At 66.9% G+C, this 56,175-nt stretch carries 51 protein-coding genes, 4 tRNA genes and 1 riboswitch (2 of these 56 running past the window's edge); of the genes, 29 read left to right on the plus strand and 26 right to left on the minus strand.

All coding sequences use genetic code 11. The features are described 5' to 3' along the window. Positions 1–267, plus strand: partial view of a ketopantoate reductase family protein gene (locus ACSSVZ_RS14960; protein WP_453971256.1) — the 3' end only. It extends 750 nt beyond the left edge of the window; 267 of the gene's 1,017 nt are visible here — the last part of the coding sequence; its start codon lies beyond the left edge, outside the window; its stop codon occupies positions 265–267. 75 nt (positions 268–342) lie between these two features. On the opposite strand, the gene ACSSVZ_RS14965 is transcribed toward ACSSVZ_RS14960, so the two are convergent. The 7 genes from ACSSVZ_RS14965 to ACSSVZ_RS14995 all read right to left on the minus strand — a co-directional run bounded on the left by ACSSVZ_RS14965 (position 343) and on the right by ACSSVZ_RS14995 (position 7,360). Beyond that, positions 343–738: a hypothetical protein gene (locus ACSSVZ_RS14965; RefSeq protein ID WP_453971257.1), complete on the minus strand. Its 396-nt coding sequence runs from the start codon at positions 736–738 to the stop codon at positions 343–345. Beyond that, positions 654–1,019 (minus strand): hypothetical protein, encoded by a 366-nt coding sequence (locus ACSSVZ_RS14970; protein WP_453971258.1) that lies wholly within the window; start codon positions 1,017–1,019, stop codon positions 654–656. The genes ACSSVZ_RS14965 and ACSSVZ_RS14970 overlap by 85 nt, the downstream gene beginning before the upstream one ends. 171 nt (positions 1,020–1,190) lie before the next feature. Then, positions 1,191–2,216 (minus strand): glycine betaine/L-proline ABC transporter substrate-binding protein ProX, encoded by a 1,026-nt coding sequence (proX, locus tag ACSSVZ_RS14975; RefSeq protein WP_453971260.1) that lies wholly within the window; start codon positions 2,214–2,216, stop codon positions 1,191–1,193. Positions 2,217–2,323: 107 nt separating this feature from the next. Then, entirely contained in the window at positions 2,324–3,532 is a 1,209-nt protein-coding gene (gene proW, locus ACSSVZ_RS14980; protein ID WP_453971262.1) for a glycine betaine/L-proline ABC transporter permease ProW, read from the minus strand. Continuing rightward, positions 3,525–4,730 (minus strand): glycine betaine/L-proline ABC transporter ATP-binding protein ProV, encoded by a 1,206-nt coding sequence (gene proV / locus ACSSVZ_RS14985; RefSeq protein ID WP_453971264.1) that lies wholly within the window; start codon positions 4,728–4,730, stop codon positions 3,525–3,527. Before proV ends, proW begins: the two co-directional genes overlap by 8 nt. Before the next feature lie 561 nt (positions 4,731–5,291). After that, positions 5,292–6,740, minus strand: a complete 1,449-nt coding sequence (locus ACSSVZ_RS14990; RefSeq protein WP_453971266.1) for an amidase family protein — start codon at positions 6,738–6,740, stop codon at positions 5,292–5,294. Next, positions 6,635–7,360, minus strand: a complete 726-nt coding sequence (locus ACSSVZ_RS14995) for a GntR family transcriptional regulator (protein ID WP_453971267.1) — start codon at positions 7,358–7,360, stop codon at positions 6,635–6,637. The genes ACSSVZ_RS14990 and ACSSVZ_RS14995 overlap by 106 nt, the downstream gene beginning before the upstream one ends. Positions 7,361–7,444: 84 nt before the next feature. On the opposite strand from ACSSVZ_RS14995, the gene ACSSVZ_RS15000 reads away from it, so the two are divergent. Then, the gene (locus ACSSVZ_RS15000) at positions 7,445–9,154 is read left to right on the plus strand and encodes a thiamine pyrophosphate-binding protein (protein ID WP_453971269.1); all 1,710 of its coding nucleotides are present in this window, start codon (positions 7,445–7,447) and stop codon (positions 9,152–9,154) included. 5 nt (positions 9,155–9,159) lie between these two features. Here the strand turns inward: ACSSVZ_RS15000 and ACSSVZ_RS15005 are convergent, their stop codons facing one another. The 8 genes from ACSSVZ_RS15005 to ACSSVZ_RS15040 all read right to left on the minus strand — a co-directional run bounded on the left by ACSSVZ_RS15005 (position 9,160) and on the right by ACSSVZ_RS15040 (position 16,906). Next, entirely contained in the window at positions 9,160–9,948 is a 789-nt protein-coding gene (locus tag ACSSVZ_RS15005; protein WP_453971271.1) for an ABC transporter ATP-binding protein, read from the minus strand. Continuing rightward, the gene (locus tag ACSSVZ_RS15010; RefSeq protein ID WP_453971273.1) at positions 9,945–10,781 is read right to left on the minus strand and encodes an ABC transporter permease; all 837 of its coding nucleotides are present in this window, start codon (positions 10,779–10,781) and stop codon (positions 9,945–9,947) included. Before ACSSVZ_RS15010 ends, ACSSVZ_RS15005 begins: the two co-directional genes overlap by 4 nt. Further along, on the minus strand, positions 10,778–11,629 hold the full coding sequence (locus ACSSVZ_RS15015; protein WP_453971275.1) for an ABC transporter permease: 852 nt from the start codon (positions 11,627–11,629) through the stop codon (positions 10,778–10,780). Before ACSSVZ_RS15015 ends, ACSSVZ_RS15010 begins: the two co-directional genes overlap by 4 nt. After that, a complete protein-coding gene (locus ACSSVZ_RS15020) occupies positions 11,626–12,579 on the minus strand; it encodes an ABC transporter substrate-binding protein (RefSeq protein ID WP_453971277.1) in 954 nt (317 codons plus the stop codon). Before ACSSVZ_RS15020 ends, ACSSVZ_RS15015 begins: the two co-directional genes overlap by 4 nt. Before the next feature lie 31 nt (positions 12,580–12,610). Then, complete coding sequence (locus ACSSVZ_RS15025) at positions 12,611–13,933, minus strand: amidase (protein ID WP_453971279.1); 1,323 nt, start codon at positions 13,931–13,933, stop codon at positions 12,611–12,613. 344 nt (positions 13,934–14,277) lie between these two features. Then, positions 14,278–15,516, minus strand: coding sequence for an FAD-dependent monooxygenase (locus tag ACSSVZ_RS15030; RefSeq protein ID WP_453971280.1), 1,239 nt, complete (start codon positions 15,514–15,516; stop codon positions 14,278–14,280). A 24-nt stretch (positions 15,517–15,540) separates the two neighbouring features. Further along, positions 15,541–15,966, minus strand: a complete 426-nt coding sequence (locus ACSSVZ_RS15035; RefSeq protein ID WP_453971281.1) for a VOC family protein — start codon at positions 15,964–15,966, stop codon at positions 15,541–15,543. A 19-nt stretch (positions 15,967–15,985) separates the two neighbouring features. Continuing rightward, entirely contained in the window at positions 15,986–16,906 is a 921-nt protein-coding gene (locus ACSSVZ_RS15040) for an alpha/beta hydrolase (protein ID WP_453971283.1), read from the minus strand. 385 nt (positions 16,907–17,291) lie between these two features. Here ACSSVZ_RS15040 and putP point away from each other — a divergent pair, with 385 nt between their 5' ends. The 6 genes from putP to ACSSVZ_RS15070 all read left to right on the plus strand — a co-directional run bounded on the left by putP (position 17,292) and on the right by ACSSVZ_RS15070 (position 23,083). Further along, a complete protein-coding gene (putP, locus tag ACSSVZ_RS15045) occupies positions 17,292–18,788 on the plus strand; it encodes a sodium/proline symporter PutP (protein WP_453971285.1) in 1,497 nt (498 codons plus the stop codon). Between the two features lie 323 nt (positions 18,789–19,111). Next, a complete protein-coding gene (gene phnD, locus ACSSVZ_RS15050; protein ID WP_453971287.1) occupies positions 19,112–20,077 on the plus strand; it encodes a phosphate/phosphite/phosphonate ABC transporter substrate-binding protein in 966 nt (321 codons plus the stop codon). A gap of 62 nt (positions 20,078–20,139) precedes the next feature. Further along, entirely contained in the window at positions 20,140–20,991 is an 852-nt protein-coding gene (phnC, locus tag ACSSVZ_RS15055) for a phosphonate ABC transporter ATP-binding protein (RefSeq protein ID WP_453971289.1), read from the plus strand. Between the two features lie 17 nt (positions 20,992–21,008). After that, on the plus strand, positions 21,009–21,803 hold the full coding sequence (gene phnE / locus ACSSVZ_RS15060; RefSeq protein WP_453971412.1) for a phosphonate ABC transporter, permease protein PhnE: 795 nt from the start codon (positions 21,009–21,011) through the stop codon (positions 21,801–21,803). Further along, positions 21,803–22,618 carry a phosphonate ABC transporter, permease protein PhnE gene (gene phnE / locus ACSSVZ_RS15065; RefSeq protein WP_453971291.1) on the plus strand — a complete coding sequence of 272 codons (816 nt, stop codon included), beginning with the start codon at positions 21,803–21,805 and terminating at the stop codon, positions 22,616–22,618. The genes phnE (ACSSVZ_RS15060) and phnE (ACSSVZ_RS15065) overlap by 1 nt, the downstream gene beginning before the upstream one ends. A 219-nt stretch (positions 22,619–22,837) precedes the next feature. Next, complete coding sequence (locus ACSSVZ_RS15070; RefSeq protein ID WP_453971293.1) at positions 22,838–23,083, plus strand: hypothetical protein; 246 nt, start codon at positions 22,838–22,840, stop codon at positions 23,081–23,083. Positions 23,084–23,141: 58 nt separating this feature from the next. On the opposite strand, the gene ACSSVZ_RS15075 is transcribed toward ACSSVZ_RS15070, so the two are convergent. Further along, positions 23,142–23,216, minus strand: a tRNA-Asn gene (locus ACSSVZ_RS15075). Between the two features lie 194 nt (positions 23,217–23,410). On the opposite strand from ACSSVZ_RS15075, the gene ACSSVZ_RS15080 reads away from it, so the two are divergent. The 5 genes from ACSSVZ_RS15080 (at position 23,411) to cobO (ending at position 30,171) form a co-directional block, all read left to right on the plus strand. Further along, positions 23,411–23,689 (plus strand): hypothetical protein, encoded by a 279-nt coding sequence (locus tag ACSSVZ_RS15080; protein WP_453971295.1) that lies wholly within the window; start codon positions 23,411–23,413, stop codon positions 23,687–23,689. Between the two features lie 110 nt (positions 23,690–23,799). After that, positions 23,800–24,035, plus strand: a riboswitch (cobalamin riboswitch). Positions 24,036–24,207: 172 nt separating this feature from the next. Continuing rightward, positions 24,208–24,753, plus strand: a complete 546-nt coding sequence (gene cobU, locus ACSSVZ_RS15085; protein WP_453971296.1) for a bifunctional adenosylcobinamide kinase/adenosylcobinamide-phosphate guanylyltransferase — start codon at positions 24,208–24,210, stop codon at positions 24,751–24,753. Next, a complete protein-coding gene (cobW, locus tag ACSSVZ_RS15090; protein ID WP_453971298.1) occupies positions 24,750–25,781 on the plus strand; it encodes a cobalamin biosynthesis protein CobW in 1,032 nt (343 codons plus the stop codon). Before cobU ends, cobW begins: the two co-directional genes overlap by 4 nt. Further along, on the plus strand, positions 25,781–29,551 hold the full coding sequence (cobN, locus tag ACSSVZ_RS15095) for a cobaltochelatase subunit CobN (RefSeq protein ID WP_453971300.1): 3,771 nt from the start codon (positions 25,781–25,783) through the stop codon (positions 29,549–29,551). Before cobW ends, cobN begins: the two co-directional genes overlap by 1 nt. Further along, the gene (gene cobO, locus ACSSVZ_RS15100; protein WP_453971302.1) at positions 29,548–30,171 is read left to right on the plus strand and encodes a cob(I)yrinic acid a,c-diamide adenosyltransferase; all 624 of its coding nucleotides are present in this window, start codon (positions 29,548–29,550) and stop codon (positions 30,169–30,171) included. The genes cobN and cobO overlap by 4 nt, the downstream gene beginning before the upstream one ends. A 111-nt stretch (positions 30,172–30,282) precedes the next feature. Here cobO and ACSSVZ_RS15105 read toward each other — a convergent pair whose 3' ends face one another. Together ACSSVZ_RS15105 and ACSSVZ_RS15110 are read right to left on the minus strand one after the other, a co-directional pair. After that, positions 30,283–30,540 (minus strand): bacteriocin, encoded by a 258-nt coding sequence (locus ACSSVZ_RS15105; protein ID WP_453971304.1) that lies wholly within the window; start codon positions 30,538–30,540, stop codon positions 30,283–30,285. Between the two features lie 288 nt (positions 30,541–30,828). After that, the gene (locus ACSSVZ_RS15110) at positions 30,829–31,086 is read right to left on the minus strand and encodes a bacteriocin (protein ID WP_453971306.1); all 258 of its coding nucleotides are present in this window, start codon (positions 31,084–31,086) and stop codon (positions 30,829–30,831) included. A 219-nt stretch (positions 31,087–31,305) separates the two neighbouring features. Here ACSSVZ_RS15110 and ACSSVZ_RS15115 point away from each other — a divergent pair, with 219 nt between their 5' ends. Continuing rightward, entirely contained in the window at positions 31,306–32,751 is a 1,446-nt protein-coding gene (locus ACSSVZ_RS15115) for a cobyric acid synthase (RefSeq protein WP_453971307.1), read from the plus strand. Here ACSSVZ_RS15115 and cbiB read toward each other — a convergent pair. The 3 genes from cbiB to ACSSVZ_RS15130 all read right to left on the minus strand — a co-directional run bounded on the left by cbiB (position 32,741) and on the right by ACSSVZ_RS15130 (position 35,832). After that, positions 32,741–33,712 (minus strand): adenosylcobinamide-phosphate synthase CbiB, encoded by a 972-nt coding sequence (cbiB, locus tag ACSSVZ_RS15120; protein WP_453971309.1) that lies wholly within the window; start codon positions 33,710–33,712, stop codon positions 32,741–32,743. The two genes, ACSSVZ_RS15115 and cbiB, sit on opposite strands and share 11 nt — an antisense overlap. A 289-nt stretch (positions 33,713–34,001) precedes the next feature. Next, positions 34,002–35,411, minus strand: a complete 1,410-nt coding sequence (gene glnA / locus ACSSVZ_RS15125; protein WP_453971310.1) for a type I glutamate--ammonia ligase — start codon at positions 35,409–35,411, stop codon at positions 34,002–34,004. 82 nt (positions 35,412–35,493) lie between these two features. Further along, positions 35,494–35,832 carry a P-II family nitrogen regulator gene (locus ACSSVZ_RS15130; protein WP_453956462.1) on the minus strand — a complete coding sequence of 113 codons (339 nt, stop codon included), beginning with the start codon at positions 35,830–35,832 and terminating at the stop codon, positions 35,494–35,496. 339 nt (positions 35,833–36,171) lie between these two features. On the opposite strand from ACSSVZ_RS15130, the gene ACSSVZ_RS15135 reads away from it, so the two are divergent. Beyond that, on the plus strand, positions 36,172–37,680 hold the full coding sequence (locus ACSSVZ_RS15135; protein ID WP_453971414.1) for an NAD(P)H-hydrate dehydratase: 1,509 nt from the start codon (positions 36,172–36,174) through the stop codon (positions 37,678–37,680). A 4-nt stretch (positions 37,681–37,684) separates the two neighbouring features. Here ACSSVZ_RS15135 and ACSSVZ_RS15140 read toward each other — a convergent pair whose 3' ends face one another. Then, positions 37,685–39,268 carry a hypothetical protein gene (locus tag ACSSVZ_RS15140; RefSeq protein WP_453971312.1) on the minus strand — a complete coding sequence of 528 codons (1,584 nt, stop codon included), beginning with the start codon at positions 39,266–39,268 and terminating at the stop codon, positions 37,685–37,687. Positions 39,269–40,085: 817 nt separating this feature from the next. Here ACSSVZ_RS15140 and ACSSVZ_RS15145 point away from each other — a divergent pair. From ACSSVZ_RS15145 to ACSSVZ_RS15190, 10 genes are all read left to right on the plus strand, one after another. Next, a complete protein-coding gene (locus ACSSVZ_RS15145; RefSeq protein WP_453971314.1) occupies positions 40,086–40,376 on the plus strand; it encodes a hypothetical protein in 291 nt (96 codons plus the stop codon). A 119-nt stretch (positions 40,377–40,495) separates the two neighbouring features. Continuing rightward, on the plus strand, positions 40,496–40,843 hold the full coding sequence (locus ACSSVZ_RS15150) for a hypothetical protein (RefSeq protein WP_453971316.1): 348 nt from the start codon (positions 40,496–40,498) through the stop codon (positions 40,841–40,843). A gap of 44 nt (positions 40,844–40,887) precedes the next feature. Then, the gene (locus tag ACSSVZ_RS15155; RefSeq protein WP_453971317.1) at positions 40,888–41,157 is read left to right on the plus strand and encodes a hypothetical protein; all 270 of its coding nucleotides are present in this window, start codon (positions 40,888–40,890) and stop codon (positions 41,155–41,157) included. Beyond that, positions 41,154–41,879 (plus strand): tyrosine-type recombinase/integrase, encoded by a 726-nt coding sequence (locus ACSSVZ_RS15160; RefSeq protein ID WP_453971319.1) that lies wholly within the window; start codon positions 41,154–41,156, stop codon positions 41,877–41,879. The genes ACSSVZ_RS15155 and ACSSVZ_RS15160 overlap by 4 nt, the downstream gene beginning before the upstream one ends. Positions 41,880–41,954: 75 nt before the next feature. Further along, positions 41,955–42,041: transfer RNA gene (locus tag ACSSVZ_RS15165), tRNA-Leu, on the plus strand. Positions 42,042–42,242: 201 nt separating this feature from the next. Further along, positions 42,243–43,640, plus strand: a complete 1,398-nt coding sequence (tig, locus tag ACSSVZ_RS15170; RefSeq protein ID WP_453971321.1) for a trigger factor — start codon at positions 42,243–42,245, stop codon at positions 43,638–43,640. A 148-nt stretch (positions 43,641–43,788) separates the two neighbouring features. After that, on the plus strand, positions 43,789–44,409 hold the full coding sequence (locus ACSSVZ_RS15175) for an ATP-dependent Clp protease proteolytic subunit (protein WP_453971322.1): 621 nt from the start codon (positions 43,789–43,791) through the stop codon (positions 44,407–44,409). Positions 44,410–44,663: 254 nt separating this feature from the next. Next, a complete protein-coding gene (clpX, locus tag ACSSVZ_RS15180; RefSeq protein ID WP_453971324.1) occupies positions 44,664–45,932 on the plus strand; it encodes an ATP-dependent Clp protease ATP-binding subunit ClpX in 1,269 nt (422 codons plus the stop codon). 545 nt (positions 45,933–46,477) lie between these two features. Beyond that, positions 46,478–48,904, plus strand: a complete 2,427-nt coding sequence (gene lon / locus ACSSVZ_RS15185) for an endopeptidase La (protein WP_453971326.1) — start codon at positions 46,478–46,480, stop codon at positions 48,902–48,904. A gap of 386 nt (positions 48,905–49,290) precedes the next feature. After that, positions 49,291–49,590, plus strand: coding sequence for an HU family DNA-binding protein (locus ACSSVZ_RS15190; RefSeq protein WP_453971416.1), 300 nt, complete (start codon positions 49,291–49,293; stop codon positions 49,588–49,590). 647 nt (positions 49,591–50,237) lie between these two features. Here the strand turns inward: ACSSVZ_RS15190 and ACSSVZ_RS15195 are convergent. Then, positions 50,238–51,467 carry an MFS transporter gene (locus ACSSVZ_RS15195; protein WP_453971328.1) on the minus strand — a complete coding sequence of 410 codons (1,230 nt, stop codon included), beginning with the start codon at positions 51,465–51,467 and terminating at the stop codon, positions 50,238–50,240. A 209-nt stretch (positions 51,468–51,676) separates the two neighbouring features. Between ACSSVZ_RS15195 and ACSSVZ_RS15200 the strand changes: the two genes are divergently transcribed. Further along, entirely contained in the window at positions 51,677–52,579 is a 903-nt protein-coding gene (locus ACSSVZ_RS15200) for a LysR substrate-binding domain-containing protein (protein ID WP_453971329.1), read from the plus strand. Between the two features lie 97 nt (positions 52,580–52,676). Here the strand turns inward: ACSSVZ_RS15200 and ACSSVZ_RS15205 are convergent, their stop codons facing one another. The 3 genes from ACSSVZ_RS15205 to ACSSVZ_RS15215 all read right to left on the minus strand — a co-directional run bounded on the left by ACSSVZ_RS15205 (position 52,677) and on the right by ACSSVZ_RS15215 (position 54,449). Then, positions 52,677–53,507 carry an alpha/beta fold hydrolase gene (locus tag ACSSVZ_RS15205; protein WP_453971331.1) on the minus strand — a complete coding sequence of 277 codons (831 nt, stop codon included), beginning with the start codon at positions 53,505–53,507 and terminating at the stop codon, positions 52,677–52,679. A 453-nt stretch (positions 53,508–53,960) separates the two neighbouring features. Then, positions 53,961–54,206, minus strand: a complete 246-nt coding sequence (locus ACSSVZ_RS15210; RefSeq protein WP_453971333.1) for a DUF6894 family protein — start codon at positions 54,204–54,206, stop codon at positions 53,961–53,963. A 166-nt stretch (positions 54,207–54,372) separates the two neighbouring features. Next, positions 54,373–54,449: transfer RNA gene (locus ACSSVZ_RS15215), tRNA-Val, on the minus strand. 259 nt (positions 54,450–54,708) lie between these two features. Here ACSSVZ_RS15215 and ACSSVZ_RS15220 point away from each other — a divergent pair. From ACSSVZ_RS15220 to ACSSVZ_RS15230, 3 genes are all read left to right on the plus strand, one after another. Next, a tRNA-Asp gene (locus ACSSVZ_RS15220) sits at positions 54,709–54,785 on the plus strand. A gap of 601 nt (positions 54,786–55,386) precedes the next feature. After that, positions 55,387–55,752, plus strand: a complete 366-nt coding sequence (locus ACSSVZ_RS15225; RefSeq protein ID WP_453971335.1) for an NADH-quinone oxidoreductase subunit A — start codon at positions 55,387–55,389, stop codon at positions 55,750–55,752. Continuing rightward, on the plus strand, positions 55,743–56,175 hold the 5' portion of the coding sequence (locus ACSSVZ_RS15230) for a NuoB/complex I 20 kDa subunit family protein (RefSeq protein ID WP_453971337.1). The gene runs 149 nt beyond the window's last position; only the first 433 of its 582 coding nucleotides appear in the window; the start codon lies at positions 55,743–55,745; the stop codon falls past the right edge of the window. The genes ACSSVZ_RS15225 and ACSSVZ_RS15230 overlap by 10 nt, the downstream gene beginning before the upstream one ends.

Consider the following 56,175-nt stretch of genomic DNA (forward strand, 5'->3'; position numbering starts at 1 on the left):
CGCTTCGCCTTCGATCCGATGGCCTTTGTGAAGAAGGTCCGCGCGGGCGAGGTTCCGCTGTCGTCGCACTGCGGCTCGATGGCGCTCGACATCGCACGCGGCGTGCCGACTGAGATCGAGGAATTGACGGGCTTTCTGGTCCGCGAGGGCGATCGCCTCGGGATCCCGGTCGCGGCATGCCGCACGGTCTATCGACTGGTGAAGGGCCTCGAGTTCGCCGCTCTGAATGACCCCCGGAGACAGACGTCCACGGGCAAACGTCAATAGGCGGGGAGACCTGAGCCCGCCTGCCGTCCCCTTGCCGCGTGACGACCCGGCGGCTGGGTTCGTTGGCGTCACCCGTCAGTGGCTCGCCCGTTCTGCATTGGCTCGGCTGCCGATCATGAAGAGGGCGAGCATCGTGCACGCAATCGCGGCGGCGAACGGCAAGCCGTGTCGGGAAACATGCATCGCGACATCGCCAATCGCCGGCCCGAGCAGCGCTCCAATTCCCCAAGGCCACCGACAGGAACGCATAAAGGCCCAGCTGCGGGAAGCGTAGAGGGGCAGCGACGTCACGGAGGCGCCAACGGGCAGACGGCGGAGCCGGATGGCCATCGTCAGCAGCGAGGCGCCGGAAAACAGCAGCAACAGCGCGAGAAAGAATGGAACGGTCAGCCGGTGGGGGAGCGGGTGCCCGGCATGAATGAGAGCGCCGGTGCAGACTTCCAGGCGCCGATCACCACCGCCTGCGGCCATCGTGGACTGCGAACGAGCAAGGCGGATCCGGACCGCAGGATGCCGTCGGCGATGAAGGCTGCCCCGAACAGGAACGCGCTGCCGATGTTGTTGTCCCACGGGATGTCAGCGACCAGAAAACCCGCGACCAGAAACGTCAACCCGCGGAGAACGCTCGCGAACGCGCCGCGGATGCCGAGCAGACATCCGGCGGCGAGTTCCACGAAACCTTGAATGGCCAGCAGCACGCCCAAGGTGTCGATCAGGACGCTCATCTTGCCGTCGCTGAGGTCCGCGAGCATGAGCCCGCCCACCAACAGCCACAGAAGGCCGGCGACCGCGAGCAATCGCCACTTGGGCCTCAGGGCCCGCGCTCCAAGCAGCAAAAAGGCAAGTCTGATCAGCCAAACGTCTTATATTCGTGGAGAAAGCCGGCCCTGGAGGGCCGGCTTTCCCAAGTTTGGAACTGTATCTTACTGAGCTTCGGCTCGGGCCTGCTTGAGCCAGTCGTTCCAGGTATCCTGGTGGCCCTTGATCCATGCGTCGGCGTGCCGCTCGATGTCGGCTTCGCTGTCCTCGCCTTGCTGCATCAGCAGGTTCTGCGCGCTGATATCGTTCGAGGAGAGCTTCATGATTGAGAACAGCTTCGCCGCGGCAGGATTCTCTTCCGCCCAGTCGGCGTTCGCAATGATGCGCTGGTCGTTCGCCTGGAAGCCGTAGTTGGACCCGTCGGGCAGTTCCGTGTCGACTTCGGCGCGTTCCCCGGGGAGCGAGGAATACGGAACGTTCAGCCACGAGACGTCCTTGCCGGGAACCAGAACGCCCGAAACCCAGTAGGGCGTCCACGTGTAGTAGAGGATCGGCTCACCCTGTTCGTACCGGGTGATCGTGTCGGCGATGATGGCCGAATACGAACCCTGGTTGTGCGTGACCGTGTCGCGCAAGCCGAATTCGTCCAGCTGGTGCTCGATCACCTTCTCGCACCCCCAGCCCGGCGTGCAGCCGGCCAGGTCGGCCTTGCCGTCGCCGTTGTTGTCGAAGAGCTTGGCGATCTCCGGATCCTTGAGCTGGCCCAGATTGGTGATGTTGTGCGCGTCGGCCGTCTTCTTGTCGATCAGGTAGCCCTGCAGCGCGCCGGGGGAGTAGACGCCTTCGCGATAGATCTTCTCGTCGCCGCCGGCTTCCTCGAAGAAGTCGATGTGCAGCGGGTCCCAATGGTCGGCCAGGAAGGTCCCGTCGCCGTTGGCGATGGCCACGTGCGCGGCGGCGTATTCCAGCTCCTTGATGTCCTCGACGTCGTAGCCGAGCTCCTCGAGCGCCTTCATGACGAGCAGCGTCTGGAACGTCTCCTCGGCAATGGAGGATTTGAGCGGAACGACCGAGACGCCTTCGCCCGGCTGGGTGTCCTGGGCGGCTGCGCCGCCGGCGGCGAGAATGGCGGCCATGCCGGCCGTTGCGGCCAGGCCGCGAAGCGTCGTCTTGCGGATCGGCTTCGTCATGTCGATCTCCTTTCTGGTGGATGGTGAAGAGGGCGCTGGTTGGCGCCCTCGCAGTTGGGCGGGTGCCTGGCGCCCGCTTGGCAGGCGTCGCACCCGCTGAAGCGGGATCATGCCTTTCCAGGCGCGTCCGCTGTCTCCGATCGCCGGCCGCGACCCTTGATCGCGCGCTTGGCGAGGCCGATGGGGCCGGTGTCGTGCCAGGCGATGTTGCTGCGGTCGCGCTTCGACACGCCCAACGCCTGGGTCATGCGGTCGATGATGATCGCCAGGATGACGATGCCGATGCCTCCGACGGTCGCCAGGCCCATATCGAGCCGACCGATGCCGCGCAGCACCATCTGTCCGAGGCCGCCCACGGCGATCATCGAGGCAATGACGACCATCGAGAGGGCCAGCATCAGCGTCTGGTTGAGGCCGGCCATGATGGTAGGCATCGCGATCGGCAGCTGCACCTTGTAGAGAAGCTGGCGGTTCGAGGCGCCGAAAGCGCGCGCCGCCTCGATCAGATCGACGGGAACCTGTCGAATGCCGAGATTGGTGAGCCGTACGATGGGCGCGAGCGCGAAGATGATCGTGACGACCACGCCCGGCACGTTGCCGATCCCGAAGAGCATGACGATCGGAACGAGATAGACGAAGGCAGGTGTCGTCTGCATGGCATCGAGAATGGGACGGACCGTGCTGGCGACGCGGTCGTTCCGGGCCAGCCAGATTCCGAGCGGCAGGCCGATCAGCGTACAGAAGAACACCGCCGTGATCACCAGCGACAGGGTGATCATCGCCTCCTCCCAAGCGCCGATCAGGCCGACGAAGATCATCGACAAGGTCGCCCCGATGCCGAGGCGCGGACCCGCCGTCTGCCAGGCGAGCAGGCCGATGATGACCAGCATCACGAGGGCGGGCGTCCCCAGGAGCGTCGCGTCGACCCCCGACAGCACGCCGTCGATCGGCCAGCGGATGGCCTGAAACACCGGCCGCAAATGGGCCACGACCCAGTCGAGGAGATGTTCGACCCAGCTCTCCAGCGGGATCACGGCGTGATCGAACGGATGGAGGATGTCGAAATGCTGCTGCTGCGCCGGTGCGGCCTGGGTGAGCCAGTCGGGCGTCGCCGCATCGGGTCCGGAGGCCGGCGCCCCCGCATCGCTGCCACCCCACGGGTTGGAATCCGCGCCGGTCGCAGCGTCCCCCGCAGACGTCCCCCCGGCTCCAGCCGGTGCGGTGTCGGTGTCGCCTCCCGAAGCCCAGGGGTTGGAGGACTCCTGTGCGACGACGATCGTGTCGTTTTCGGCGGGTTGTACGGCCCGGTCAGCCATGCTCGGCATCCTCCTGGTTCAGAGCTTCCAGGAGAAGTGCGCGCGACACGACCCCGAGATAGCGGCCCTGATCGTCCACCACGGGGAGCCCGCACGGTGCCTGGGCGACGGTACCGATGATGGTGCCGATCTTCGTGCCGGCCTCCAGCGGGACGACGTCGGGAAGGAAGGCGTTTTGCAGTCGCGGCTCGTTGCGCTTCAGCTCTGCCTCGAGCGAGGCCACCGAGACGACACCGTGGAAGTGCTGTTTCTTGTCCACGACGTATGCGAAATCGCGGTCGGCATCGGCAATCCGCTGCAGGACGCTGCGCAGGTTGCCTTCGCGCTCGACCACGGTCACCTGCCGTTTGCGCGCCACATCCCGGGCGGTCAGTACGCTGCTGACGTTCACGCCCCGGAAAAACGATTTCACGTAGTCATTTGCGGGATTGTTCAGGATCTCGTCAGGCGTGCCGACCTGCACGACCTCGCCGCCCTCCATGATGGCGATCCGGTCGCCGATACGCATCGCCTCGTCGAGGTCGTGGGAGATGAAGACGACAGTGCGCTGATGCTCCGCCTGGAGCGTGAGGAGCTCGTCCTGCATTTCCGTGCGGATCAGCGGATCCAATGCGGAAAACGCCTCGTCCATGAGCAGGATCGTCGGGTCGTTGGCGAGCGCTCGGGCAAGGCCGACGCGCTGCTGCATGCCGCCGGACAGCTCGTTGGGATAGCTTTGCCCGTTGGCGGAAAGCCCCACCTGATCGAGGGCGGCCATGGCCCGTTCCTCTCTCTGCGCCAGCGGCACGCCCGACAGCTCCAGGCCGAAGGCGGCGTTCTGCAGGACGGTCAGGTGCGGCAGCAGCGCGAAGGACTGGAACACCATCGCGATGTGTTTGCGACGGAACTCCTGGAGTTCGGCTTCCGACATGGCGGCAATGTCGCTGCCGTTGGCGATGATCTGACCGGCGGAAGGGGTGATCAGGCGGTTGAGCATCCGCACCAGCGTGGACTTGCCCGAGCCGGACAACCCCATGACCACAAAGATTTCACCTTCGCGTACGGAGAAGCTGGCATTGCAAACGCCAACCACCATTCCGGTATCTCGAAATATATCGTCTTTATTTATTCCTTTTTCGCAAAGGCGTATTGCTTGATCCGGATGATCCCCAAAGACTTTGTATAGATTCTTGACGACGAGTGCCTCGTTGTCGCTCAATGAACATTCCTCGCAGAGGGTGATATGCGCGAAAGCCGCGATCGCTTCCGCAAAACATGACCACGATGCCCCGCATGTCAACCGCGATCGGCGCGAAAACCTTATCCGCCGTCTCAATTCCGGTTTGGGACGTGGATAATCTGGAGCCGAATGGCGCTCAGGGCGGTTGGCGGAACCCGGCCGCGAGATGGTCCCTGTCCACGCCGCCACCCGCCCGGCGCGTCAGCGGCTCCTGGCGCGGTCAGCCTTCATCCGGTTCGAAGCGGAGAGGGGCGACGGGACGGACAGGATGGCCCGGACGGCCGCATCTGGCCGCAGGTTTGCTGGGGTGTGTTCCCGGCTGGACAGTTGTCTCCAGCCGGGCAGGCGGCGACGCGATCGTCCATGGTGTGATCTGAAAATAGTGGCCTGTGAACGCCTCGGAAAAAATTAGCCTGGTCGAATAAATATCGTGCAATTAGCAAGTTCGATGCTCTCGATCTGCTGGAACATGGTCATCTATTGCAAGACTGAGAAATTGCCCTGAAGAGTTACATCGCCTTCTTGCCGAAAAGCGCTCTGCTATTGATGATATGAAACAAGGTGCTGCGCGATCGAGAAAAGTTCGGCGTCGCGGTGTTCGAAGCCCATAAGCTGGACGCCGAGCGGCAGGCCGTCGACCGACAGCAGCGGGAGGTTGACCGTCGGTGCCCCAACCGCGGAGGAGGCGTCGTTGTACCAGGGCGTGCCGACCTCGGGATCGCCCTTCTGCCCGGGGCCGATGTGGGCGAGCGTGACGAAGCCGTCCACCTCTCCGCGAAGCGCGCGGTGCAGGGCGCGCAACGCGTCGCGCCGTTCGAGTGCCGCGCGATAGTCGTCCAGCGTCAGGGAGGCGGCGCCATCGAAATGGCGATGCATGACATGGCTGAACTGGTCCGGATGCGCCTGGCGCACCGCTAGCCAGGGCCAGCGAATTTCCCAGAAGAGATCGAAGAAGAACTCCTGCACCCCGGCCGTCGCCGTCTCGTAGGCCGCAAGCCCAGGTGCTGCCTCCGGTTCCAGGATTTCGATGCCGGCGTCGCGAAGGCGCGATAGCCAGTCCTCGAAGGCCGCCTTGGACCGGTCGTCGGTCTTGTCCCAGCCGATGGTGTATTGCCGGGCCAGCCGCGTCGGACGCTTAGGCTCGGGAAGCGGGCCAGGCTGGAAGGGTCGGTGGCCGGGATCGCCGCCGACGCCACGGGCGATGGTGGAGGCGCTTTCCCAGATGTCGCGAAACGTGCCGCCAAGGAGACCGAGATGGTTCAGCCCCGGAGAGGGGTCGATGCCGCCCTGGGCGTCGAGGGCTCCGAAGGTTGGCTTGTAGGCCGGAATGCCGCAGATCGAAGCTGGCCTGATCACCGAGCCGCGCACCTGGCTTCCGGACGCAAGCGGCAGCATCCCGGCAGCCACCGCAGCAGCGGAGCCCGAGGAAGAGCCGCCCGGCGTATGATCGGTGTTCCAGGGATTGCGGGTCGGTCCGGGCAGCGCCATCGTGAATTCGGTCGTGACGGTTTTGCCGAGAACGAACGCGCCTGCCTGGCGCAGGGCCGAAACATGGGCGGCGTCGAAGGCGGCGGGTCCCCGATCGGCAAGGGCGGGGCTGTTCACGCGGGTCGGAAGGCCCGCGACGTCGAAGCAGTCCTTCACCGCGAACGGCAACCCATCGAGCTCGGACCGTGGCCGGCCGAGGCGCCAGCGCTCCGCCGCGGCATCGGCTGCCGCCCGCGCGGCGGCCAGATCGAAGGAGACGAAGGCCTTGATCGTGCTTTCGCGCGCCTCCAGCGTCGCGATGCATTCTTCGAGGAAGTCTCTAGGACCGTACCCGGGAGAAAAGCGCGCGCGGGCAGTGGCAAAGCTCTGGAAGCGTGCCGTCGAGGGTCGGTAGCTCATGCGGGAGCGTCCGGATCGGTGACGAGGATGCCGGCAGACGCGCCGGGACGCAGCATCTGGCTGCAGGCGACCGGGGCTCCTCCAATCCGGTTCACCCACCACAGCGAGAGGAGTGGGGCGCCTGGCGGCGTCTTGAGCATCATCGCGAAGCGGGGCTCGGCCAGGATCGCTTCCGCCCAGACCGCACCGCGCTCGACGGGCTGCCCGACGAGTTCGGCAAGACGGGCCTCGAAATCCTCCGCTTCAGCGAGGTCCTTGAGATGGCCTGCAAGGCGGGGGTGCAGGTAGCGCTTGATCGCGACGGGGCGGTGCCCGCCGGCCGACGTACGGATGAAGAATGGACAATCCCGGCGGGTCGGGTGGTCCAGCATCTCGCGCACGACCGGTGGCGTGGGCGCGTTTCCGGTTCTGAGCAATCGTCGCGCGTACGATGCCATGTCGAGCGCCTCCGGCACCGACATGCGTGGGCGAAGCTTCGCTCCGGATGGCCGGTTGCGAACAAAGGTTCCTCGGCCCGGCTGCCGCACGATCAGATCGTCCTGTTCGAGGGCTTCAAGGGCTTGGCGGATCGTCCCTCGGCTCACCTTGTGGGCTGCCTGGAGGGCTGCTTCCGACGGCATCCGCATGCCGGAGGCAAAGACGCCATCGGCGATCTGATCCCTCAGAACGGCCTCCACGCGTCGGTAGAGATTCAACGTCTCGCGCGCGGGCGACCTGGCCATCAACTCGTCCCCTCAGGTGATATAATTGTATCGAATTATAGATGTTTAAACTACCGTATTGAAAGAGAGTCTTTCTAGGGAGCGTTGAAATTGACCGCGTCTGATCCGCCCGCCTACGGCAGCGATGTCATCGCCGACCTTCTCGAAGCCCTCGGGGTGCCGCATCTGGCGATCAATCCGGGTGCGAGCTTCCGCGGATTGCACGACAGCCTGGTCAATCGGACGGCTCCTGCGGCTCCAGATCTCGTCCTGACCCTGCACGAGGCGCAGGCGGTCGCCATCGCCCACGGCTACGCCAAGGTGACAGGCAGGCCGATGGGCGTCGTGCTCCACGCCAATGTCGGGCTGATGAATGCGGTGATGGCGATCTACGATGCCTGGGCCGACCGGGTGCCGATGCTCATTCTGGGAGCAACTGGTGCGGTCGATGCGGCCCGGCGCCGGCCGTGGATCGACTGGATCCACACCAGCTGCGATCAAGCCGCAATGATCCGGCCCTTCGTGAAGTGGGATGACCAGCCCGCCTCGCTCGGTGCCGCCGAGGAAGCGCTGCTCCGCGGTTGGGCGATGACGCGGACCGCGCCGTCCGGACCGGTCTATATCTGTCTCGACACCAGCCTGCAGGAAGATCCGATCGCGGTGGCGCCAGCCCGGCCGGACATGGCCAGGTATGCGCCTCCGGCCGAAGCGATCCCGCAACCTGCGGACCTGGCCCGGGTGAAGGATCTGCTCTCCGGGGCCGAGCGCCCCTTGCTCCTGGTCGGACGGCATGAGCGGACCGAAGAGGCTTGGGCCGATCGGATCGCGCTTGCGGAAGCCACCGGTGCCGCGGTGCTTTGCGATCAGAAGTGTGGTGTCGGCTTCCCAAGCGATCATCCGGCCTTCATCGCCGCCCCCGCCCAATACCCCGATGCCCGCACCGCGAAGCTTCTGGGCGAGGCCGATCTGGTGGTCTCGCTCGACTGGCCGGATCTGAAAGGGCTGGTTGCCTTGCGGCGTGATCGCGGTGAGGGGCTCGCGATCGTTATCGTCTCGCCCGACGAGCGACTGCACAATGGCTGGTCGTTCGATCATTTTCCCTTTCCTGAGGCGGATCTGCGCCTGCCGGTCCGACCCGAGGTGTTCACACGCGCGCTGCTGCCGCTTCTCGACAGTTCCGCCGCCGCAGCATGGACCGTTCAGGCGACGGAACGTCCCCATATCCCGGACACCGGCCCCATCACCCTGCCAGCGCTGGCCGCCGCGTTTGACCGGGTGCGTGGAGACCAACCCGTCTGCCTGACGCGGCTTACCTTCGGCCTCCCCGACGGGCAGGTGCGCTTCACTCATCCCCTCGATTGCATCGGCTATGATGGCGGCGGCGGCATCGGCTCGACCCCGGGCATCACGGTGGGTGCTGCACTTGCCCTCAAAGGAACCCGACGGCTGCCGGTCGCCATCCTCGGTGACGGCGATCTCGCGATGGGAAGCCAGGCGCTCTGGACGGCAGCCGCGCAAAAGCTGCCGGCTCTCTTCATCGTCAACAACAACCGCGCCTTCTACAACGATGTGGAGCATCAGGAGGCCGTCGCCCGCCGGCGCAATCGGCCGGTGGAGAACAAGACGATCGGTATGGCGCTGGAGGACCCGCCCCTGGATCTCGCGGCGATCGCCAGGGGCCATGGCTGCCGGGCGTTCGGCCCGGTCAGCCGCATCGAGGAGCTGGATGACGTCCTCGCCGAAGCGTTTGCCGCCGCACAGGTGGGGCCGGTCCTCCTTGACGTCGAGGTGCTGCCTCCCGCGCCGCGCGCCTGACCGCCTCAGGCTGCCCGCGTCGCGGCCGGGCGGCGGATCAGGGTCGCGACTTCCGAGCGGATGTGAACGAAGTCCTCGCGCTCCTTGGTCTCGATCTGGTCGCGCGGGAGAGGAAGCGGAACGGGAATGTTGGCAATTACCCGGCTTGGCGACTTCGACAGCACGATCACCCGGTCGGCCAGATAGACCGCCTCGTCGATATCGTGGGTGACGATGAGCGTCGTGATCCCGAATTTCTGATGCACGTCGAGCACCAGATCCTCGAGGTCGGCGCGGGTCTGAGCGTCGACCGAAGCGAAGGGCTCATCCATCAGCATCAGCTTGGGCCGGTAGGCGATCGCGCGAGCGATCGCAACCCGCTGCTGCATGCCGCCGGAGAGCTGCCAAGGGTACCGGTCGGCCGCGCCGGTCAGGCTCACCGCTTCAAGGCTCTCGTCGACCCGCGCCTTGCGGGTGGCGGCGTCGATCGGCTGATATTCGAGGGGCAGCTCGATGTTCTCGCGCACCTTGAGCCAGGGCTGCAGCGAGCGGCTGTACTCCTGGAACACCATGGCGAGACCATCCGGGACGTCGGTCACCTGCCGGCCTTCCAGGGCGACCGAACCGGAGGTTGCCTTGAGCAGGCCGGCGAGGATCTTCAGGAGCGTGGTCTTGCCGCAGCCGGACGGTCCGACGATCGAGACGAACTCGCCGGCGGCGACCTCGAAGCTCTGCTCGGCGATGGCCGTCGCACCGGGGGCGTAGGAATGGTGGAGCTTCTCCACCTTGAGGACGGGGGGCTGGTCGCGGGTCATTTCTGAAGCCTCCGGGCTGCCCGGTGCCAGTAGAGCACGCGGTTCTCGACGAGCGAGAACAGGCCGTTCAGGGAAATGCCCAGAAGCGCGATGAGGATCACGTTCGCCCACATCGCGGGCAGCTGGAACGTGTTCTGGGCGTTGATGATGGCATGGCCGATGCCGCTGGAGCTGGCGACCAGTTCGCTGACGACCATCAGAATGATGGCGATCGCGAGCGAGACGCGCATGCCGGCGAAGATGTGCGGCATGGTCGCTGGCAGGACGATGCGGGTCAGCCGAGCGTGCGGCGGCAGGCGAAACACCCGGGCCATGTCAGTCTGGGCCGGGTCGAGAGTGCGGATGCCCTCGATGCTGTTCAGGAGCACGGGCCAGATCGATCCCATGACGATCAGGGTGATGCGCATGGTGGAATCGGTGCCGAGCAGGATGAGGAAGACCGGAATCAGCGCCGGGCTCGGCAGCGCGCGCAGGAACTCCAGCACCGGCTGGGCAGCCTCGGCAAGCCGGCGGGAGCCGCCGATGGCGAGCCCGATCGTCACGCCGAGAACCACCGCGATTGCCCAGCCGGCGAGGAGCCGGCCGAGGCTCGGCAGCACGTCGCGGAAGACAGCATCGGTCAGGAACAGGTGCGCGGGATCGCCACTGAACCACAGCTTGCCGGCCGTCTGCAGGATGAGGAGCGGTGTCGGGAAGAAGAACGAGCCGGCCCACACGGTGGCGATCTGCCAGAGGATCAGAAGGGCGGCGATCCCGCTGTAGCGTCGCAACGATACCAGTTGCCGCGGGACCAAAGGTCGGGGCGCCTTGGGTGAGGTGTCGATGGCGCTCATGGGCTCACCTCGCGCCGGCTCCAGCCGAACCACCGCCGGTCGAGGGCGGCGAGGGCGGCGTTGGCGATCACGCCCAGAACGCCGGCATAGGCTGCACCGGCAAGCACCGAATCCATGTTTCCTCCGCTGGAGGACACGCGAAAGATGTACGCGCCGATGCCGGCGCTGGTCGCGGCGAGCAGTTCCGCGCTGACCAGCACGACGAGACCGATCGAAGTCGAGATCTTAAGGCCGGTGAAGATCATCGGGGCGGCCTGGGGCAGGATGATGCGCCTCAGCACCGCGCCGCGCGGCAGACCAAAGCAGCGCGCGGTATCTTTGGCGACCGGATCGGCGCCGTGCACGCCGTAGATCGTGTTGATCAGGATCGGCCACAGCGCGGCGTAGCTGACCAGAAGAAGCTTCATGGCAACCCCCTGGCCGATGACCAGGATCGCGAGCGGGATGATGCATACCGACGGGATCGGCCGAAGCAGATTGACGAGCGGCAGCCCGATCTCGTGGGCCGTCGGCGACAGCCCGAGCCACAGCCCGCACGCCACGCCAAGCGCGAGCGCGATGGCGACGCCCATCGCCCAGGCGGCCAGGGTGGCGCCCACGTCGGCGAGGAATATCGGATCGACGGCGAGCTGGGCAAATCGAACGGCGATGCCGGTGGCGTGAGGGAGGTACTGCTCGGGCACTCCGGCAAAGCGGGTGAAGACCTCGAACAGGAGGAACAGGACCGCACCGCCCAGAAGCCCGAGACCGACCTTCCGGACCTGCGACGGAAGCCGCAGGCCCGGGAGGGGCCGCCCGGCGCCGGACGCTCGCCGGGCGGCGGCGGTGGAGCCGGGCAGATCGATCATTGCGCGGGAACCTTCACCGGACCGTCGAGCACGTCGAGCCGGTCCATAAGGTCGGCCACGATCGCCAGGTCGCCGATGCCCTGGCCCACGGGATAGGCGGGCAGCACCGCGGTCTTCGCCGTTTCGGGATCGACCCGGGTGTAGACCGAGAGGACCGCGCGGGCCCGGTCGGGATTGTTATGGGCGATCTCCAGGCCCTTCGTCAGGGCCCGCTGTACGGCGGCGAAGGTGTTCGGGTTCTGCTCGCGGAAGCGTGTGGTGGTCGAGTAGCCGACGATCGGCATGTCCTCATAGGGCCCGCTGAACAGGTCCACGACCTCGCGCAGATCGTTCTTGGTCATGGCCGGCGTGCGCAGCGGCTCCGGCAGGCAGGCGGCGTCAATGCCGCCCGTCATCAGCGTGGAGACCAGTTCGGGCACGCCGAGCGCAACGTATTCGATCGACGAATAGTCCTTGTCCTGTTCGCGCAGCATGTCGTTGAGCGTCAGGTCGCAGGCGCCATTGGTCGACAGGACACCGACCTTCTTGCCCATCATGTCGTCCAGCGACTGGATGGGCGAATCGCCCTTCACCGCGATGCTGGTGTAGCCGGGCGTGCCGCGGTCGAGTTCGCTGGCGGCGGTCAGCGGCAGCCCGCGGTTGTAGGCGGTGAGAAAGGCGAACCAGGTGACACCGGCGAAGTCGTAGGTGCCGCCGAGCACGCCGTTCAGCGAAGCCGGTGCCGTCGTCACCTGATACTCGACGTCCAGCCCCTCGTCCTTGAACAGGCCGTCCTCGATGGCGATCACGACCGGCACGTAGTCCATGGTCGGCAGAATAGCGACGTTAAGTTTGGTCTTCTCCAGATCCTGCGCCGCTGCGGGCATGGCGGCAGCGACGGCGAGGGAGGCGGCGAGAAGCGCCCCGATGGGGCGCAAGCCCCTGGCTTGACGGTGAGTGCGATGGTTCATGGCAGGTCCCCTGTTGGTTTTTCTGGTGTGTTTATTGGTCTGAGAGCACGGCCTCGGCCCAGCGGGCGCAGGCGAGCAAGCGGGCATCGTCCCAGTGGCGGCCGACGAGTTGCACGCCGAGCGGAAGACCCTGCGGTCCCGTCCCCGCAGGCAGCGTCACGGCGGGCAGCCGCAGCACTGACCACAGCCGGTTGAAGATCGTGTCCCCGGTGTTCTCCAGCCCGCGTGGTGCCTCTCCGGGGGCGCTGTAGGTGAGAATTGCGTCGGCCGTGCCAAACAGCTCCGCCACCCTGGCCCGGGCTGCTGCGACCTGACCCGAGGCCGCCTTGAAGGTATCCGGCGCAATGCTCCAGCCGGTCTCGATGTAGCGCTGCAGCAGCGGGCTGATGGCTTCGCGATGGGTTTGCCACTCCCAGACCATCGAGCGGGCCATCTCGTAGCAGAGGAGCGTGATCTGGGCGTCGCAGGCCGCCTCCAGCAGCGGATCCGTCGGGAACTCGACAATCTCGGCGCCAGCCGCGGCGAACTGTTTCGCCGCCTGGTCAAGCGCGGCAACCGCGGGGGGCTCCGCCTTGTCCGGCGAGGGGCCTCGAAACAGTGCCAGACGCGGCGGCGTGGTTAGGCGCTCTTGCCAAGTCGGTGCTTCGACGGTCGCGATCAGTGCCGCAACGCGGGCTGCGTCCTCCACGTACCGGGCCATGACGCCAATATGGTCGAAGTCCGCCACCTGGGACTTCATGCCGGCGGTCGCGATACGGCCCCAGCTCGGCTTGAAGCCGACGATTCCACAATAGGCTGCCGGACGGATGAGAGAGCCCATGGTCTGGCTCCCTAGGGCGACGGGGACCATGCCCGCGGCAACGGCCGCCGCCGATCCGCTGGAGGATCCGCCGGGCGTGTGGTCAGGATTGTGCGGGTTGCGGGTCGGGCCGGGATAGGGTGCCGCGAACTCGGTCAGTGCCGTCTTTCCGACGATCTGCGCACCGGCCGCACGCAGGAGCGCCACGCAAGCCGCATCCGCCCTCGGTCGATAGCCTGAGTAGATTGGCGAGCCGTACGCGGTCGGCATGTCGCAGGTGTCGATGGAATCCTTGATGCCGATCGGCAGGCCTGCGAGCACTCCACGCCCGCGTGACTTCTGCTGCCGCTCGGCACCCGCACGCACCAAGTGGGGATCGAGATGGGCCCAGGCCTTGATCCGATCGTCCTGAGCAGCGATCCGTTCGAGCACGGTCTCCGCTATGGCCGAGCAGGAGGTCCGCCCGTCGTGCACCGCGTCGATCAGTTCGGTGATCGGACGATCTAGCAGAACCGAAACGTCGCTTGAGGAAATCGTGCTGGCTGTGTCCTGCATGGGGCGGCGCCGTTACAAGGCCTCATCGGAGCGGGCTGATGATTTTGTCAGCCCGCGGGCTTCAAGGTGCATACTCATAACTATATGATTTTAATCGAATTTTGTGATCAAATGTTATGAGTTCTGCATATATTTTGAGCTCGGTGTTTCCATCCTGTTCGGTGGCGGGACGACGGTGTTCGAGCGCCGCATGCGGGTGGGAATCCGGTTCCTGATTTTGATTAACCCGCCTTGGAGCCTTTCCCGATCAGTTGGAGCCACCCAAGCGGTTAGAGGTGGTTGCAGGGAGAATGCCTTGAGTAAGTCCTCTTCGTTCAGCCCGCTTCGAGCTGAACGAAGAGGCTTCAGGAAGCCACCTTGCTCAGTTGTTCGGGCGAATAGCCGGCCAGACGTGAATAGGCCTGCACGATCTCGGCCCGCTCGGCGTGCGGAATGTCGGATGGGGCAATGCCTTCCGCCGCCACGCGGGCCTCCACGAGGTCGATCACCCGCTCGGGTCCACCCTGCCGGTTTGTCAGGACAACCTGGTAGACCTTCTCCCGACGCTCGGCATCGTAGGCGGCCAGCGCGCCGATCGGATCGGTCTCCTCCGCCATGATACCCGCGAGCGCCTTGGCATCCAGGATCGCCTGGGCGGCGCCGTTGCCACCGAACGGATACATCGGGTGTGCGGCATCGCCGAGAAGCGTGACCCGGCCGAAGCTCCAGCGCGGAAGCGGGTCGCGGTCCGACATCGGAAACTCGAAAATCTCGGTGGTTGCGGCTGCGAGCGCGTGCACGTCGAGATCGGGCAGGGCGAAAGGCTCCAGCGCCTTCAGGCACTTTTCCCGGTCGGCCTTGCCTTGCCAGTCCTGGGCGGGTGGCAGGGCGGTGCCGTCGTCTGCATTGCGGTGGACCATCACCCAGTTGGTCCTGAAGGTGCCCGGGGTCTCGCCCCTGGCGATCGGGAACAGGACCAGCCGCGTGTCGATCGAGCCGGCGATGACGAATGTCTTGCCGCCTCCAAAGGCGGGCCAGTTGGCGGTGCCACGCCACATCACCCGGCCGCTCCAGCGCGGCAGGCCTTCGTTGGGATAGAGCATGCGACGGAGCGCGGAGTGGATGCCGTCGGCGCCGATCAGCACGTCGCCGGTGACGGTGAATTCAGACCCACCGGAGGCGCGAAAGGTGGCGATGACACCACTCTCCGTTTCCTCGTAGCGGACGAATTCGCGATCGGTCGTGACGCTCCCCGGTTTGCGCGCTTCCAGCGCCCGGTAAAGCACCGCCTGAAGCCGGCCGCGATGCACGGAGATCTGCGGGACCGGTAGCCCGGCCTGGCGGCCGCGCGGCTCGTCCCAGGCCGTCAGCCCCGAGATGGTACGATAGTAGAGATGCTCCGGGCTGATACCTTCAGCCTCGATGGCGTCGAGGAGGCCGAGCTCCGCGAAGGTGGCGACGGCCTGTGGCATCAGGTTGATGCCGACCCCGAGCTCCTGGATCGTCGGCGCGCGCTCGTAGACCGCACAGTCCAGACCGTGCTTGTGGAGGTAGAGTGCCGCGGTAAGCCCGCCGATGCCGGCACCGACGATGATCGCTTTCATGATCGGTTTCCCGTCCTGTCCTGCTCAGTCGTGGTCATCGGGCATGGTCCGGCTGTCGGTGCCGAGCCAGCCGTGATGCGAGATGTCGAAGACGATGCCGTCCGGATCCTTGAACTTCCGCTCGAAATTGCCTTTTCGCGCGTCGCCAAGGTCGAAGTAGAACGTGCCGCCGAACTCCTCGATCTTCGTGCGCATGGCATCGATGTCGTCGACCTGGACGCCGAAATGATCTGTCCCGGCACTACCGACCGCACCCTCCGTTGCCGCGCCGGCCTGGCCGAAATACTGGATCAGCGCGAGGTTGATGACACCGTCGCTGAGATAAACGGCCTTGCCGATCGGGATCTCTTCCTGACCGACGCGGTCGAGTCCGAAGATTTCCTGGTAGAACGCCGCGGACTTGTCGAGATCGTGCACCCGGAGGGCGATGTGGCGAAGGCGGGGACGCATTGGCAGTGTCTCCTGTCGGTCAGTTTCCGTGAGCCGGCAGCGCGGTCCCGGCGCCGCCTGGAAGGCCGGCGGAGAGAGGTGCCGGGATGGCGGCGGCGAGAATGTCATGGACATGCCGGCCGATCTCCGACGACGGATCGGCGAGGTCGTCAAGGATCTCGAAGTGATTGCGGTTCGCGATCCGGTGGCAGCCGGCGAGCTTGCCGGCCCTTTCGAGCGCGGCAGCGAAGGCGAGCGGCTGGCGACGGAACTCCGGCGTCTCGTGTCCGCCGTAAAAGAGATGCAGCGGCAGCCCGAAGTCCGCGATGCGATGGATCGGGCTCAGCCGGACCATCTCCTCCGCGCTCAGGTCGATGTAGTTCCGTCGGGCGCTCAGCATCACCGGTTCCAGATCGTAAGAGCCGGAGATGCAGAGTACGGCCTGGATGACCTTGTCCGGAACCAGTTTTTCGAGCCTGCTTTCGGCCACCAGTAGCGCAGCCAGATGTGCGCCCGAAGAATGTCCTGAAATCACGATACCGGTGGCGTCACCTTCGACGATCAGCCGCTGATGGGTCCAGGTGAGCGCGCGCTTCAGCTGCTCCAGCAGCACCGGCATGCGTACGCCCGGTAGCTTGGAAAATTCCGGCAGAACCAGTGTCACGCCGACGGCCGCCATCGAGGGCGCGAGAAAGACGCTGTCTTCTTTCGCCTGGCCTCGCCAGGCGCCGCCGTGGATATGAAAATGCACCAGCGTGCCGGCCGCGGGGAAGACATCGATCCGCTCGTCGGGATGGGCGCCATAGCAGTGCTCGGCGTATCCAGGGTGCGCGGTTCGGACGTCAGTAGCGGCTTCCGACCAGCGACGCAGGATCGTGTCCATGTTCGCTGCCCATTCTTTCTGGGTATAGGCGAGATCGAGCTCCGCCTGCGTGTATCCCGGGTAAATCTCGTCTGACAAGACACCGCTTCTTCAATTTGCATCAAAATCGCTTAGTAACTGCCTTGAGTAAACACCAAGCCGCCCGTTTGAAGCCATTGCACAATGAGGCTTCTGTTATGACATTATGTAATATGGTTGAGCGGTCGGCAGGCTCTTGATCCATTGCCAAACGCCGACCGGGGTCGAACCCGGCATCACTCTCGAAGGCTCTCCCGCCTGCCGATTGGTTGGTGCGCGCCAAGGAGCGCAGCGCAGTGCCGGATATGGCTGCGGATCGATCCGGATCGTGGACTCAATGCGGACTTCGTCTCTTCGCGAGAACGCGGATTGCGGATCGGCTACACGTTTGGCAGGTTTGCCTGAGTTCAATCAGCCGCAGCGCGAACTGGCCGGGGAGCCTTCAATGCATATCGGGACCTGGGTCAGTCTGCTGCTGTATTTCGCGTTGATGCTGGCGATTGGCTTCTACGCTTGGCGCAAGTCCACCTCGAATTCTGAAGAGTACATGCTCGGCGGGCGTCAATTGAGCCCGGCCGTAGCTGCGCTGTCGGCGGGAGCCTCCGACATGAGCGGTTGGCTGCTCATGGGATTGCCTGGCGCGCTCTATGCGAGCGGTCTGGTCGAAGCGTGGATCGGCATCGGCCTCACCGTCGGCGCCTTCTTGAACTGGGTCATTGTCGCGCCGCGATTGCGCGAGCAGACCGAGCGCTACGACAACGCCCTCACGATTCCGGAGTTTCTCTCCAACCGTTTTCCCAGTCGCGCGCTGGCGCTGCGCACCGTATCCGCGGTCATCATCGTCGTGTTCTTCGCCGTCTACACGGGCTCGGGTCTCGTTGCCGGTGGCAAACTGTTCGAGACGGCCTTCGGCCAGCTGATCGACATGGGGCCACAAGACTACACGGTTGGCGTTTGGCTGACGCTGCTGGTCGTCCTGACTTACACCGTGGTGGGAGGTTTCCTGGCGGTGAGCCTCACCGATTTCGTTCAAGGTTGCATCATGATGGTCGCCCTCGTGCTGATGCCGATTGTCGTCATGAGCGGCGAGGGCGGTTTTGGCGAGACCGTCAGTGTGTTGCGCTCGGTCGATCCGAATTTCCTGTCGCTGACCAGCGGCCTGACGATCGTCGGCTTCCTCTCCGCCGTGACCTGGGGGCTCGGCTACTTCGGCCAACCGCACATCATCGTCCGCTTCATGGCGGTGCGCAGCGTCGAAGCGGTTCCGGTCGCCCGCAACATCGGGATGAGCTGGATGGTCGTCTCACTGCTCGGCGCCATTGGTGTCGGTGTCTTCGGCCGGGCCTATGTGGTCAGCCACGACATGACGATCGCGGATCCCGAGACGATTTTCATCGTGCTGGCGAACCTGCTGTTCCATCCGCTGATCACGGGCTTTCTGCTGGCCGCGCTGTTGGCGGCGATCATGAGCACGATCTCGAGCCAGCTGCTGGTGGCGTCGTCTTCGCTGACGGAGGATTTCTATCGCCTGTTCCTGCGCCGTAACGCAGGGGAAGGGGAGATCGTCAATGTCGGTCGGGTCTGCGTGCTGTTGGTGGGGATTGTGGCGGCAATCATTGCCCGCGATCCAGATTCCAAGGTTCTCGGCCTTGTGGCCAATGCCTGGGCTGGGTTCGGTGCAGCGTTCGGACCCCTGATCATCCTGTCGCTCACCTGGAAGCGGATGACGGGAGCGGGCGCTGTCGCGGGCCTGGTCGTCGGTGCCGTCACGGTCATCGTCTGGATCGCGCTTGGCTGGAACGACAACTTCTTCGGGGGACCCGGCGTCTACGAGATCATCCCGGGCTTCATTGCCGCCTTCATCGCGATCTACCTGATCAGCATGGCCACGGTGCCTTCCGGCGAGTTCCGTCCGCTGGAGGGCGGAACCACAAGCTCGTAGCGCTGGGTGTTTAGTCCCACGGTGTGATGGCGCTAGGAAAGGCGCCGGCCGGTCTGCGGGCGCTGAGCGATCCGGGACCGAAAGGTCCCCTTGCAAGAACCGCGCAGTCGAAGCGTGAGGTGTCCGCATTCGGATCAGACCCGGGCCGCCAAAGCTGCGCTTGTCGGGATTCTTCGACTTCTAGGATCCTGGAGAAGCATCGAAAATGGCGAGCCGGCGTGTCGCATGAGCGTCACAAAACTGAGATCGATCTTTCATACCACTGTCTCGCCGTCGTGGTGTGAAGGCGTCTCTCGGAACCAGCTTCAAGGGGAGTATCCAGAATGCACCGAGCCATCCGACACGGTCTAGTTTCCACGGCCGTTGCGGCGGCCATCTTCGCCGCCCCTGCTGCACATGCCGAGTTCAAGCTCGACGGGCGCTATTCGGACACGGACGGCGATCTCATCGCCGACATTCCGACCGACGAAAGCCAACTCGTCGACCCGGATACGTTGATCTTCGCCTATACGCCGGTGGAAGATCCTGCCGTCTATGCAAACGTCTGGGCCGGATTTCTTGAGCATATGGAAGAGGTGACGGGCAAGAAGGTCCAGTTCTTCCCTGTGCAGTCCAATGCCGCCCAGCTGGAGGCGATGCGGGCCGGGCGTCTGCACGTCGCCGGCTTCAATACCGGTTCCAATCCGATCGCCGTGGCGTGCGCCGGCTTCCGCCCCTTCGCGATGATGGCCGCCGCCGACGACAGCTTCGGCTACGAGATGGAAATCATCACCTATCCGGGCTCCGGGATCGACGATGTGGAGGACATCAAGGGCAAGCAGATGGCCTTCACCCAGGAGACGTCGAACTCCGGCTTCAAGGCGCCCTCCGCGCTTCTGAAGAGCGAGTTCGGAATGGAGGCCGGCGTCGATTTCGAACCTGTCTTCTCGGGTTCTCACGACACCTCGATCATCGGCGTGGCGAACAAGGACTATCCCGCCGCGGCCATCGCCAATTCAGTAAAGGCGCGCATGATCGATCGCGACGTTGTCAACGCCGATCAGCTCAAGGTGGTTTATACCTCGCAGACCTTTCCGACGACCGGCTACGGTGTCGTCTACAATCTGAAGCCGGAGCTGCAGGATAAGATCAAGGAAGCGTTCTTCTCCTACCCGTGGGAAGGCTCGGCATTGGCCGAGGAGTTCTCCAAGTCTGGCGAGTCCAAGTTCATCGAGATCACCTTCAAGGATGACTGGAGCGTGATCCGCCAGATCGATGAGGCCAACGGCGTCTCCTACGAGTGCCAGTGAGACATCCTGGGCGGGGGCGGACACTGCCCCCCGCCCAGGATCTCTGAAGGAAAATATGCCCGATGCTTCGCGTCGAAGGCCTGGAGAAGCAGTACCGAACGGGCGACCGCGCTCTGCGGGGGGTGACCTTCACGGTTCCGGCGGGCGAGGTCGTCGGTCTCATCGGCCCGTCCGGTGCTGGCAAGTCGACGTTGATCCGCTGCGTGAATCGCCTCGTCGAGCCGACGGGCGGACGCATTTTCCTCAACGATACGGAAGTCAGCGCTCTGTCGCGCTCCGGGCTTCGCCGTGCCCGACGGCGGATCGGCATGATCTTCCAGGAATATGCGCTGGTGGAACGGTTGACGGTGATGGAGAACGTGCTCTCCGGCCGGCTCGGCTATGTTCCGTTCTGGCGCTCCTTCACACGGCGTTTTCCGCAGGCTGACATCGACAAGGCGTTCGGGCTGCTCGAACGGGTCGGCCTGGGCGATCATGTCGACAAGCGCGCCGATGCTCTCTCCGGCGGGCAGCGCCAGCGGGTCGGTATCGCACGCGCCCTGGAGCAGGATCCCGAGATCCTTCTCGTCGACGAACCGACAGCCAGCCTCGATCCCAAGACCTCCCGACAGATCATGCGGCTCATCTGCGAGATTTGCGAGGAGCGGAATCTTCCCGCCGTCATCAACATCCACGACGTCGTCCTCGCGCGCCAGTTCGCGCAACGCATTGTCGGGTTGCGCGCCGGTGAAGTGGTGTTCGACGGACCGCCCGCCGAACTCGACAACGCGGCACTGACGTCAATCTACGGCGACGAAGACTGGACCGCCATGCAGCGGCAGGCCGAAGAGGACGCGAAGGAAGACGCGCTCGATCGCGTTCTGGACACCGCACCGGAAGAAAAGGCAGAGGAACGCATGGCGGGCCTGGCGTGAGCGCCCCCGCCGCGCCGATGGCCGGGCGCCGCTGGCGACGCCCGCCCCTTCTCATACAAGCTCGCCACTGGCGCATCATCGTCTATGGCGGACTGCTCCTGTACCTGGCACTCGGTGTAGGTTCGCTCGAGGTCAACTGGCAGCGCATCTACGAAGGCACGGAACGGGGCTGGCGCTTCATCCAGGGCTTCCTGACGCCGGACTTCACCCGGCGGTGGGGGGATATCGTCCAGGGCTTCGAGGAGAGCCTGACGATGACCGTCACCTCCACCGTGGTCGGCGTTTTGATCTCGATCCCGATCGGCATTGGTGCGGCGCGCAACCTGTCGCCGCTTCCCGTGTACTACATCTGCCGCGGCATCATTGCCGTCTCCCGCGCCTTCCAGGAGATCATCGTCGCAATCATCTTCGTCGCGATGTTCGGCTTTGGTCCTTTCGCCGGCTTTCTCACGCTCAGCTTCGCTACGATCGGTTTCCTGGCGAAGCTTCTCGCCGAGGATATCGAGGACATCGACGAGGCGCAGGCCGAGGCCGTGCGGGCGACCGGCGCGAGCTGGTTCCAGCTGATCAACTATGCGATCCAGCCGCAGGTCATGCCGCGGCTTATCGGCCTGTCGCTCTATCGCCTCGACATCAATTTCCGGGAATCCGCCGTGATCGGAATCGTCGGCGCGGGCGGCATCGGTGCGACGCTCAACACCTCGATGGAACGCTACGCCTACGACACCGCCGCAGCCATCATGATTCTGATCATCCTCGTCGTGATGCTCGCCGAATACGCGTCCAGCCACGTACGCAAGTGGGTCCAGTGATGTCGTTGGCTACCCCCCCTGCCGGCCGGGAATGGCATCGGCGGACATCGACCCAGCAGCTCATCCTGTGGACGGGATGGCTCGTCCTCGTGGCACTCTTCGTCTTCTGCTGGCAGGTGATGACGGAGCACACGATCTGGGCCTTCGTCTGGGACGCGCCGCGCCAGGCGGCCGACCTCCTGTCGCGGATGGCCGACCCGCGCTTCGGCTATGTCCAGGAACTCTGGTGGCCGCTCTGGGAGACGATCAACATTGCCACGCTCGGCACGCTGCTGGCGGTCGTGTTCGCGGTGCCGCTGGCGTTCCTGGCGGCCCGCAACACGACGCCCAGCGCCACGCTGGTGCGACCCGTCGCGCTTCTCATCATTGTCTCCTCCCGCTCGATCAACTCGATCATCTGGGGGCTGCTGCTCGTCGCCATCATCGGGCCGGGGCAGGTCGCCGGAATCATGGCGATCATGCTCCGCTCGCTCGGCTTCATCGGGAAGCTCCTCTACGAAGCGATTGAGGAGATCGATGCTTCCCAGGTCGAGGCGGTCGAGGCGACGGGCGCATCACGCATCCAGGTGATGGACTACGCGATCGTCCCGCAGATCCTGCCCGCCTTCGCCGGCATTACCGTCTTCCGCTGGGACATCAACATTCGCGAGGCCACCGTCCTCGGCCTGGTCGGGGCGGGAGGGCTGGGTCTGAAGCTCCAGTCCTCGCTCAACATGCTCGCGTGGAACCAGGTGACCGTCATTTTCGCCTTGATCCTCCTGACCGTCGTCGTCTCGGAGTGGGTCTCCGCGAAAGTCCGGCAGGCCATTATCTGACGCGCAGAAACGCCCCGACCAGTCTCGCAGGTCCCCATCCGCCGAATGGCAAACAGCCGTTGGCGTCGAACGTCTCGTCGAGCCAGTCGAGGACACGTGCGTTCGGCAGCGAGCGGTTCTGCATCCCGCAATGTCCGTCTGCACCGTCAGCGCCGGTGAAGCGCATCAGGGTCTTGTCGCAGGTGAGCGCGGCCCTGAAGGCGCTGCGAGGAGGCGGGGGTGCCCGGGCGCGCTCATGGCCTGCGAAAGGCGGCGGCGCGGCTTGCGGCGCTGGGCTGCCCGGACCGCGAGATCATGGCGGTGACCGGTCACACGACGACGAAGGAGATCGATCGATACACGCGATCGGCGCGTCAGCGGGTCCTGGCGCAGTCGGCCTTCAACCGGCTCGAAGCGGAGCATGACCACCCGCAAGACGGCTCGGCGGAGACGGCCGCATCGGGCCGCACGTTTGAAAGGGTGTGAACCCGTCCGGGCCGCACTCCTTGCAGGGCATTGATTTTAAATGGGAAATTGGAAGAAGTGGCTCCCCGGGCCGGATTCGAACCAGCGACCGATCGGTTAACAGCCGATTGCTCTACCACTGAGCTACCGAGGAACAGGGCCACGTCTTTCTTTCGGAGGCTCGCTATATCAAGCCTTCCCGGCGTTGCCAAGCCCGCCCATCTCTATGTTGGCGCGCTGGCTGTGGATGCAAGGCCGTGGCGGCGGGTCGAACGGCCGGTTTGCCGCCGGTTGGGCCGGCGCGCGGCACGGACGCGCATGCCGGGGTCTGGTGAGGATGGAACGTCGATGACGCATGTCAGGCTCGGGCGCAGACGCCTCCCCCTGCCGCGCTCGCGGCCGGTGCGGATGGGCGCCGGCGTGGCGCTGATTCTCGGCGGCGTGCTGGGGTTCCTGCCGATTCTCGGCTTCTGGATGCTGCCGCTCGGCGTCATCGTGCTGTCCGTCGACAGCCCCGCCATGCGGCGGCTGCGGCGTCGCAGCGAGGTCTGGTGGGGGCGCAAGGGGCCGCTCGCCGGCAAGGCGCGCCCCGGGCCCGCAGACGACCGCGCCGGCCCGCCCGCCTGAGGCGGAGGGCCTGGTCCGTCCGGTCGGGGGCGCGCCGGATGCCTCGAAATCGCCGGCACCGACCGATGGTGCGGGCCCGGCCGATCGGCGCACCCCGATTGCATGGCCGCCTCATTTCTTGCATGGTCGGCGGGTGCTTCGGTGAGCGGACGGCCTGTCCGTCGGCTCTTCGGGAATGCGGTGAGCGGCGCCTGTCGGGCGCGCGAGGCCGCAGCTGCCCCCGCAACTGTAAGCGGCGAGCCCTTTCTCCCCGGCGGTCCCGACCGCCAGCCACTGGGAAACCGGGAAGGCGGAGGAGGGGTCGTGACCCGCGAGCCAGGAGACCGGCCGAGCGCGCACGACTTCATCCCGGGCCGTCGGGTGGACGGCTCATGGAGGCTCGCTATGTCTGATCCGGCGCTGTCCGGCCCCGTTTTCCGTGTCAATTTTGTCCGCCGTGCCCCGCTGGCGCGTCGTGCCCCGGCTTCGCTGGACGCCCCCGTTGCAGGGCGGCTGCGGACGCATCGCGCGAGGCGCCGATGAGCGCGGCTGCGACCGTGCTGGTGCTGGGCGGCGCGCGCTCCGGCAAGAGTTCCTATGCCGAATCCCTGGTCGAGGCCTCCGGCCGCACCCAGGTCTACCTCGCCACCGCCGGTGCCCCCCGCGACGGCGAAATGGCCGACCGCATCGCCCGTCACGTCGCCCGGCGCGGCGACCGCTGGCGCACCGTCGACGCGCCGCTGGAGCTGGCGGCGGCGCTCCGCGACGCCTCCCGGCCCGACACCGCGATCCTCGTCGACTGCGCCACCCTGTGGCTGGCGAACCTCCTGGAGGCCGGCCGCGATCCCGACGCATCCGTCGCCGACCTCGCCGGAGCGATCGCCGGGCTGCCCGGTCCGGTGGTGGTCGTCACCAACGAGGTCGGCCACGGCATCGTGCCGGAGAACGCGCTCGCCCGCAGCTTCCGCGACCATCACGGCCGCATGAACCAGCGCCTGGCTGCCGCCATGGACCACGTGGTCCTGATGGTCGCCGGCCGCGCGCTCATCCTTCCCAAATCCCCATCCCCGGAGATCGTGCTTTGACCCTTGCACCCCGCATCCCCGCCACCATCGTCACCGGCTTCCTCGGGGCGGGCAAGACGACCCTGATCCGGCGCCTGCTGGAGCGCGCCGACGGCAAGCGCATCGCCGTCATCGTCAACGAGTTCGGCGACCTCGGCTTCGACGGCGGGCTGGTCGCCGAATGCGTCGATCCCGACTGCGCCGACGAGGACGTCATCGAGCTCACCAACGGCTGCATCTGCTGCACCGTCGCCGACGACTTCCTGCCCACCATCGAGGCGCTGCTCGACCGGGCGGTGCCGCCGGACCACATCGTCATCGAGACCTCGGGCCTGGCGCTGCCGCAGCCGCTGGTCGGCGCGTTCGCCTGGCCGACCGTCAAGACCCGCGTCACCGTCGACGGCGTCGTCACGCTGGTCGACGCCCACGCCCTGTCGGAGGGCCGGCTTGCCGCCGATCTCGCCGCCGTCGAGGCGCGCCGCAAGGCCGATCCGGCGCTCGATCACGAAAGCCCCATCGAGGAGCTGTTCGAGGACCAGCTCACCTGCGCCGATCTCGTCGTGCTCACCAAGACCGATCTCGTCGACGCGGCGGCGCTTGCCGGCGTGCGCGACCAGATCGCCGGCCGCATCCGGGCCGGCGTGCAGACCGTCGAGGGCCGTGCCGGCGAGGTGCCGGTCGACGTGCTGTTCGGCATCGTCGCGGCCGCGGAGGAGGATGTCGCCGCCCGCGCCGGTCATCACGGGGTGGACCATGACCACGAGCATGACGATTTCGATTCCTTCGTCGTCCTGCCGGCCCCCTTCGCCGACGTCGACGGCGCCCGCGCCTGGGTGGAGACCATCGTCGGCCGCGACGACGTGCTGCGGGTGAAGGGACGCCTCGCCATTGCGGGTCGACCTGCACCCCTGGTCGTCCAGGCGGTCGGCCCGCGCATCGAAACCTGGTTCGGGCGTCCGGGCGAGGCGGCCGGCGGGGTCGTGGTGATCGGCGCCCACGACATGGACCGCAGCGCGCTCGAGGGGCTGATGGCGCCCGCGTCGGCCTGATGCATCTTCTCGCCGCGCGCTCCACCGCCATCGAAAGCGCCGACGAGGCGGTCGACCTCGACCTGAGCCCGGCCGAGATCGTCATCCTGTCGGCCGCCGATTCCGAGCTTTCGGCCTTCGCCGAGGCCGCCGAGGCGCTGCCCGACGACTTTCCGAGCCTGCGGCTGGCGAGCCTGGTCACGCTCGCCCATCCGCTGTCGGTGGACCTGGCGTTGGAGAAGACCTTCCGGCACGCCAGGCTGGTCATCGTGCGGCTGCTCGGCGGCACGGCCTACTGGCCCCACGGCGTCGATGCCCTGGAGACGCTCGCCCGCCAGAGCGACGTGCGACTGGCGATCGTGCCCGGCGAGGCGCGCTGGTCGGAGGCGCTGGCGAAGCTCGGCACCGTCGGCGAGGACGATGCGCGCACCTTCTGGCGCTACTGCGTGGAGGGCGGGGCGCGCAACCGCGTCCACGCGCTGCGCTTCTCCGCCCATCTGCTCGGCAGGGCCGAGCGTCCGCCGGAGCCGCAGCCGATCCCGCTCGCCGGCTGCTACTGGCCGGGCGAGGGCGCCGTCGGGTTCGACCGGGTGCGTGCTCACTGGGCCGATCCGGACGCTCCCGTCGCGGCGCTGGTCTTCTACCGGGCCCACCTCCAGGACGGCGCCACCGCGCCATCCGACGCGCTGGTGGAGGCGCTTGCCGCGCGCGGCCTCAACCCGCTGCCGATGTTCGCCTCCAGCCTGCGCGACGGCGCCCCGGCCGAGGTGGTGGCCGCCGCACTGACCGCCACCGATCCCGCCGTGGTGCTCACGTCGACCGTCTTCTCCGCCGCCGGCATCGGCGACGCCTACGCCGGCACGGCGCTCGATCGCACCGGCGCGCCGGTCCTGCAGGTCGTCCAGGCCGGCTCGTCGCGCGATGGCTGGGTGGAAAGCGCCCGCGGCCTCGGCATCCGCGACCTCGCCATGAACGTGGTGACGACCGAGATCGATGGCCGCATCCTCACGCGCGCGATCTCCTTCAAGGAGGAGGCGCCCGTCGACCCGCGCACCGAGTGGCGGCCGGTGCGCCCCGTCCCGGTGCCCGACCGCGTCGATTTCGTCGCCGAACTCGCCGCGCGCTGGGCCCGGCTGCGCCGCACCCCGGTGGCGGAGCGCCGGATCGCCCTGGTGCTCGCCAACTACCCGACCCGGGACGGTCGGCTGGCCAACGGCGTCGGTCTCGACACGCCAGCTTCCACCGTCGCGCTTCTCGATGCGATGGCTGCCGCCGGCTACCGGGTCGAGGGGGCGCCAGCGACCAGCGACGCGCTGATGGACCGGCTGACCGCCGGGCCGACCAACGCGCCGGGCTCGGGCGATCGCGCCGGCGGAGTCACGCTTGGCCTGGAAGAATATCTCAGCTTCTTTTCGCAACTGCCTGATGATGCTCGGGAAAAGATCGTCGCGAAATGGGGCGAGCCTGATGCCGATCCGTCGCTGATCGATGGTGCATTCCGCCTCGCCGTACACGTCCTCGGCAACGTCGTGGTGGCGATCCAGCCGGCGCGCGGCTACGACCGCGACCCCAAGGCGACCTACCACGACCCCGACCTGCCGCCGACCCACGCCTATCTCGCCTTCCATTGCTGGCTGCGCGCGGCATTCGCCGCAGACGCCGTCGTCGAGGTCGGCAAGCACGGCAACCTGGAATGGCTGCCGGGCAAGGCGCTGGCGTTGTCGGCGTCGTGCTTTCCGGAAGTGGCGCTCGGCCCGCTGCCGACTGTCTACCCGTTCATCGTCAACGATCCGGGCGAAGGCAGCCAGGCGAAGCGGCGGACCGCCTCGGTCATCGTCGATCACCTGACACCCGCCATGACCCGGGCCGAAAGCCATGGCGCGGCGGAGACGCTGGAAAACCTCCTCGACGAGTTCTCGCTCGCCGACGCCGTCGACCCGCGCCGGGCCGCGGTGCTGCGCCGGGAGATCGTCGACCTCGCCATTGCGCGCGGCTTCGACCGCGACATCGGCGTCGACTTCGCCGCCGATCCGGAAGCCGCCCTGGTCGCGCTCGATGCCCATATCTGCGACCTGAAGGAGCTGCAGATCCGCGACGGGCTCCACATTCTGGGGCAGTCGCCGACGGGCCGGCTGCGCACCGACACGCTGGCCGCCATCGCCCGCATCCCGCGCGGCGACGGCGCCGAGGCCGCCTCACTGTCGCGCGCCCTCGCGGCGGATCTCTGCCTCGATGGCTTCGACCCGCTGGAAGCGGCCATGGCCGAGCCGTGGGAGCGTGGGCGTCCGCAGGCCCTCGCCGATGTCTCCGAGGCGCTGTGGCGGACGGCCGGGGATACCATCGAGCGGATCGAGCTGCTGTCGGCGGCCCTGATTGCCGGTGAGATGGCACCGGAGCCCGGCTGGCCCGCCACCCGGGCCGTGCTGGATGCGCTCTCGGCCCGCGTCGCGCCGGCGCTGGACCGCTCCGGCGCCGACGAGATCGCCGCCGTGCTCCGGGCGTTGGATGGCCGCTTCGTGGCGCCGGGACCTTCGGGGGCCCCGACGCGTGGCCGGATCGACGTGCTGCCCACGGGGCGCAACTTCTTCTCCGTCGACGTGCGCGCGGTGCCGACCGAGGCGGCGTGGCGCATCGGCGCCAAGGCGGCCGAGCGGGTGGTCGAGCGCTACGTGATGGAGGAGGGCGACTGGCCCCGCGCCATTGCGTTCACCTGCTGGGGCACGGCGAACATGCGCACCGGCGGTGACGACATCGCCCAGGCGCTGGCGCTGATCGGCGCCAAGCCCACCTGGGAGGGCGCGTCGGGCCGCGTCACCGGGTTCGAGATCCTGCCGCTGTCGACCCTCAAGCGGCCGCGCGTTGACGTGACCCTCAGGATCTCCGGCTTCTTCCGGGATGCGTTTCCGAACCAGATCGCGCTGTTCGACCAGGCGGTGCGGGCCATCGGCGCGCTCGACGAGCCGGCCGACCAGAACCCGACGGCAGAGCGCATGCGGGCCGATGCGGCGGCGCTGGCGGCCGAGGGGCGGAGCACCGCCGAGGCGGCGCGCGAAGCGGGTTATCGGGTGTTCGGATCCATGCCTGGGGCCTACGGCGCCGGCCTGCAGGCGCCCATCGACAGCGGCCTGTGGGAGACCCGCGGCGAACTCGCCGACGTGTTCCTCTCGTGGGGCGGCTACGCCTATGGCGCAGGCGTCGAGGGCGCGGGCGCCCGCGACCGCCTCGAAGCCCAGCTCGGCCGCACCGATGCGGTGCTCCAGGCCCAGGACAACCGCGAGCACGACCTGCTGGATTCCGACGACTACTACCAGTTCGAGGGCGGCATGGCGGCGGCGGTGGAGGCGCTCTCTGGAGAGGCGCCCGTCAGCCTTCACGTCGACACCAGCCGGCCCGAGCGGCCGGTGGCGCGGACGCTGTCGGAGGAAATCGGCCGGGTCGTCCGCGGCCGGGCCGCCAACCCGAAGTGGATCGCGGGCATGATGCGCCACGGTTACAAGGGGGCGTTCGAGATGGCGGCGACCGTCGACTATCTGTTCGCCTTCGCGGCGACGACCAACGCCGTCTCGGACCATCATTTCGACCAGCTGTTCGATGCCTACCTCGACGACGATGCCGTCCGGGCGTTCGTCGAGGAGAAGAATCCGCACGCGCTCGCCGAAATGGCGGCGCGCCTCAGGGAAGCGATCGACCGCGGCCTCTGGTCGCCGCGGGCAAACAGCGCCTACGATCGGCTGGCCGGCTGGGCAGCGCCCCACCGGTCCGCACAGGCTGTCAGGGAGAACGTGACGTGAAGGAAGGTCTGAGCGACGAGGAACTCGACGCCCGCCATGCCGACAAGATGCGCAAGAAGAAGGCGGCGCGCGACAAGATCCTGGCCACCAAGACGATCGAGAAGGGGCTTCTGATCGTCAACACGGGCAAGGGCAAGGGCAAGTCGACGGCCGGCTTCGGCATGGTGTTCCGGGCGCTCGGCCACGGCTTTCGGGTCGGCGTCGTCCAGTTCATCAAGGGCCGGATCGAGACCGGCGAGCGCGCTGCCCTCGACCGCTTCCCGGAGCTGGTCACGGTGAAGCGGATGGGCGAGGGGTTCACCTGGGAGACCCAGGACCGTCAGCGCGACATCCAGGCCGCCCGAGCCGCCTGGGAGGCGGCCAAGGAGATGATCACCTCGGGCGAGTACCGGATGGTGCTCCTCGACGAGCTCAACATCGTGCTGCGCTACGACTACCTGCCCATCGAGGAGGTCGTTGAGTTCCTGAGCAAGGAGCGGCCCGAGGACGTCCACGTCATCGTCACCGGCCGCAACGCCAAGGACGAGCTGATCGAGGCGGCCGATCTCGTCACCGACATGACGATGATCAAGCACCCGTTCCGCTCTGGCGTGAAGCCCCAGCAGGGCATCGAGTTCTGAGCATCGGCCCCGAAGCGGGAACCGATTTCGGGAAAGATCCGATTCTCGAACAGGAAGCTGGAGCGCCGCTCCGATACCATCGGAACGGCCGGTGCTTCAGGGTCGCGGTGCCTACGGGCAGCGGACCGCGTTGCCGTAGCGGTCGCGGCAGTTCTTCGGCGTGGTAGCGCCGCCGACGATGGCGCCGGCAGCGCCGCCGATCACACCGCCCGCCAGCGCCGCGCCGGCGCTGCCGCCGGCCACGCCGCCGATGATCGCACCCGTGCCGGCACCGAGCGCGCCGCCCACGAGGGCACGGTCGGTGGTCGAGGACGAATTGCAGGAGGCGAGGGCAAGCGCCAGCGTGGCAACGAGAATCGCGATTTTCACGGGCAGGTTTCCTGTTCTTGGTCCGGCCCTTTTTCGATCAGCTGAAACGACTGACCGCCAAGGCATGGCTCCGGATTTGATCGCGTGCGCCTGGCGGATCGGATCCCGCCACGCCGGTGCGGATTGAGCACGCGATTGACCGCGGATTTGGATAGCCGGGCAAGAACTTTTGTTGGAAACCGGTGGAAAACGGGCGCGCGAGGCGGCCGGGCAGGCGCCTGCACGCACAAAAAAACCGGTCGCCGAAGTCCGGCGACCGGTTCTGGGGTATCAGCGGAAGCGGTGACCTTACGGGCAGGTGACCGCGCGGCCGTAGGCGTCACGGCAGGCTTTCGGCGCCGTGGCCACACCGGCAAGGGCACCGGCGCCCGCGCCGATCGCGGCGCCACCAAGCGCGGCACCCGTGCTGCCACCGGCAACAGCGCCGACCGCCGCACCCGTGCCTGCGCCGAGAGCGGCGCCGCCGAGGGCGCGATCGCGCGTCGAATAGGAGTTGCAGCCGGCAAGGCTCACGGCCAGAACTGCGATGATCATCAGGGCTTTCACGCGTCACTCCTTCGAAATGGGACTGCTCTTGTTCGGTGCGTCCGACCAGTCGGGCGATGCCGCATCACGAACCGGGAAAATGACGCAGCCGCTGAAAAGTTCCTTTCGTCGTATTGAGATTTGCGAACGATCGGTCGTGGGCGGGGCGATGGAAGAGGGCAGAGCGGTGTGACGGGCAGTGCGAGGGAGGCCGGGACGACGCGCCCCGCCGGGGCGATCATGATCCAGGGAACCGGCTCCAACGTGGGCAAGTCGCTGGTGGTGGCCGGCCTCTGCCGGCTGTTCGCCAACCGGGGCCTCGCAGTTCGCCCGTTCAAGCCGCAGAACATGTCCAACAACGCCGCCGCGACCGCCGACGGCGGCGAGATCGGTCGCGCCCAGGCGCTCCAGGCGCGGGCGTGCCGGGTCGACCCGTGCGTCGATTTCAACCCCGTCCTGCTCAAGCCGGAAACCGACATCGGCGCCCAGGTGATCGTCCAGGGACGCCGGCTGACCACGGCCCGTGCCCGGGAGTATCAGGCGCTCCGCTCGACGCTGCTGCCGAGGGTGCTGGAGAGTTTCGAACGCATTGCCACAGGCTCCGATCTGGTGATCGTGGAGGGCGCGGGCAGCCCGGCCGAGATCAATCTCAGGGCCGGTGACATCGCCAACATGGGCTTCGCCGAAGCCGCCGACATCCCGGTCGTGGTGGTGGCCGACATCGATCGCGGCGGCGTCATCGCCAACCTCGTGGGCACCCACATGGTGCTCCCGGACCCCGAGCGCGTGCGGATAAAAGGCTTCATCGTCAACAAGTTCCGGGGAGATGTTTCACTGTTCGACGGCGGCATGACCGAGATTGCGCGGCGCACCGCCTGGGCCCCGCTCGGGGTCGTGCCGTACTTCCCGGGCGCCGCGGCGCTGCCGGCCGAGGACGCGCTGGACCTCGACGGCCGCGCACACCCGCAGGCCGCGCTGAAGGTCGTCGTGCCGCGCCTGCCGCGCATCGCCAACTTCGACGATCTCGATCCGCTGGCCCAGGAGCCGGGCGTCTCGGTTCAGTTGCTTCAGCCCGGCGAGGCGCTGCCGGGGAACGCCGATCTCGTCATCCTGACCGGGTCGAAGTCGACGATCGCCGATCTCTCGGCGCTGCGCGCGTCTGGCTGGGAGATCGACATCCGCGCCCACGTCCGCCGCGGCGGGCGGGTGGTCGGGTTGTGCGGCGGCTACCAGATGCTGGGGCGGACGATCGCCGATCCCGACGGCATCGAGGGCCCGCCCGGGACGGTCGAGGGGCTCGGGCTGCTCGACGTCGACACTGTGCTCGCCGGCGACAAGGCCACCCGCCTGGTGACCGGCTCTCACCCGGAGACAGGGACCGCCGTCGCCGGCTACGAGATCCACATGGGGCGCACCACGGGGCCGGACCGGGGCAGGCCGTTCCTGCAGATCGAAGGGGCTGCCGAGGGCGCCGTGTCAGGTGACGGAAGAGTCTTCGGGACCTATGTGCACGGGCTCTTTGCGCACGACGATTTCCGCGCGGCCTTCCTGCGTGCGCACGGTGCGCACAGTGACCTCGCGTACGACGCGGCGGTGGAGCGCACCCTCGACGAATTGGCGGCCCACCTGGAAAACTGCCTCGATATCGAGGCGATTCTGGCGATTGCGCACGGCGTTACGCGATGAGGGACAGAACTGCGCAAAACGCGGCCAAAAGTGCGCATTTCGCCACGAACAGGCGCAGTGCGCGCGCCACGTCGTGCGCACCCGGATCGCGCCGGCCTTCCGGGTTGAGGAACGGATCGTCGACAGGGCCGCTGGCGTAGACGCGGGGGCCGGCAAGGGCGATGCCGAGGGCCCCCGCCGCGGCCGCCTCGGGCCAGCCGGCGTTCGGCGAACGGTGCAGGCCGGCGTCCCGGCGCATCACCGCGAAGGCGGTGCCGATCCGCCCGCCGACCACCGGCGCCGCGAGCGCGAACAGGACGCCGCTCAGCCGGGCGGGGACGAGGTTGACCAGGTCGTCGAGCCGGGCGGCGGCCCAGCCGAAGGCCAGGTGGCGGGGGGAGCGGTGGCCGATCATCGAATCGGCCGTGTTGATGACCTTGTAGGCGAGGAGCCCCGGCAGCCCGAGAACCGCGAACCAGAAGGCCGGCGCGACGACGCCGTCGGAGGCGTTCTCGGCCGTCGATTCGATCGCCGCGCGGGCGATCCCCGGGGCGTCGAGACGCGCCGGGTCGCGGCCGACGATCATCGAGACGGCCTTGCGGGCCCGGGCAAGGTCTCCGGCGGCAAGCGCGTCGCGCACCGGCACCACGTGCTCGTAGAGGCTGCGCTGAGCGATCAGCACCGAGGCGACGGCCGCCGTCAGCAGCCAGCCGAACGGCAGCAGCGCCAGGGCGCCCTGCACGAGGCTGCCGGTGATGAGGGCGCCCATCACCAGGGCCGCGATCGCGATGATGCCCCGCCGGCGGCGACTGGCCTCGGCGAGCCGTGGGTCGTTGAGGGCGCGGTCGAGCCAGTCGATGATCCGGCCGATGACCACCACCGGATGCGGGAAGCGGCGCCACAGCCACGCCGGTTCGCCGACGGCCGCGTCGATCACCAGCGCCGCCAGCAGGATGAAGAGGGTCGTCTGGTCGAGGAACATGCGGGCGGGGATGTCCGGTCCGGCGTGGTTCCGGGCGAAGCGGGGAGAGGCCGGTTCGCCGTTCGGAAACGCCTCGATGAGGGCCTGCGGGCGCCGTGCGCGCCGCCCAGGGAGGCGCGCCCTGCATGAGACGGCCGCAGCAGCTCCCTTGTCCGTCCGGACGGATCCGATGGCAAGGGCTGCGGGCGCGGACCCGCCCGCCCTCTGCAACGAAAAACCCCGGCCGAGAGGGCCGGGGTTTCGCAGGCAGACCCGCGTGGCCGGAGGGCGGACCCTCCGGGCGCGCCGATCAGACCGAGTAGTACATGTCGAACTCGACCGGATGCGGCATCATTTCGTAGCGCAGGTTCTCGTCCATCTTCAGCTCGATGTAGGCATCGATCTGATCGTCGTCGAACACGCCGCCGGCCTTCAGGAAGTCGCGGTCGGCATCGACGGCCTCGAGCGCTTCGCGCAGCGAGCCGCAGACGGTCGGGATTTCCTTCAGCTCTTCCGGCGGCAGGTCGTAGAGATCCTTGTCCATCGGGTCGCCCGGGTGGATCTTGTTCTTGATGCCGTCGAGACCGGCCATGCACATCGCCGCGTAGGCGAGGTACGGGTTGGCGGACGGATCCGGGAAGCGGACCTCGAGGCGCTTGCCCTTCGGCGAGGACGAGATCGGGATGCGGCAGGAGGCCGAACGGTTGCGCGCCGAATAGGCGAGCAGCACCGGCGCCTCGTAGCCCGGGACGAGACGCTTGTAGGAGTTCGTCGACGGGTTGGTGAAGGCGTTCAGCGCCTTGGCGTGCTTCAGGATGCCGCCGATGTAGAACAGGCAGCTCTCCGAGAGGTCGGCGTAGAGGTCGCCGGCGAACATCGGCTTGCCGTCCTTCCAGATCGACTGGTGCACGTGCATGCCGGTGCCGTTGTCGCCGTACACCGGCTTCGGCATGAACGTCGCCGACTTGCCGTAGGCGTTGGCGACCTGGTGCACCACGTACTTGTAGATCTGCATGTGGTCGGCGATCAGCGTCAGCGTGTCGAACTTGAGGCCAAGCTCGTGCTGGGCAGCGGCCACCTCGTGGTGGTGCTTCTCGACGCCGACGCCCATCTCGGCCATCACCGAAAGCATCTCGGAGCGCATGTCCTGGGCGGAGTCGATCGGCGGCACCGGGAAGTAGCCGCCCTTGGTGCGCGGCCGGTGGCCGAGGTTACCGGTCTCGTATTCCGTGCCCATGTTCGACGGCAGCTCGATGGAATCGAGCGCGAAGCCGGTGTCGTACGGGTCGGTGGAGAAGCGCACGTCGTCGAACACGAAGAACTCGGCTTCCGGGCCCATCGTGATGGTGTCGCCGAAGCCGCCGGACTTCACGTAGGCTTCCGCCTTCTTCGCCGTGGAGCGCGGGTCGCGGTTGTAGCCCTCGCCGGTCGACGGCTCGAGGATGTCGCAGAACACCGCCATCGTGGTCTGGGCGAAGAACGGGTCGATGTGGGCGGTTTCCGGATCCGGCATGAGGATCATGTCGGACTCGTTGATGGCCTTCCAGCCGGCGATCGAGGAGCCGTCGAACATCGTGCCGTCGGCGAACAGATCCTCATCGACGATGCTGACGTCCATCGTCACGTGCTGCATCTTGCCGCGCGGATCGGTGAAACGCAGGTCGAGGAATTTAACGTCCTTGTCCTTGATCGACTGCAGAACGTCCTGGGCTGTGCTCATGAAAAGCTTCCTTAGATTCTGTGGGTTCAAACCCGGATAAACAAAGTGTGCGAACGGGCGTCCGCAGCAGGGACGGGCGGCATCAGATCGCGTCGATACCGGTCTCGCCGGTGCGGATGCGGATGGCATCCTCGACGTTCGAGACGAAGATCTTGCCGTCGCCGATCCGGCCGGTCTGAGCGGCGTTGCGGATGGCGTCGACAGCCTTGTCGACCAGCTCGTCGGTCAGCACGATCTCGACCTTCACCTTGGGAAGAAAGTCGACCACGTACTCCGCCCCCCGATACAGCTCGGTGTGACCCTTCTGGCGGCCGAAGCCCTTGGCCTCCGTCACCGTGATTCCCTGCAGGCCAACTTCCTGGAGAGCCTCCTTCACTTCATCGAGCTTGAAGGGCTTGATGATCGCCTCGATCTTCTTCATCGCCTCCCTTTCCGTGGCTCCAAAACAAACCGGCACGGCCGATCCACGGTGGCTAAAGCACAGCCCGTGCCATGTGGATCGTCGCCCGCCGCCTGGGTTGGCAGACACTGGGGTCAAACCGTCAAAACCGCTCGAAGCCAGATTGGTTCGAGTGGACCAATCACCGCGCCTGCGCTGACATTCCGTTTGTTCGCACGCCGCGCAAGTCCCGTCCAGAGTGGCAGACGCGGATCTCTCGAGGATGCCTAATTAGCAGGCAGTATGCACGCAAAATACGCAGATTGCGCCCATCTTGCCCCGTGTAGACTGGGCCCGCAGACAGCATTGGAGACGCCCGTGATCGAGCTTCTGACCCCAGCCGAGATGGCGCGCGCGGATGCCTTCGCGGTCGACGCCGGAATCCCCGGACCGGTGCTGATGGATCGTGCCGGGCGGGCCGTGGCCGAGGCGGTCATGGCCCGCCATCGGCCGGGCGCGCGGGTGCTGGTGGCGGCGGGGCCGGGCAACAATGGCGGCGACGGCTTCGTCGCGGCGACGGTGCTGGCGCGGCTGGGCTACCGGGTGCGGCTGATGCTGCTCGGCGCGCGCGAAAGACTGGCCGGCGACGCCGCCGGCGCGGTTGCCGCCTGGGCCGGCGAGGTGGAGGCGGCCGACCCGGCGGCGGTCGCGGCCGACGTGGTGGTCGACGCGCTGTTCGGGGCCGGGCTGGCGCGGCCGATCGACGGGGTTGCCGCCGAACTGGTGGCGGCGATCAACCGGTCCGGCGCCGACGTGGTCGCCGTCGACCTGCCGAGCGGCGTCTCCGGGCTGTCCGGGCGGGTGCTCGGCACGGCGGTCGAGGCGGACGCGACGGTGACGTTCTTTCGGCTGAAGCCCGGCCACCTGCTGCTGCCGGGACGCAGCCACTGCGGCGACGTCGGCGTCGCCGACATAGGCATTCCCGCCGAAGCGCTGGAGGCGATCGCGCCGGCGGCCTTCCGCAACGCCCCGGCCCTGTGGGCCGAAAGCTGGCACGTGCCGGGCAGCGACGCCCACAAATACGCCCGCGGCCATGCGGTGGTGGTGTCCGGCCCGATGGCCCGCACCGGCGCGGCGCGGCTGGCGGCAGGCGCGGCGCTCCGCGCCGGCGCCGGGCTGGTGACGGTGGCCTCGCCGCCCGACGCGCTGGCCGTCAACGCTGCGCACCTGACCGCCGTGATGGTGCGCAAGGTCGACGGCGCCGAAGGGCTGACGGACTTCCTGGCCGACGACCGGCTGAACGCGGTCGCCATCGGCCCCGGCGCCGGGGTCGGAGAGGCGACGGCGGCCTCCGTGCTGGCGATTCTCGACGGCGAACGGGCCGCGGTTCTGGATGCCGACGCGCTCACCAGCTTCCAGGCGGCGCCGGAGCGGCTGTTCGCGGCGATCCGCGCCCGGCCCGGGCGCGCCGTGGTGCTGACCCCGCACGAGGGCGAGTTCGCGCGGTTGTTCCCGGACGTGCCGCCGGCGGCCGCCGGGGCGGGGGCCGACGGGCCGTCGAAGCTGGACCGGGTGCGGGCGGCGGCTGCGCGCAGCGGCGCCGTCGTGCTTCTGAAGGGGGCCGACACCGTGGTGGCGGCGCCGGACGGCCGCGCGTCGATCGCCGACAATGCGCCGCCGTGGCTGGCGACGGCCGGGTCGGGCGACGTGCTCGCCGGCATCGTCACCGGGCTGCTGGCGCAGTCGGTCCCGGCGTTCGAGGCGGCGTCGATGGGCGTCTGGATGCACGGCGCGGCGGGGACGGCGGCGGGGCCGGGCCTGATCGCCGAAGACCTGGCCCCTGCGCTGAGGCCAGTGATTGCCCGGCTAGTGGCGACCGACGACGGCTGAGGGCTCAGCAGGCGTCGAGCCGGCCACCCGGCTTCATGCGGTAGACGGCGTAGGGCTTGAGCGCCACCAGGATGCCGGCCCATTCCAGCAGGTCCTCGTGCTGCAGGCGGGTGGTAAGGCGGTTCATCGCCTCGCTGTCGACGATGAAATACTGCGTCCGGCCGGCCTCGGAGACGCCGTTGACGATGGCGTTCTGCTCGCAATCCCAGCCGAACGGGATCTTGCCGGAGTATTTTCCGAGATAATAATAGAGCGTGCTGCCGGCGCGGTCGGCCCACACGATCGCCTGCTTGTCGAGAATTTCCTGGGGTGCGCTGAACGAATAGGGCCGCCGCGGCAGCTGCGACACCTGGAGGGCGGCCATGAGGACGACGACCGCCGTCACCGAGGCGACGCCGGCGCGGGTGAACGGGCGGCCACCGTAGACCTCCACGACCCCGAACAGGCACATCGCCAGGCAGAAGAAGGCGCTCGGTACCAGATAGTAGGAGGCCGTGACCTCGTGGGTGGCGAAAAAGGCCACCGACACGAGGAACGGCAGGCCGCCGCCGACGACGGCCGCGCGCAGGCGCCGGCCCGCATCGCTCTCGCGCTTCATGCGGGCCTTGAACACGCCCATGGCCAGTGCCGCCGCCGCCGCGAGGGTGACCGGCCAGGCCGGCGTCTCCACGAAATAGTAGAACAGGTTGCGGGAGATCAGCGCGAGGTCGAGATGCGCCCCGGCCGAATCGGCGGTGCCATAGGTGGTGTTGAGGATGCCGCCGGCATTGATTCGGTTGGCGGCAAGCATCGGCACCAGGCCGAGGGCGAAGGTCGCCAGGCCGCTGGCCATGTACCGGGCCGCCCCGGCCAGGCGGCTTCGCTTCCAGGGCTCGGTCTCCAGGACGATGAAGGCGGCGAGGCCGGCGAGAATGAACAGGTTGGGCAGGCGGACGGAGACCATGAGGGCCGACAACAGCCCCAGAAGGGCGCCCGCCCACCAGCGCGGGGCGCGGCCGAGCGGCAATCCGGCCATGACGAGAAGCGCGGCGACGGCCGTCAGCCCCAGGGTCGCCGGTGCGGAATAGCTGACCATCAGGGCGGAATTCGTGATCGCCGCGCTGGCGACGGCGAGGCTGCCGACGACACCGGCGGCAAGCCCCCAGGAGGGCAGGGAGGCAACCGCATAGAGGCCGAAGCAGAGAACGAGCAGCGCCAGCGAGGCCACGTAGAGGAGGTCGACCTGACGGTCGGCCGGCAGCAGCGAGAGCAGAAAGCCGGTGCCCGGCGGATACTGCAGGATCACCGCATCGGTCTTCGGCTCGTAGTGATGGCAGTGCGGCGCCATCATCTCGGCGAGCCGCTCGGCCGAAATGCCGACGCGGGGCGCCATCTCAATCAGGAACGGCGCCTCCCGGTCCGGCATGCGCGTGTCCAGCCCGTCGACGTAGCCCTTGTCGCGGAACAGCTGGGCCTGGCGGGAATAGCCGAACGGGTCGCAGCCGAAGGCGTAGTCGGTGACGGCCGGCTCCTGGGCGCCGCGGTAGACCAGCGCCAGCGCGACGAGAACGGCAGCGAGACCGAGAAGGGCCGCGAGGGATCGGTGCATGGGGGTTCGGGCGATGTCCGGTTCTGGGCGGGATGCGGTCGGTTCGGTCGGCGGCCGGCGCGGCTCCTTCATCCGCAGCCGGCCGGGGGAACACAAGCCCTGACAGCGCTCCTACGCGAAATTTGATTGTGGGCTTCCCCACCCGGCCGACGACGGTGCTGCCCGGCGGGGTTCGCGGAGGCGGGGAGGGCCCGCTTGATGAAGAAAGGATGTCGCCAAGGCGCGAAATGTGTGCCAGAAGCGGGACAAACTGGCGTCTCGTCTGGCTCCCAAGGACGGCGCGCGGGCGTGGTGGAATGGTAGACACGCCAGGTTTAGGTTCCACTGACACCTAATTACCTATCTGAAACAATCCCCAATTCGGCCCGGATTTCTGCGGATTTCCGGGCCGTTTTTGTGCCCGGGCCTTTTGTTGCCAATTGGCAACCAGATTTCGGAGAAATGCCACAACCGGCGAGAAGCTGTGGCAATGGTGGTAAAAAGGGGAGATTTAAAGGGATCCCGCTCGGGTGCGCGGCGCCCGATGTGACAACTCCGTCGACCGTGTCTGGGTCGATGGGATGATCACCAAGCCCGCCATGGACACCTATACCGGGGAAGCTTTACGGCCGCCGAGATCGAACCGTTCCGCAGGCAGGCCCTCGACTGGCTCACGGAGAACCGGGAGGACCCGTTCGTCGACAACGCAGTCGCTCGCGTGGAGGGGCTCTATCGCCGCGCAGGGCCGCATGTGGAGGCGTTCCGTCTCCGTGGCCTGTCACCCGCCGACAGGGCGAAAGCCCATTGGGCGAGGCTCAGAGAGCGCTGTGTGGACCCAATGCGGGTGATCGCGGCGTGGCTTGCCGTCGACATGGCCATCGCGGCCGATCCGCAGATCCGGGACGACCCGGAATACCGCCGCGTCCAGGCCGCCAAACTGGTCCATCGGATGGCGTCCGGCACCCACAAGCATTGGACCCGCGAAGAGCCCGATCCAAACCGACCCGGACGGCGGCGGACTGCCATCACCGAAATGCACGTCTACCCGAGAAGCCGGGGCAGGGTCCTCAGGCACATTGGAAGAGAGTTGGAGGGGGCGGCGGAGCTGCTGGATTTTGCGCCGAACTAGTTATTGTATCCATTTGGTTGCAAGTTTGGGCATGATGTGATTCGCTAGTTCCCGTCGATCAGATCGGCAAGGAACCATTGAAATGGAGGCAACGGACTATGCCAGCCAGAAGCACAGACATGGCAATTGCATTGCTGGAAGAATTTCGAAAAGTGGATCCTGAGATGCATATCCACACAGCTTGGATATTCTTGCTGATAGCGAAGTATGAGGGGTGCTCTCAATACTACCTCACCACGATCACTGGCTACACACGCACAACAATCTCACGAAATTCTGCCCTCCTGTCAGAACTCGGGAGCCGCACCCGGCCGGGCTACAAGCTGATCGAACAGCGAGTGGATCCGGAAGATCGGCGTTCTCGCCTCCTCGTGCTGACCCCGAAGGGCCGCTCGGTTTACCGCTCGGTTCTCCTTCTCGTGGGCAACACAGACGACGAAGGACCGAAATCCAAAGAGGAAAAGTGACCATGTCTATCTACCCCCGAGGAGGGAGCTTCCAGGCTTCCTTCATGATCAAAGGAGTGCGCTACCGGGAGACATTCCCGACCCATGATGAGGCTGCCAAGTGGGAGGAGGGCGTTCGCCATGCGGTAAAGTATGGCAAGCCCCTACCGGAGGCCCGTACGGTCAAACGGGCGAAGGTGCAGACCATGCGCGAGCTGGCCGACTACACGCTCAAGCACCACTACGTGCACTTCCCGGCCTCGACCGAGAACGCGCGAGCCTACTTCAACCACATCTGCGCCTTCACCGGCACGACTTCCCGGTCTCCGAAATGACGAGCGAGAAGATCGACGAGCTGGTTGAGTTCCTTCAAGCGGAGTACAGCAACACGCTCGCCACGGTGAACCGGAAGATGGCCGTCCTGTCCAAGGCGATGGTCTTCGCGAAGAAGCTCGGCACCGTGGACGCCAAGCCGGAGATCCCTTTCTTCAAGGAATATGAGAAGGTGGTCCGTTTCCTCACCGAGGAAGAGGTCCAGCGAATGGTCAAGACGGCCCGATCCTGGGGCGACGACGACCTCGCCGACCTGATCATCGTCGGGGTAGACACCGGGGCTCGCTACTCGGAGATCCAGAAGTCGCCCTGGTCGTGGTTCACTCCGAAGCTCAATCGGTGGACAATCTGGCTCCAGAAGGCTAATCAGCCGCGCACCATCCCGCTCACCAAGCGTGTCCAGGAGATCCTGGAGCGCCGGAAGGGGAATGGAGAAGCCGGGCCGTTCTATCGTTACGACTACACGTCGATCCGGCGTCGCTTCAATCGCCTCTGCCAAACCCTCAAGATCGAGGGTGTCACGATCCACGTCCTCCGACACACACGGGCGTCGTGGTTCGTCCAGGAGGGACACGATCTGCGCCGCGTCCAGGTTTGGATGGGGCACAAGGCGATCGCTACGACGCTCCGTTATGCCCACTTGGCACCGGAGCATTTGGAAGAGATGATCGCCTCCGACTATGCGGATGTGGTCCTGGAAATGGACGACGCGGAAGGGGCATAATCTAGTGACGCCTGCCGCGTGAAAATGTGGAAAGCGGTGTGTCAAAAGGGGTGAAAAACGTGACACATCGTTGAAGCGGGCGTGGCGAAATTGGTAACCGCACTGGCTTTAGGTGCCAGCGTTTTCAATAACTTGCGGGTTCGAGTCCCGCCGCCCGCACCAACTGAAGATCGGATTTAGGTCCTGGTGGCGCAAGCCGTGGGGGTTCAAATCCCTCCGCCCGCACCATGCAGCGTTCGGGGGCCGCCCTTGCAAACGCGCCGGGGCATCTCTTATTTCACCGCATAGGATCGCAGCGTGCCGGCCGCGGTCGCAAGCCGTTCACCTCGATGAATTCCACGACTGGAAGCGAAGAAGAAAAGTATGCAGGTCACCGAAACGCTGTCTGACGGATTGAAGCGCGAGCTCGAAGTCGTCGTTCCGGCCACCACGCTCGACGAGCGCCTCGACCGTTATCTGACCGAGATGAAGGACAATGTGCGGCTGAACGGCTTCCGGCCGGGCAAGGTGCCGCTCGCCCATCTCAAGAAGATGTACGGCAAGCGCGCCATGAGCGACATCGTCGGCGAGGTGCTGAACGAGACCGTGCAGCAGGCGGTGCAGGACCGCGACGAGCGCCCGGCGACCCAGCCGCAGGTCGACCTGGCCGGCGACATCACCATGGAGCAGATCGTCGACGGCGGCACCGATCTCGCCTTCAAGGTCTCCTACGAGATCCTGCCGGAGATCGAGCTCGGCGGCTTCGACAAGATCGAGATCGAGAAGCCGGTGACCGAGATCGCCGACGCGGACGTCGAGGAGGAGCTGAAGAAGCTCGCCGAGCGGGCCCGCGACTACGAGGCGAAGGACGGCGTGGCCGAGGACGGCGACCGGGTGAAGCTCTCCTTCGTCGGCAAGATCGACGGCGAGCCCTTCGAGGGCGGCTCGGCCGAGGACGTCGACCTGGTGCTCGGCGGCGGCCAGTTCATCCCGGGCTTCGAGGAGCAGCTGGTCGGCGTGAAGGCCGGCGACGAGAAGGACGTCGCGCTGTCGTTCCCGGACGACTATGCGGCGGAGCAGCTGGCCGGCAAGGCAGCCACGTTCGACGTGACCGTCACCGAGGTGGCCGCTCCCAAGGAGGCCGTCGTCGACGACGCCTTCGCCGAGCGGCTCGGGCTGGAATCGCTGGAGAAGCTGCGCGAGGCGATCCGCGGCCAGATGGAGCAGGCGTTCGCCGGCGCCAGCCGCGAGAAGGCCAAGCGGGCGCTGCTGGACGCGCTCGACGAGGCCTACAAGTTCCAGGTGCCCGAGAAGCTCGTCACCGGCGAGTTCGAGGCGATCTGGCAGCAGGAGCAGAACGAGCGCCAGCAGAACGGCCGCTCCTTCGAGGACGACGACACCACCGAAGAGGCGGTGCGCGAGGACTACCAGAAGATCGCCGACCGCCGCGTCCGGCTGGGGCTGCTTTTGTCGCGCATCGGCGAGAACGCCGAGGTGCAGGTGACCGACGAGGAGGTGCAGCGCGCGCTGATCGAGCGGGTGCGGCAGTTCCCGGGCCAGGAGCAGCAGGCCTACGAGTACTACTCCAAGTCGCCCGAGGCGCTCGCCAGCCTGCGCGCCCCGATCTACGAGGACAAGGTGGTGGACTACATGCTGGAGCTGGTGACGGTGACCGAGAAGAAGGTCACCCGCGAGGAGCTCCTGGCCGATGCCGACGGCCATGATCACGACCACGACCACGATCATGACCACGATCACCACGGCCATGACCACAGCCACTGAGACCTGAGGGGAGCGGCGGCGCCTGCGGGACGCCGCCGCTCCCGGACTGACCAGCGGCCACCGGCCCCGCCCGCGGGCGGAACCGGCGGTCCGGACTGACGTGAAGCGCCGGCCGCCGGCGCCTCCCTCCCTCGAAGCGGGACTGAGAATGAAAGATCCGGTTGACTTCTACATGAGCACGCTCGTGCCGATGGTGGTCGAGCAGACCAACCGGGGCGAGCGCGCCTACGACATCTTCTCGCGGCTCCTGAAGGAGCGCATCATCTTCATCACCGGTCCGATCGAGGACAGCGTGGCGTCGATCGCCTGCGCCCAGCTGCTGTTCCTGGAGTCGGAGAACCCGAACAAGGAAATCTCGCTGTACATCAACTCGCCCGGCGGCGTGGTGACCTCGGGCCTGGCGATCTACGACACGATGCAGTTCATCCGGCCGAAGATCTCGACGCTGTGCATCGGCCAGTCGGCCTCGATGGGGTCGCTGCTGCTCGCCGCCGGCGGCAAGGGCTTGCGTTTCTCGCTGCCGAACGCACGTATCATGGTGCACCAGCCGTCCGGCGGATTCCGCGGAACGGCCAGCGACATCGAGCTGCACGCCCAGGAAATCCTGAAACTGAAGCGCCGGCTCAACGAAATCTACGTGACCCACACCGGTCGCGCCCTCGACAAGATCGAGGAGGCACTGGAGCGCGACAACTTCATGACGCCCGAGGTCGCGCTGGAATTCGGCCTGATCGATCAGGTCATTAGCAGCCGCGCTGCGCTCGAGTAGCGGGCCCGCTTCGCGCCGGTGCGGCGACGGGCGAACCGGCCTGGGTCGGATGACAGGCAGGCGCCAGCCAGCCGTCTTAAGACTTTGGAAGGTCCAGGCGGGTTGATTTGACGATGGGCACCGTGATTGCATGGTCAATCGCGGTCCCTCGCGAATCTCGGGACTTGAACTCGGCCTGCGATGCCGTGCGATGGCTGAGGGGGTGAAGCGCCGGCGTCGGGTGACGACGGTTGGCGGATACAAGAGGTTATTGGATGAGCAAGGTCAGCGGCGGCAGCGACAGCAAGAACACCCTCTATTGCTCGTTCTGCGGCAAGAGCCAGCATGAGGTGCGCAAGCTGATCGCGGGACCGACCGTGTTCATCTGCGACGAGTGCGTCGAGTTGTGCATGGATATCATCCGCGAGGAGAACAAGTCCTCGCTGGTGAAGTCCCGCGACGGGATTCCGACGCCGTCGGAGATCCGCAAGGTGCTGGACGACTACGTGATCGGCCAGCCGAGCGCCAAGAAGGTGCTGTCGGTCGCCGTCCACAATCACTACAAGCGGTTGAATCACGCCTCGAAGAACAACGACGTCGAGCTGTCGAAGTCGAACATCCTGCTGATCGGCCCGACCGGCTGCGGCAAGACGCTGCTGGCGCAGACGCTGGCGCGCATCCTCGACGTGCCGTTCACCATGGCCGACGCGACGACGCTGACGGAGGCCGGCTACGTCGGCGAGGACGTCGAGAACATCATCCTGAAGCTGCTGCAGTCGGCCGACTACAACGTCGAGCGGGCGCAGCGCGGCATCGTCTACATCGACGAGGTCGACAAGATCAGCCGCAAGTCGGACAACCCCTCGATCACCCGCGACGTGTCGGGCGAGGGCGTCCAGCAGGCGCTGCTGAAGATCATGGAAGGCACGGTCGCCTCGGTGCCGCCCCAGGGCGGGCGCAAGCACCCGCAGCAGGAGTTCCTGCAGGTCGACACGACCAACATCCTGTTCATCTGCGGCGGCGCGTTCTCGGGCCTGGAGAAGATCATCTCCGACCGGGGCCGGACCACCTCGATCGGCTTCTCGGCCCAGGTGATGGCGCCGGAGGACCGCAAGACCGGCCAGCTGTTCCACGACGTGGAGCCGGAGGACCTGCTGAAGTTCGGCCTCATCCCGGAGTTCGTCGGCCGCCTGCCGGTGATCGCGACGCTGGAGGACCTGGACGAGCCGGCGCTGGTGCAGATCCTCGGCGAACCGAAGAACGCGCTGTCCAAGCAGTATGGCCGCCTGTTCGAGATGGAAGGCGTCGAGCTGACCTTCCACGAGGACGCGCTGGCGGCGATCGCCCGGCGCGCCATCGAGCGGAAGACCGGCGCCCGCGGCCTGCGCTCGATCATGGAGGAGATCCTCCTCGACACCATGTACGAGCTGCCGGGCCTCGAGGGCGTGCGCGAGGTGGTGATCTCTCAGGAGGTCGTCGAGGGCAAGGCGCGGCCGCTCTACATCTACGCGGACCGGGCGGAGACGTCGCTGACGTCGGCCTGACGCCGCGCCCGCCCGAGAAGACCCAGGAGACCCGCCCATCGGCGGGTCTTTTTCGTCGCGGGGGAGCCGCTGCGGCGCACGCGCCGATCACGCTTTCGTGGCGGCGTGGTCCGGACCGCCGGTCCGCCGCGTATCCCCCATCGGAGCCGGGCTTCGCAGGGCGCCCGAGCCGGCGCAGAAGCGGGCGGGCAGGGGGCTTCGGCAAGAGACGCTTGCGTCTTGAAACCTGCTGCCGTCGGATCCACCTAATTGAGAACGTTTGCGGCAGCGGGGCAAGGCGCACGCCAGTCAGGGTGCGTATCTTCCGGGCCGGCGGTCCACCGCTCAATCCACAGCCGGCGGGGACCTGCCGACAAAAGCCGCACATCCGGTGGCCCGACTCGTGCATTATCGACGACAAGAATGGCGAGTTCGGCTCCGAGATCGATCTTCACCGGGACATTCCGTCCCTGGCGTTCGATCAACGCAGAGATGACAGAGCGTCGGTTCGGCGGAAATCCGCTGCCCCGTTTCCGTGCGCGGCGCTCGCTTGAAAGGACGGATGCATGAGCAGCATTGAGGAACAGGGAACCCTGGAGGACACGGCCTATCCGGTCCTGCCGCTCCGCGACATCGTCGTGTTCCCGCACATGATCGTGCCGCTCTTCGTGGGCCGGGAGAAATCCATCCGGGCGCTCGAAGAGGTGATGCGGTCGGACAGCCAGATCCTGCTCGCCACCCAGAAGGAAGCCGGGGACGACGATCCCGATCCGGAGTCCATCTTCGACGTGGGCACGCTGGCGACGGTGCTTCAGCTCCTGAAGCTTCCCGACGGCACCGTGAAGGTGCTGGTCGAGGGCTCGGCGCGCGCGAAGATCCTCCGCTTCACCGACAACGAGGCCTTCTTCGAGGCCGAGGCCGAGGCCATCGAGGAGACGATCCCCGACGAGATCGAGGCCCAGGCGCTCGCCCGCTCGGTGATCAGCGAGTTCGAGAACTACGTCAAGCTGAACAAGAAGGTGTCGCCCGAGGTGATCGGCGCGGTGTCCCAGATCGAGGACTACGCCAAGCTGGCCGACACGGTCGCCTCGCATCTCGCGGTGAAGATCCCCGAGAAGCAGGAGATCCTGGGGATCGCCTCCGTCAGCGAGCGCCTGGAGAAGGTGCTCGGCGTGATGGAGAGCGAGATCTCGGTCCTGCAGGTCGAGAAGCGGATCCGCTCGCGCGTCAAGCGCCAGATGGAGAAGACCCAGCGCGAGTACTATCTGAACGAGCAGATGCGCGCGATCCAGAAGGAACTGGGCGAGGGCGAGGACGGCAAGGACGAACTTGCCGAGCTCGACGAGCGCATCCAGAAGACCAAGCTGTCGAAGGAGGCCCGCGAGAAGGCCACTGCCGAGCTGAAGAAGCTCAAGCAGATGAGCCCGATGTCGGCCGAGGCGACGGTGATCCGCAACTACCTCGACTGGATCGTCGGCCTGCCGTGGAAGCAGCGCTCGCGCGTCAAGCACGACCTCAAGCACGCCGAAGAGGTGCTGGAGACCGATCACTATGGCCTGGAGAAGGTCAAGGAGCGGATCATCGAGTACCTGGCCGTGCAGAGCCGGGCCAACAAGCTGAAGGGCCCGATCCTCTGCCTGGTCGGCCCTCCGGGCGTCGGCAAGACGTCGCTCGGCAAGTCGATCGCCAAGGCGACCGGACGCGAGTTCGTGCGCATGTCGCTGGGCGGCGTGCGCGACGAATCGGAGATCCGCGGCCACCGGCGCACCTACATCGGTTCGATGCCCGGCAAGGTCATCCAGTCGATGAAGAAGGCGAAGAAGTCCAACCCGCTCTTCCTGCTCGACGAGATCGACAAGATGGGCATGGACTTCCGCGGCGACCCGTCGTCGGCGCTGCTGGAGGTGCTGGATCCTGAGCAGAACTCGTCGTTCATGGACCACTATCTGGAGGTCGAGTACGACCTGTCGGACGTGATGTTCATCACCACGGCGAACACGCTCAACATCCCCGGGCCGCTGATGGACCGGATGGAGATCATCCGGATCGCCGGCTACACCGAGGACGAGAAGATCGAGATCGCCAAGCGTCACCTGATGTCCAAGTCCCGTCGGGACCATGGGCTGAAGGAAGGCGAGTTCGAGGTCGAAGAGGAAGCCATCCGCACGATGGTTCGCCGTTACACTCGGGAGGCGGGCGTCCGCAGCCTCGAGCGTGAGCTGGCGAAGCTGGCCCGCAAGGCGGTCAAGGAGCTGGTGCTCGCCAACGGCGAGAAGACCAGCGTCAAGATCACCGATGCGGTTCTCGAGGATTATCTCGGCGTGCCGCGCTACCGCTACGGCGAGGCCGAGCTTGAGGATGCCGTGGGCGTCGCCACCGGGCTGGCCTGGACGGAGGTCGGTGGTGAGCTTCTGACCATCGAAGGCGTCATGATGCCCGGCAAGGGCAAGATGACGGTGACCGGCAACCTGCGCGAGGTGATGAAGGAATCGATCTCCGCGGCGGCGTCCTACGTCCGCTCCCGGGCCGTCGATTTCGGCATCGAGCCGCCGCTGTTCGACAAGCGGGACATCCACGTCCACGTGCCGGAGGGGGCAACCCCGAAGGACGGCCCCTCGGCCGGCATCGCGATGGCGACGGCGGTTGTCTCGGTGATGACGGGCATCGCGGTGCGCAGGGATCTGGCCATGACCGGCGAGATCACGCTGCGGGGCAGGGTCCTGCCCATCGGCGGACTGAAGGAGAAGCTCCTGGCGGCTCTGCGCGGCGGCATCAAGACGGTGCTGATCCCGGAAGAGAACGCCAAGGACCTCGCCGACATTCCGGACTCGGTGAAGAACCGGCTGGAGATCGTGCCGGTCTCGCGCATGGACGAGGTGCTGGCCCGGGCTCTGGTGCGCATTCCCGAGCCGATCGAGTGGGACGAGAAGGCGCATCTCAAGGATGCGGTCGCCGTCGCCGACGACGACAGCGCCACGATGCGCGCCCACTAGAGCATTTCCCGTTCAGATCGAAACGATCTGAACGAAAAGGAATGGCTCAAGGGTTTGATTGTGGAGCCATTTCTTATCGATCAGGTGTCTCCACCTGATCGGAAAAGGCTCCAGGTCGCGCTGGACCGGCTGCCACAGCAGGCTCCCTGGCGGGGGATGCAGAACCCCCCGCCAGGCCCGATCCGCAAGACTGGAAAAGCTCCAGTTTTCCGCGATCAGATGATTCGTCCCCAGACAAGTCAGCCCGCGGGTTTCCCGCGGGCTTTTTTTGAGCCAGATGGCCCTCTGAATGTCGGATTTCCGGGAAAAATGGGGAGAATACGGTTGCGCTCGTTCGTGATTCGCCGCACCAAGGATGGACGGCTGGGTCGGTTGCACGAGCGTGGCTGTCATTCAGGAAAGGGAACGATATGAAGAAAAACGATTTGGTCGCCGAGGTTGCCGCGAAGGCCGACCTGAACAAGCAGGACGCCCAGAAGGCCGTCGACGCGATGTTCGAGACCATCTCCGAGGCCCTGAAGAAGGGTGACGAGGTCCGGATCGTCGGCTTCGGCGTGTTCGCCGTGACCAAGCGTGCCGCCTCCGAGGGGCGCGATCCCCGCACCGGCAACACCATCCAGATTCCGGCCGCCAACGTTCCGAAGTTCCGGGCCGGCAAGCCCCTCAAGGAAATCGTCAACAGCTGATCACCCGAAGCACGTCCGTGTGCGGGTCCGGGAGCCCTTTCCGATCAGGACTCTTGTCCGAGCAGAAACGGCTTCGGGATTGATCGAGCGGGCCATTCCGTCGTTCGGGTCGGCTCGACCCGGGCGGGAATCGGTCCGGCAGATCCAGCCACACCGACGGCCTTTCGAGCGTGACCGCGAGCCATTTTCCGTGGACCAGGTGTCTCACGTGGCCGGAAAATGCCTTGCCGGCGCAGGCAGCCCATAACGGGTTGCGGCGCCTTCGACCGGCCCACTCTCGCATCGGTTTGCGGGAGTGGGGCGCGATGGATCCGGCGAGGCGAACCGCTTGCGACGCCGCCCCGATCCGCGTTCGGCCGAGAAGTTTCGCCTGACCTGTGCCCTGCCGCCTCTACCCCCCAGGCAGGGCGGGTTTCCGACAAGACAGAGTGCCGTACCGCCAGCATCAGGGCGATCGTTCGAGAGCCGCCTCCGATCCGTGCGTGGTTCGGCCCTCTCCGACCGGATGGGATCATCCGATCGCCAACAGCTCCAAGGAACCGGCGCGGGCCTGCCTGCGCCGGTTCTTTCGTTTGGGGCGGGATGAGGAAGGCTGGGCGCCGGCTTGCCGCGCCATTCCGCTCCTGAGTTTCAGAGACGGCGCCGGATCAGCGGCACCCGACGGCGGCAGGGAGGCGAGCGGCCAGCATCCGGTTGCTGCGGCGGCTGGCCCACACCAGCAGCAGGCTGAGGAGCGCCAGGACGGCGCCCGCCACCGGGACCATCTGGTAGCCCAGTCCGGCGGCGATGACCGCGCCGCCCACCGCGGCCCCGATGGCGTTGCCGAGATTGAAGGCGCCGACATTGATCGACGAGGCGAGGGCGGGGGCATCCTCGGCGGCGAGCATCACCCGGGTCTGGATGGGCGATACGATGGCGAAGGCGGCCGCTCCCCAGACCAGCAGGCCGACGGCGGCGCCGACGTGGCTGACGAGCAGCACCGGCAGTCCCAGCATGATGGTCGCAAGGGCCGCGAGGAACACCGCCGTGGCGCCGTCCAGCGACCAGGCGGACAGGCGGCCGCCGAACCAGTTGCCGACGGTGAAGCCGACGCCGATCAGCACCAAGGCGAACGTGACGAACCCGCCCGAGGCGCCGGTCAACGCATCGAGCGCGGCGGCGACGTATGTGTAGAGGGTGAACATGGCGGCGGAGCCCATGACCGTCGTCGCCATGGCGAGCAGCACGTTGGGCCGGGTGAGGACGCCGATCTCGCGGCGCAGCTCCGGACGGGGGCCGGGACGGCTCTTCGGCAGCGCCATCGCCAGGGCAGAGATGGCCACCAGCCCGAGCACCGCTGTGCCGGCGAAGGCCGCGCGCCAGCCGATCTGCTGGCCGATCCAGCTGGCGGCGGGCACGCCGCCGATGTTGGCGATGGTCAGCCCCATGAACATGGCCGCCACCGCGCCCGCCCGCTTCTCCTTCGCCACCAGGCCGGCCGCGACGATGGAGCCGAGGCCGAAGAAGGCGCCGTGGTTGAGGCTGGTGACGAGACGCGCCAGCAGCAGCATTCCGTAGTCGGGCGCCAGCGCCGACATCACGTTGCCGACGGTGAAGATGCCCATCAGCAGCATCAGCGCGGTGCGCTTGCCGAAGCGGCTGAAGGCGATCGTCATGATCGGGGCGCCGATCATGACGCCGATGGCATAGGCGCTGATCAACAGGCCGGCCTGGGGGATCGAGACGTGCACGCCCTCGGCGATGATCGGCAGCAGGCCCATCGGGGAGAATTCGGTGGTGCCGATGGCGAAGGCGCCGATGGCGAGGGCGAGCAGCGCCCAGCGGGCGGGCGCGCCGGCGTCGGATGAGGTGTCGGCGGGGTGGGCGGTGGCGGTCATGGCGTGTCTCCGGAGCGGCCGGCGGCGCCGGGGCCTTGAGGAAGAGGAGGGCGCCGGGTGGGCGGACCGGGTCCGCATCCAGCGCGGCGGACAGATCCCCGGCCATTGGGATGTCGCGACCCCGCCGGAACCTGCTCCGGCACTTACGCCTTGCGGCCTGATTTGATAATCAGGCCAAATCCAAAAGGATAATTCGGAAGAGGCGAAGAATGCTGCTGGACAACCTCGCGCTCTTCCTGCGCATCGTGGAGAAGGGCGGTCTCGCCGTTGCCGGACGGGAGGTCGGCCTGTCGCCGGCGTCGGTGTCCGAGCGGCTGGCGGCGCTCGAGCGCCACTACGGCGTGGCACTGCTGACCCGCACCACCCGTGCCATCAGTCTCACCGACGAGGGGCGGCTGCTGGTGGAGGGCGCGCGCCGGCTTCTGGCCGAGGCGGAAGAGCTGGAAGGCCGCCTCCGGCTCGGGTCCGAGCAGATTTCCGGACCCATCCGGCTGAGCGCGGCGGAGGATCTGGGTCGCCGCCGCATCGCCCCGATCATCGATGCGTTCCTGGCCGACCATCCCGCCGTGCAGGTGGATCTCAACCTGACCGACGGCTTCGTCGACATCGTCGGCCAGGGCATGGACTTCGCGATCCGCCACGGCGTGCCGGCGGACAGCACGCTCCGCGCGCGGCCGCTCGGCGACAACCGGCGGATCGTGTGCGCGGCGCCGTCCTATCTGCGCGACCATGGCGCGCCGGCCCATCCCCGCGATCTGCGGGACCACGACTGTATCCTCATGCGCTTCGGGCAGACCGTCGACCGGGAGTGGGCCTTCCTGATCGACGGGCGTGTGGAGCGGATCGCGGTGTCGGGCCGGCGGATCGTCAACGACGGCGGGCTGGTGCGCCAATGGTGCAAGGAGGGGCGGGGGATCGCGCTGAAGGCGATCCACGACATCGGACAGGATCTCGAGGAGGGGACGCTGATCGCCCTGCTGGAGGGCTTTTCCGTCGGGGTCCCGACCCTGCAGATCGTCTATCCGCACGCCGCCGTGCAGCCGCGGCGGGTCCGCGCGCTCATCGAGCGGATCGCCGCGGCGTTTGCCGGACCGGAGCCGGGCGGGACCTAGAACATGCCCCGCTCCGATCGAAGCGATCGGAACGAAAGGGTGGTTCGAGGACCTGATCTGCATTGACCGTCGAAGGCGATCCCCGCAGCCGGCGGCGTCAGCCCCGGATGAAGGCCAGAATGTCGGCGTTGATGGTTGCGGCGTGGGTGGTCGGCATGCCGTGCGGGAAGCCGGCGTAGGTCTTCAGCGTGCCGTTCGGCAGCAGCGCCGCGGAGAGCGGCCCGGAATCGGCATACGGGACGATCTGATCGTCGTCGCCGTGCATGACCAGCACGGGAACCTGGATCTTCTTCAGGTCCTCGGTGAAGTCGGTCTGGGAGAAGGCGACGATCCCGTCGTAGTGGGCCTTGGCGCCGCCGCCCATGCCCTGGCGCCACCAGTTCCAGATGACGCCCTGGGCCGGCTCGGCGCCGGGCCGGTTGTAGCCGTAGAAGGGCCCGGCCGGGACGTCGTAGTAGAACTGGGCGCGGTTGGTGGCGACCTGCTCCTGGAAGCCGTCGAAGACCGACTTCGGCAGCCCGCCCGGGTTGGCCTCGGTCTGCATCATCAGCGGCGGCACCGCGCTCACCAGCACGGCCCGGGCGACCCGGCCGTCGCCGTGGCGGGCGATGTAGCGGACGACCTCGCCGCCGCCCGTCGAATGGCCGACGTGCACGGCCTCCTTCAGGTCGAGCGCCGCGGTGACCGCGGCCAGATCGTCGGCGTAGTGGTCCATGTCGTGGCCGTCCGCCACCTGCGTCGACCGGCCGTGGCCGCGGCGGTCGTGGGCGACCACCCGGAAGCCTTCGTTGAGGAAGAACAGCATCTGCGGGTCCCAGTCGTCCGCCGACAGCGGCCAGCCGTGGCTGAACACGATCGGCTGCCCGTCGCGGGGGCCCCAGTCCTTGAAGAAAATGCGCACGCCGTCCGGTGTTTCAACGCTGTCCATGACCATTCTCCGTCAAGCTTGGGGGCGGGGGGAAAGAAAGCGAACAGGCGAGACCGTTGCTGGCTGCCGCCGGTCCGACCGGGGCGAGCCCGACAGATATACGCCCGTCCACGCGCCATCTGAAGTTGATAAAAGTGTCATCTTGCAGCGTGGCAACGGCGCCGTGCGAACCCGTTCGGCGATGGCCAGGCGGCATGCGCCGCGCCGGGCGGGGCGGCCGGGCGAATCAGCTGCGGGAGCGAATGTCGGGGGAAGCGTGGGGCGCGCGGGGAAGGCCGGGGGCCGTGCAAGGGCCCAAGGGGCGGTGTGCAGGCCGGCGGCGCAGGGTCCGGATCGGGCTCCTGGCGCGTTTCCCGCACGGATCGCGGCGATCCGGACGAAGGGGACGGACTCAAGGCACTGAGTCCGGCTCGTTCCAATCGGTCAGGTGGGGCCGTCTGCTCGGGAGGGGCGCTAGCGCGCCGTGCCCGCGGCCTCCGCGGTCAGTGACAGGGTGGCGACGAACACCGCCTGGCCGTCCTCGTCGCGCACCCGGACGGTCATCGCGCTGACATCGCTGCGTTCCAGCTCGTCCCAGGCCATGTCGCGCAACGCCCGCACCGCCTCGACGCGCGCCGCCTCGAGCCCGCTGAAGCACTGCCCGTTTTCGTCGGTCGCCTCCCAGCTCCCGTCATGCGTGTCGAAAAAGTAGCGAGGCATCATCACGTATCCATCCGTCTCATCGCACCGTGTACGCAACTGTTTGCCGGCTGGATTGTTCGCGGGCCGGTCGCGGCCGGTCCGCGCTGCGACGGGTGCGGCCGAACGGACGGCTGGAGGCAGGCGGGATGATTGAATGGCTTCGGGCGCCCCCTCGGTCGGGCGTTGGTGGGCGGTGAGGGATTCGAACCCCCGACCCCCTGGGTGTAAACCAGGTGCTCTAACCAGCTGAGCTAACCGCCCGTCCGGCCCGCCAACCCGGACCGCGCCGGTGGTTTCGGGCGGGCCGCCCGCGGGCGCCATCTGCTTATTGGAAGCCGGCCGCGCTTTCAACATTCCTCGTCGGGCGGGCCGCGGAGCGGCACCGGGCGGGGCCAGCCGTTCCGGCTAAGCAAAATTCGCGACGCTCCATCCCCAATTCCGAGGCGACAGCCGCTTGACACCCGACCGGGCGGATCGTATCTCCCTGACACCTTGGCGCGGACGGCTCGTTCGCCGCCACGGGGGTGTAGCTCAGTTGGTTAGAGTGCCGGCCTGTCACGCCGGAGGTCGCGGGTTCGAGCCCCGTCACTCCCGCCATTCCCCTTTTCCCGGGAATGGATCCCACGTTTCGCAAAAATCCCGTGTCGCTCCGTTCGATCCGCGAACGCCACCCCTGCCGGGGTGGGGGCGCGATGCGCGTTGGCGCCGCGGTCGTTGCGACCGGAGGAGGCCTGCGGCGTCCCCCGGTGCGACGGCGCCAGCCGGGACCCGGACGGCGGCGCGTCGAATCGTCCCTAACCTACAAAACGTCATCGATCTGAATATATTAGGGTCGTGAACGGGCCGGAAAGCCTGGCATTCCGCCGGTCCTCCGGCCTGCGCCGCCCATCTCCACCGATCTGGATGCGTTTGACCTTGTCTAAACAAGAGGCCTCCGCTAAGCCTGCCAGCGGCGGCGATGCTGCGATGCGATGGCGGATCCGCCGTTGACGCACCGGGTCGGTGCCATAGTTGAATTTCGAGAGCTGATGGCCCGAGTGGCCGACGCTTCGGGAGAAAGACGAGAGGCTGGAGCAGGGCGCGGCGCCGCATGGCCCGCGGGATCCGGGCTCCCGCCGGCGGCCCCGCCGCCAGTCGTCTCGAATGCGGCCCCGCGTGCCGGGACCGCGACCGAAGCGGTCTGAGGAGGCTTGCGAGCATGGACGATCTCCTGAGGGAATACGTGCCGATCGTCGTGTTCATCGGCGTGGCGGCGATCATCGGTCTGGCGCTGCTCGCGTCGCCGTTCCTGGTCGCCTACAAGAATCCCGACCCGGAGAAGATGTCGGCCTACGAATGCGGCTTCAACGCGTTCGACGACGCACGCATGAAGTTCGACGTGCGCTTCTACCTGGTGTCGATCCTGTTCATCATCTTCGACCTCGAGGTCGCCTTCCTGTTCCCGTGGGCGGTGTCGTTCGGGGAGGTGGGCTGGTTCGGGTTCTTCTCGGTGATGGCCTTCCTCGGCGTGCTGACCATCGGCTTCATCTACGAGTGGCGAAAAGGAGCTCTGGAATGGGATTGAGCACCGCTGAACGTCCGCTCGTCGCCCACGGCGCGACCGGCGCGATCGACCCGGACACGGGCCGCCCGGTCGGAGCGAACGACCCCTTCTTCGTGGACGTGAACGACGAACTGGCCGACAAGGGCTTTCTCGTCACCTCCACCGACAGCCTCATCCAGTGGGCCCGTACCGGGTCGCTGATGTGGATGACGTTCGGCCTGGCGTGCTGCGCGGTGGAGATGATGCAGGTCTCCATGCCGCGCTACGACGTCGAGCGGTTCGGCTTCGCGCCGCGGGCCAGCCCGCGCCAGTCGGACGTGATGATCGTCGCCGGCACGCTGACCAACAAGATGGCGCCGGCGCTGCGCAAGGTCTACGACCAGATGCCGGAGCCACGCTACGTCATCTCGATGGGCTCGTGCGCCAACGGCGGCGGCTACTATC

Source organism: Amorphus sp. MBR-141 (assembly GCF_053628695.1).

Excerpts from the sequence above, each read along its gene's own strand:
- ACSSVZ_RS14965 (WP_453971257.1), bottom strand. The coding sequence starts at position 738 with ATGGCCGCAGGCGGTGGTGATCGGCGCCTGGAAGTCTGCACCGGCGCT.
- ACSSVZ_RS14970 (WP_453971258.1), bottom strand. The coding sequence starts at position 1,019 with ATGCTCGCGGACCTCAGCGACGGCAAGATGAGCGTCCTGATCGACACC.
- proX (WP_453971260.1), bottom strand. The coding sequence starts at position 2,216 with ATGACGAAGCCGATCCGCAAGACGACGCTTCGCGGCCTGGCCGCAACG.
- proW (WP_453971262.1), bottom strand. The coding sequence starts at position 3,532 with ATGGCTGACCGGGCCGTACAACCCGCCGAAAACGACACGATCGTCGTC.
- ACSSVZ_RS14995 (WP_453971267.1), bottom strand. The coding sequence starts at position 7,360 with ATGGCCAGGTCGCCCGCGCGCGAGACGTTGAATCTCTACCGACGCGTG.
- ACSSVZ_RS15005 (WP_453971271.1), bottom strand. The coding sequence starts at position 9,948 with ATGACCCGCGACCAGCCCCCCGTCCTCAAGGTGGAGAAGCTCCACCAT.
- ACSSVZ_RS15010 (WP_453971273.1), bottom strand. The coding sequence starts at position 10,781 with ATGAGCGCCATCGACACCTCACCCAAGGCGCCCCGACCTTTGGTCCCG.
- ACSSVZ_RS15015 (WP_453971275.1), bottom strand. The coding sequence starts at position 11,629 with ATGATCGATCTGCCCGGCTCCACCGCCGCCGCCCGGCGAGCGTCCGGC.
- ACSSVZ_RS15020 (WP_453971277.1), bottom strand. The coding sequence starts at position 12,579 with ATGAACCATCGCACTCACCGTCAAGCCAGGGGCTTGCGCCCCATCGGG.
- ACSSVZ_RS15025 (WP_453971279.1), bottom strand. The coding sequence starts at position 13,933 with ATGCAGGACACAGCCAGCACGATTTCCTCAAGCGACGTTTCGGTTCTG.
- ACSSVZ_RS15030 (WP_453971280.1), bottom strand. The coding sequence starts at position 15,516 with ATGAAAGCGATCATCGTCGGTGCCGGCATCGGCGGGCTTACCGCGGCA.
- ACSSVZ_RS15035 (WP_453971281.1), bottom strand. The coding sequence starts at position 15,966 with ATGCGTCCCCGCCTTCGCCACATCGCCCTCCGGGTGCACGATCTCGAC.
- putP (WP_453971285.1), top strand. The coding sequence starts at position 17,292 with ATGCATATCGGGACCTGGGTCAGTCTGCTGCTGTATTTCGCGTTGATG.
- phnD (WP_453971287.1), top strand. The coding sequence starts at position 19,112 with ATGCACCGAGCCATCCGACACGGTCTAGTTTCCACGGCCGTTGCGGCG.
- phnC (WP_453971289.1), top strand. The coding sequence starts at position 20,140 with ATGCTTCGCGTCGAAGGCCTGGAGAAGCAGTACCGAACGGGCGACCGC.
- phnE (WP_453971412.1), top strand. The coding sequence starts at position 21,009 with ATGGCCGGGCGCCGCTGGCGACGCCCGCCCCTTCTCATACAAGCTCGC.
- phnE (WP_453971291.1), top strand. The coding sequence starts at position 21,803 with ATGTCGTTGGCTACCCCCCCTGCCGGCCGGGAATGGCATCGGCGGACA.
- ACSSVZ_RS15080 (WP_453971295.1), top strand. The coding sequence starts at position 23,411 with ATGACGCATGTCAGGCTCGGGCGCAGACGCCTCCCCCTGCCGCGCTCG.
- cobU (WP_453971296.1), top strand. The coding sequence starts at position 24,208 with ATGAGCGCGGCTGCGACCGTGCTGGTGCTGGGCGGCGCGCGCTCCGGC.
- cobN (WP_453971300.1), top strand. The coding sequence starts at position 25,781 with ATGCATCTTCTCGCCGCGCGCTCCACCGCCATCGAAAGCGCCGACGAG.
- ACSSVZ_RS15115 (WP_453971307.1), top strand. The coding sequence starts at position 31,306 with ATGATCCAGGGAACCGGCTCCAACGTGGGCAAGTCGCTGGTGGTGGCC.
- cbiB (WP_453971309.1), bottom strand. The coding sequence starts at position 33,712 with ATGTTCCTCGACCAGACGACCCTCTTCATCCTGCTGGCGGCGCTGGTG.
- glnA (WP_453971310.1), bottom strand. The coding sequence starts at position 35,411 with ATGAGCACAGCCCAGGACGTTCTGCAGTCGATCAAGGACAAGGACGTT.
- ACSSVZ_RS15130 (WP_453956462.1), bottom strand. The coding sequence starts at position 35,832 with ATGAAGAAGATCGAGGCGATCATCAAGCCCTTCAAGCTCGATGAAGTG.
- ACSSVZ_RS15140 (WP_453971312.1), bottom strand. The coding sequence starts at position 39,268 with ATGCACCGATCCCTCGCGGCCCTTCTCGGTCTCGCTGCCGTTCTCGTC.
- ACSSVZ_RS15145 (WP_453971314.1), top strand. The coding sequence starts at position 40,086 with ATGCGGGTGATCGCGGCGTGGCTTGCCGTCGACATGGCCATCGCGGCC.
- ACSSVZ_RS15150 (WP_453971316.1), top strand. The coding sequence starts at position 40,496 with ATGGCAATTGCATTGCTGGAAGAATTTCGAAAAGTGGATCCTGAGATG.
- ACSSVZ_RS15155 (WP_453971317.1), top strand. The coding sequence starts at position 40,888 with ATGATCAAAGGAGTGCGCTACCGGGAGACATTCCCGACCCATGATGAG.
- ACSSVZ_RS15160 (WP_453971319.1), top strand. The coding sequence starts at position 41,154 with ATGACGAGCGAGAAGATCGACGAGCTGGTTGAGTTCCTTCAAGCGGAG.
- tig (WP_453971321.1), top strand. The coding sequence starts at position 42,243 with ATGCAGGTCACCGAAACGCTGTCTGACGGATTGAAGCGCGAGCTCGAA.
- ACSSVZ_RS15175 (WP_453971322.1), top strand. The coding sequence starts at position 43,789 with ATGAAAGATCCGGTTGACTTCTACATGAGCACGCTCGTGCCGATGGTG.
- clpX (WP_453971324.1), top strand. The coding sequence starts at position 44,664 with ATGAGCAAGGTCAGCGGCGGCAGCGACAGCAAGAACACCCTCTATTGC.
- lon (WP_453971326.1), top strand. The coding sequence starts at position 46,478 with ATGAGCAGCATTGAGGAACAGGGAACCCTGGAGGACACGGCCTATCCG.
- ACSSVZ_RS15195 (WP_453971328.1), bottom strand. The coding sequence starts at position 51,467 with ATGACCGCCACCGCCCACCCCGCCGACACCTCATCCGACGCCGGCGCG.
- ACSSVZ_RS15200 (WP_453971329.1), top strand. The coding sequence starts at position 51,677 with ATGCTGCTGGACAACCTCGCGCTCTTCCTGCGCATCGTGGAGAAGGGC.
- ACSSVZ_RS15205 (WP_453971331.1), bottom strand. The coding sequence starts at position 53,507 with ATGGACAGCGTTGAAACACCGGACGGCGTGCGCATTTTCTTCAAGGAC.
- ACSSVZ_RS15210 (WP_453971333.1), bottom strand. The coding sequence starts at position 54,206 with ATGCCTCGCTACTTTTTCGACACGCATGACGGGAGCTGGGAGGCGACC.
- ACSSVZ_RS15225 (WP_453971335.1), top strand. The coding sequence starts at position 55,387 with ATGGACGATCTCCTGAGGGAATACGTGCCGATCGTCGTGTTCATCGGC.